Annotated in this window: 53 protein-coding genes, 3 tRNA genes and 3 pseudogenes (2 of these 59 cut by a window edge); 32 read left to right on the forward strand and 27 right to left on the reverse strand. The window is 67.8% G+C overall.

Translation table 11 applies throughout. The annotated features are described in order from the left end of the window. Nucleotides 1–397, reverse strand: partial view of a tryptophan halogenase family protein gene (locus AC1RRR_RS11070; RefSeq protein ID WP_492813008.1) — the start only. It extends 1,124 nt beyond the left edge of the window; the window shows 397 of its 1,521 coding nt (coding positions 1–397); its start codon is at nt 395–397; the stop codon falls past the left edge of the window. 141 nt (nt 398–538) lie between these two features. Continuing rightward, nucleotides 539–3,625 (reverse strand): TonB-dependent receptor, encoded by a 3,087-nt coding sequence (locus tag AC1RRR_RS11075; RefSeq protein ID WP_492813010.1) that lies wholly within the window; start codon nt 3,623–3,625, stop codon nt 539–541. A 639-nt stretch (nt 3,626–4,264) separates the two neighbouring features. Here AC1RRR_RS11075 and AC1RRR_RS11080 point away from each other — a divergent pair. The 4 genes and pseudogenes from AC1RRR_RS11080 to AC1RRR_RS11095 form a co-directional block, all read left to right on the forward strand. Further along, nucleotides 4,265–5,308 carry a LacI family DNA-binding transcriptional regulator gene (locus AC1RRR_RS11080; protein ID WP_492813012.1) on the forward strand — a complete coding sequence of 348 codons (1,044 nt, stop codon included), beginning with the start codon at nt 4,265–4,267 and terminating at the stop codon, nt 5,306–5,308. 61 nt (nt 5,309–5,369) lie between these two features. After that, the gene (locus AC1RRR_RS11085) at nt 5,370–7,667 is read left to right on the forward strand and encodes a beta-glucosidase family protein (RefSeq protein WP_492813014.1); all 2,298 of its coding nucleotides are present in this window, start codon (nt 5,370–5,372) and stop codon (nt 7,665–7,667) included. Nucleotides 7,668–7,830: 163 nt separating this feature from the next. After that, nucleotides 7,831–8,754 (forward strand): Gfo/Idh/MocA family protein, encoded by a 924-nt coding sequence (locus AC1RRR_RS11090; RefSeq protein WP_492813016.1) that lies wholly within the window; start codon nt 7,831–7,833, stop codon nt 8,752–8,754. Between the two features lie 38 nt (nt 8,755–8,792). Then, nucleotides 8,793–8,891: pseudogene (locus AC1RRR_RS11095) on the forward strand (hypothetical protein); the annotation flags it as partial. Nucleotides 8,892–8,896: 5 nt separating this feature from the next. Here the strand turns inward: AC1RRR_RS11095 and AC1RRR_RS11100 are convergent. From AC1RRR_RS11100 to AC1RRR_RS11110, 3 genes are all read right to left on the reverse strand, one after another. Then, nucleotides 8,897–10,489, reverse strand: coding sequence for a fatty acid--CoA ligase (locus AC1RRR_RS11100; RefSeq protein ID WP_492813018.1), 1,593 nt, complete (start codon nt 10,487–10,489; stop codon nt 8,897–8,899). Nucleotides 10,490–10,586: 97 nt separating this feature from the next. Continuing rightward, the gene (locus AC1RRR_RS11105; protein WP_492813020.1) at nt 10,587–11,321 is read right to left on the reverse strand and encodes a copper resistance protein B; all 735 of its coding nucleotides are present in this window, start codon (nt 11,319–11,321) and stop codon (nt 10,587–10,589) included. After that, complete coding sequence (locus AC1RRR_RS11110; protein ID WP_492813021.1) at nt 11,321–12,982, reverse strand: copper resistance system multicopper oxidase; 1,662 nt, start codon at nt 12,980–12,982, stop codon at nt 11,321–11,323. The genes AC1RRR_RS11105 and AC1RRR_RS11110 overlap by 1 nt, the downstream gene beginning before the upstream one ends. Before the next feature lie 48 nt (nt 12,983–13,030). On the opposite strand from AC1RRR_RS11110, the gene ybaK reads away from it, so the two are divergent. The 4 genes from ybaK (at nt 13,031) to AC1RRR_RS11130 (ending at nt 14,398) form a co-directional block, all read left to right on the forward strand. Further along, on the forward strand, nt 13,031–13,507 hold the full coding sequence (gene ybaK / locus AC1RRR_RS11115; protein WP_492813023.1) for a Cys-tRNA(Pro) deacylase: 477 nt from the start codon (nt 13,031–13,033) through the stop codon (nt 13,505–13,507). A 3-nt stretch (nt 13,508–13,510) separates the two neighbouring features. Beyond that, the gene (locus AC1RRR_RS11120) at nt 13,511–13,810 is read left to right on the forward strand and encodes a hypothetical protein (RefSeq protein WP_492813025.1); all 300 of its coding nucleotides are present in this window, start codon (nt 13,511–13,513) and stop codon (nt 13,808–13,810) included. 56 nt (nt 13,811–13,866) lie between these two features. Further along, nucleotides 13,867–13,943, forward strand: a tRNA-Met gene (locus tag AC1RRR_RS11125). A gap of 41 nt (nt 13,944–13,984) precedes the next feature. Then, complete coding sequence (locus AC1RRR_RS11130) at nt 13,985–14,398, forward strand: GFA family protein (RefSeq protein WP_492813026.1); 414 nt, start codon at nt 13,985–13,987, stop codon at nt 14,396–14,398. An 8-nt stretch (nt 14,399–14,406) separates the two neighbouring features. On the opposite strand, the gene AC1RRR_RS11135 is transcribed toward AC1RRR_RS11130, so the two are convergent. The 4 genes from AC1RRR_RS11135 to AC1RRR_RS11150 all read right to left on the reverse strand — a co-directional run bounded on the left by AC1RRR_RS11135 (nt 14,407) and on the right by AC1RRR_RS11150 (nt 18,315). Then, nucleotides 14,407–15,495: a hypothetical protein gene (locus AC1RRR_RS11135; RefSeq protein ID WP_492813028.1), complete on the reverse strand. Its 1,089-nt coding sequence runs from the start codon at nt 15,493–15,495 to the stop codon at nt 14,407–14,409. A gap of 133 nt (nt 15,496–15,628) precedes the next feature. After that, on the reverse strand, nt 15,629–16,168 hold the full coding sequence (locus AC1RRR_RS11140; RefSeq protein WP_492813030.1) for a DUF1993 domain-containing protein: 540 nt from the start codon (nt 16,166–16,168) through the stop codon (nt 15,629–15,631). 66 nt (nt 16,169–16,234) lie between these two features. Then, the gene (gene hutC, locus AC1RRR_RS11145; RefSeq protein ID WP_492813032.1) at nt 16,235–16,942 is read right to left on the reverse strand and encodes a histidine utilization transcriptional repressor HutC; all 708 of its coding nucleotides are present in this window, start codon (nt 16,940–16,942) and stop codon (nt 16,235–16,237) included. Next, nucleotides 16,939–18,315: a formimidoylglutamate deiminase gene (locus AC1RRR_RS11150; protein WP_492813033.1), complete on the reverse strand. Its 1,377-nt coding sequence runs from the start codon at nt 18,313–18,315 to the stop codon at nt 16,939–16,941. The genes hutC and AC1RRR_RS11150 overlap by 4 nt, the downstream gene beginning before the upstream one ends. 72 nt (nt 18,316–18,387) lie before the next feature. On the opposite strand from AC1RRR_RS11150, the gene hutI reads away from it, so the two are divergent. Genes hutI through hutU form a run of 4 tightly spaced genes read left to right on the forward strand, consistent with a single transcriptional unit; the run spans nt 18,388 to nt 23,589 of the window. Further along, entirely contained in the window at nt 18,388–19,593 is a 1,206-nt protein-coding gene (hutI, locus tag AC1RRR_RS11155) for an imidazolonepropionase (RefSeq protein WP_492813035.1), read from the forward strand. Then, a complete protein-coding gene (gene hutH, locus AC1RRR_RS11160; protein ID WP_492813037.1) occupies nt 19,578–21,119 on the forward strand; it encodes a histidine ammonia-lyase in 1,542 nt (513 codons plus the stop codon). The genes hutI and hutH overlap by 16 nt, the downstream gene beginning before the upstream one ends. Next, nucleotides 21,116–21,928, forward strand: a complete 813-nt coding sequence (hutG, locus tag AC1RRR_RS11165; protein WP_492813039.1) for an N-formylglutamate deformylase — start codon at nt 21,116–21,118, stop codon at nt 21,926–21,928. The genes hutH and hutG overlap by 4 nt, the downstream gene beginning before the upstream one ends. Further along, nucleotides 21,925–23,589: a urocanate hydratase gene (gene hutU, locus AC1RRR_RS11170; RefSeq protein ID WP_492813041.1), complete on the forward strand. Its 1,665-nt coding sequence runs from the start codon at nt 21,925–21,927 to the stop codon at nt 23,587–23,589. The genes hutG and hutU overlap by 4 nt, the downstream gene beginning before the upstream one ends. Here hutU and AC1RRR_RS11175 read toward each other — a convergent pair. Then, complete coding sequence (locus tag AC1RRR_RS11175) at nt 23,586–25,121, reverse strand: glycine betaine ABC transporter substrate-binding protein (RefSeq protein ID WP_492813043.1); 1,536 nt, start codon at nt 25,119–25,121, stop codon at nt 23,586–23,588. The genes hutU and AC1RRR_RS11175 overlap by 4 nt on opposite strands. Continuing rightward, nucleotides 25,114–25,875, reverse strand: coding sequence for an ATP-binding cassette domain-containing protein (locus AC1RRR_RS11180; protein WP_492813044.1), 762 nt, complete (start codon nt 25,873–25,875; stop codon nt 25,114–25,116). Before AC1RRR_RS11180 ends, AC1RRR_RS11175 begins: the two co-directional genes overlap by 8 nt. 149 nt (nt 25,876–26,024) lie before the next feature. Between AC1RRR_RS11180 and AC1RRR_RS11185 the strand changes: the two genes are divergently transcribed. After that, the gene (locus AC1RRR_RS11185) at nt 26,025–26,183 is read left to right on the forward strand and encodes a hypothetical protein (RefSeq protein WP_454717509.1); all 159 of its coding nucleotides are present in this window, start codon (nt 26,025–26,027) and stop codon (nt 26,181–26,183) included. 168 nt (nt 26,184–26,351) lie between these two features. Further along, nucleotides 26,352–27,380: an SAM-dependent methyltransferase gene (locus AC1RRR_RS11190; RefSeq protein WP_492813046.1), complete on the forward strand. Its 1,029-nt coding sequence runs from the start codon at nt 26,352–26,354 to the stop codon at nt 27,378–27,380. On the opposite strand, the gene fliE is transcribed toward AC1RRR_RS11190, so the two are convergent. From fliE to flgB, 3 genes are read right to left on the reverse strand one after another with little or no spacing between them, the layout of a single operon-like run. Then, the gene (gene fliE, locus AC1RRR_RS11195; protein ID WP_454717512.1) at nt 27,377–27,691 is read right to left on the reverse strand and encodes a flagellar hook-basal body complex protein FliE; all 315 of its coding nucleotides are present in this window, start codon (nt 27,689–27,691) and stop codon (nt 27,377–27,379) included. The two genes, AC1RRR_RS11190 and fliE, sit on opposite strands and share 4 nt — an antisense overlap. A gap of 10 nt (nt 27,692–27,701) precedes the next feature. Further along, nucleotides 27,702–28,121: a flagellar basal body rod protein FlgC gene (gene flgC, locus AC1RRR_RS11200; protein WP_492813049.1), complete on the reverse strand. Its 420-nt coding sequence runs from the start codon at nt 28,119–28,121 to the stop codon at nt 27,702–27,704. A gap of 11 nt (nt 28,122–28,132) precedes the next feature. Continuing rightward, nucleotides 28,133–28,576: a flagellar basal body rod protein FlgB gene (flgB, locus tag AC1RRR_RS11205; RefSeq protein ID WP_492813549.1), complete on the reverse strand. Its 444-nt coding sequence runs from the start codon at nt 28,574–28,576 to the stop codon at nt 28,133–28,135. Nucleotides 28,577–28,685: 109 nt separating this feature from the next. Here flgB and AC1RRR_RS11210 point away from each other — a divergent pair, with 109 nt between their 5' ends. The 3 genes from AC1RRR_RS11210 to AC1RRR_RS11220 are packed head-to-tail and all read left to right on the forward strand — an operon-like array spanning nt 28,686 to nt 30,735. Further along, complete coding sequence (locus tag AC1RRR_RS11210) at nt 28,686–29,000, forward strand: FliO/MopB family protein (RefSeq protein ID WP_492813051.1); 315 nt, start codon at nt 28,686–28,688, stop codon at nt 28,998–29,000. Next, a complete protein-coding gene (fliP, locus tag AC1RRR_RS11215) occupies nt 29,000–29,800 on the forward strand; it encodes a flagellar type III secretion system pore protein FliP (protein WP_492813053.1) in 801 nt (266 codons plus the stop codon). Before AC1RRR_RS11210 ends, fliP begins: the two co-directional genes overlap by 1 nt. Nucleotides 29,801–29,823: 23 nt before the next feature. Then, a complete protein-coding gene (locus AC1RRR_RS11220; RefSeq protein ID WP_492813055.1) occupies nt 29,824–30,735 on the forward strand; it encodes a ribokinase in 912 nt (303 codons plus the stop codon). On the opposite strand, the gene AC1RRR_RS11225 is transcribed toward AC1RRR_RS11220, so the two are convergent. The 8 genes from AC1RRR_RS11225 to AC1RRR_RS11260 form a co-directional block, all read right to left on the reverse strand. Further along, complete coding sequence (locus tag AC1RRR_RS11225; RefSeq protein ID WP_492813057.1) at nt 30,732–31,007, reverse strand: DUF5985 family protein; 276 nt, start codon at nt 31,005–31,007, stop codon at nt 30,732–30,734. The two genes, AC1RRR_RS11220 and AC1RRR_RS11225, sit on opposite strands and share 4 nt — an antisense overlap. Further along, complete coding sequence (locus tag AC1RRR_RS11230; RefSeq protein WP_492813059.1) at nt 31,004–31,270, reverse strand: DUF5985 family protein; 267 nt, start codon at nt 31,268–31,270, stop codon at nt 31,004–31,006. Before AC1RRR_RS11230 ends, AC1RRR_RS11225 begins: the two co-directional genes overlap by 4 nt. After that, the gene (locus AC1RRR_RS11235; protein ID WP_492813060.1) at nt 31,267–31,641 is read right to left on the reverse strand and encodes a hypothetical protein; all 375 of its coding nucleotides are present in this window, start codon (nt 31,639–31,641) and stop codon (nt 31,267–31,269) included. Before AC1RRR_RS11235 ends, AC1RRR_RS11230 begins: the two co-directional genes overlap by 4 nt. Nucleotides 31,642–31,735: 94 nt before the next feature. Further along, nucleotides 31,736–32,233, reverse strand: coding sequence for a motility/cell cycle regulatory protein MopJ (gene mopJ / locus AC1RRR_RS11240; RefSeq protein ID WP_492813551.1), 498 nt, complete (start codon nt 32,231–32,233; stop codon nt 31,736–31,738). A gap of 197 nt (nt 32,234–32,430) precedes the next feature. Then, the gene (locus AC1RRR_RS11245; protein ID WP_454761142.1) at nt 32,431–32,850 is read right to left on the reverse strand and encodes a Ros/MucR family transcriptional regulator; all 420 of its coding nucleotides are present in this window, start codon (nt 32,848–32,850) and stop codon (nt 32,431–32,433) included. A 307-nt stretch (nt 32,851–33,157) separates the two neighbouring features. Then, entirely contained in the window at nt 33,158–34,381 is a 1,224-nt protein-coding gene (locus AC1RRR_RS11250; RefSeq protein ID WP_454717522.1) for a DUF2336 domain-containing protein, read from the reverse strand. A 56-nt stretch (nt 34,382–34,437) separates the two neighbouring features. Continuing rightward, the gene (locus AC1RRR_RS11255; RefSeq protein ID WP_492813062.1) at nt 34,438–35,322 is read right to left on the reverse strand and encodes a crotonase/enoyl-CoA hydratase family protein; all 885 of its coding nucleotides are present in this window, start codon (nt 35,320–35,322) and stop codon (nt 34,438–34,440) included. A 59-nt stretch (nt 35,323–35,381) separates the two neighbouring features. After that, nucleotides 35,382–36,716, reverse strand: coding sequence for a cytochrome P450 (locus AC1RRR_RS11260; RefSeq protein ID WP_492813064.1), 1,335 nt, complete (start codon nt 36,714–36,716; stop codon nt 35,382–35,384). A 167-nt stretch (nt 36,717–36,883) separates the two neighbouring features. On the opposite strand from AC1RRR_RS11260, the gene AC1RRR_RS11265 reads away from it, so the two are divergent. From AC1RRR_RS11265 to AC1RRR_RS11300, 8 genes are all read left to right on the forward strand, one after another. Further along, nucleotides 36,884–38,551 (forward strand): GMC family oxidoreductase, encoded by a 1,668-nt coding sequence (locus tag AC1RRR_RS11265; RefSeq protein ID WP_492813066.1) that lies wholly within the window; start codon nt 36,884–36,886, stop codon nt 38,549–38,551. A gap of 23 nt (nt 38,552–38,574) precedes the next feature. After that, a complete protein-coding gene (locus AC1RRR_RS11270) occupies nt 38,575–40,113 on the forward strand; it encodes an acyl-CoA synthetase (protein WP_492813068.1) in 1,539 nt (512 codons plus the stop codon). 70 nt (nt 40,114–40,183) lie between these two features. Next, the gene (locus tag AC1RRR_RS11275; protein WP_492813069.1) at nt 40,184–41,197 is read left to right on the forward strand and encodes a nucleotidyltransferase family protein; all 1,014 of its coding nucleotides are present in this window, start codon (nt 40,184–40,186) and stop codon (nt 41,195–41,197) included. A gap of 24 nt (nt 41,198–41,221) precedes the next feature. Beyond that, a complete protein-coding gene (locus tag AC1RRR_RS11280; RefSeq protein WP_492813071.1) occupies nt 41,222–41,563 on the forward strand; it encodes a DUF4180 domain-containing protein in 342 nt (113 codons plus the stop codon). Nucleotides 41,564–41,595: 32 nt separating this feature from the next. After that, a complete protein-coding gene (locus tag AC1RRR_RS11285) occupies nt 41,596–42,930 on the forward strand; it encodes an Nramp family divalent metal transporter (RefSeq protein WP_492813072.1) in 1,335 nt (444 codons plus the stop codon). 55 nt (nt 42,931–42,985) lie between these two features. Continuing rightward, on the forward strand, nt 42,986–43,435 hold the full coding sequence (locus AC1RRR_RS11290) for a MaoC family dehydratase (protein ID WP_125156076.1): 450 nt from the start codon (nt 42,986–42,988) through the stop codon (nt 43,433–43,435). Between the two features lie 161 nt (nt 43,436–43,596). Further along, nucleotides 43,597–43,914 (forward strand): DUF1272 domain-containing protein, encoded by a 318-nt coding sequence (locus AC1RRR_RS11295; RefSeq protein WP_492813074.1) that lies wholly within the window; start codon nt 43,597–43,599, stop codon nt 43,912–43,914. Further along, complete coding sequence (locus AC1RRR_RS11300) at nt 43,915–44,388, forward strand: OsmC family protein (RefSeq protein WP_492813076.1); 474 nt, start codon at nt 43,915–43,917, stop codon at nt 44,386–44,388. Here AC1RRR_RS11300 and AC1RRR_RS11305 read toward each other — a convergent pair. After that, a complete protein-coding gene (locus tag AC1RRR_RS11305; protein WP_492813077.1) occupies nt 44,370–45,158 on the reverse strand; it encodes a helix-turn-helix domain-containing protein in 789 nt (262 codons plus the stop codon). The genes AC1RRR_RS11300 and AC1RRR_RS11305 overlap by 19 nt on opposite strands. Nucleotides 45,159–45,266: 108 nt before the next feature. Between AC1RRR_RS11305 and AC1RRR_RS11310 the strand changes: the two genes are divergently transcribed. Both AC1RRR_RS11310 and AC1RRR_RS11315 read left to right on the forward strand, forming a co-directional pair. Continuing rightward, nucleotides 45,267–46,190 carry an alpha/beta fold hydrolase gene (locus tag AC1RRR_RS11310; RefSeq protein ID WP_492813079.1) on the forward strand — a complete coding sequence of 308 codons (924 nt, stop codon included), beginning with the start codon at nt 45,267–45,269 and terminating at the stop codon, nt 46,188–46,190. 60 nt (nt 46,191–46,250) lie between these two features. After that, a complete protein-coding gene (locus AC1RRR_RS11315; protein WP_492813081.1) occupies nt 46,251–48,149 on the forward strand; it encodes a M1 family metallopeptidase in 1,899 nt (632 codons plus the stop codon). Between the two features lie 50 nt (nt 48,150–48,199). Here AC1RRR_RS11315 and AC1RRR_RS11320 read toward each other — a convergent pair. Both AC1RRR_RS11320 and AC1RRR_RS11325 read right to left on the reverse strand, forming a co-directional pair. Continuing rightward, nucleotides 48,200–48,393: pseudogene (locus tag AC1RRR_RS11320) on the reverse strand (CsbD family protein); the annotation flags it as partial. A 76-nt stretch (nt 48,394–48,469) separates the two neighbouring features. Beyond that, the gene (locus tag AC1RRR_RS11325) at nt 48,470–49,318 is read right to left on the reverse strand and encodes a trypsin-like serine peptidase (RefSeq protein ID WP_492813082.1); all 849 of its coding nucleotides are present in this window, start codon (nt 49,316–49,318) and stop codon (nt 48,470–48,472) included. A gap of 126 nt (nt 49,319–49,444) precedes the next feature. Between AC1RRR_RS11325 and AC1RRR_RS11330 the strand changes: the two genes are divergently transcribed. The 3 genes from AC1RRR_RS11330 to AC1RRR_RS11340 all read left to right on the forward strand — a co-directional run bounded on the left by AC1RRR_RS11330 (nt 49,445) and on the right by AC1RRR_RS11340 (nt 54,077). Then, nucleotides 49,445–51,637, forward strand: a complete 2,193-nt coding sequence (locus tag AC1RRR_RS11330; protein WP_492813084.1) for a S9 family peptidase — start codon at nt 49,445–49,447, stop codon at nt 51,635–51,637. Beyond that, nucleotides 51,634–52,185, forward strand: a complete 552-nt coding sequence (locus AC1RRR_RS11335) for a GNAT family N-acetyltransferase (RefSeq protein WP_492813085.1) — start codon at nt 51,634–51,636, stop codon at nt 52,183–52,185. Before AC1RRR_RS11330 ends, AC1RRR_RS11335 begins: the two co-directional genes overlap by 4 nt. Before the next feature lie 83 nt (nt 52,186–52,268). Further along, entirely contained in the window at nt 52,269–54,077 is a 1,809-nt protein-coding gene (locus AC1RRR_RS11340) for an ATP-binding protein (RefSeq protein WP_492813087.1), read from the forward strand. A gap of 197 nt (nt 54,078–54,274) precedes the next feature. Here AC1RRR_RS11340 and AC1RRR_RS11345 read toward each other — a convergent pair whose 3' ends face one another. Continuing rightward, on the reverse strand, nt 54,275–54,706 hold the full coding sequence (locus AC1RRR_RS11345; protein ID WP_454717538.1) for a Ros/MucR family transcriptional regulator: 432 nt from the start codon (nt 54,704–54,706) through the stop codon (nt 54,275–54,277). A gap of 406 nt (nt 54,707–55,112) precedes the next feature. Here AC1RRR_RS11345 and AC1RRR_RS11350 point away from each other — a divergent pair. Beyond that, a pseudogene (locus AC1RRR_RS11350) lies at nt 55,113–55,385 on the forward strand (DUF1330 domain-containing protein); the annotation flags it as partial. Nucleotides 55,386–55,435: 50 nt separating this feature from the next. Here AC1RRR_RS11350 and AC1RRR_RS11355 read toward each other — a convergent pair. Beyond that, nucleotides 55,436–55,509: transfer RNA gene (locus AC1RRR_RS11355), tRNA-Gln, on the reverse strand. A gap of 165 nt (nt 55,510–55,674) precedes the next feature. On the opposite strand from AC1RRR_RS11355, the gene AC1RRR_RS11360 reads away from it, so the two are divergent. Beyond that, nucleotides 55,675–55,704 (forward strand) — tRNA-Pro (locus AC1RRR_RS11360); it runs 47 nt beyond the window's last position.

Consider the following 55,704-nt stretch of genomic DNA (forward strand, 5'->3'; position numbering starts at 1 on the left):
CCAGCGAGTAGTCGGCGATGTCGGTCGGCTCGCCGGCCTGGGCCAGCTTGCGCCAATAGTGATGGAAGCTGATCCCCCGCAGGTCCTGACCGAACAGGCCGAACGGATGGATGAACGACTGGCCCTCGCGGACCCAGTCGTTGAAGCGGATGCCCAACTTGCAGGTCGCGCCCGTGGCCCGCATCACCTCGATGTCGGTCAGGCCCAGCTGCTGGTAGAAACCGCGGATGGTGGGGATGGTCGCCTCGCCCACGCCGATCGTGCCGATCTCGGAGCTTTCGACCAGGGTGATCTCGATCGGGCCGCCCTGGAAGTGCCGCCGCAGCGCCGCGGCCGCCATCCACCCGGCGGTGCCCCCGCCCACGATCACCAGCTTGCGGATACGCTTGTCCTGCATCGCCTTACTCCCGACTCCCGGCTCTTTGTCCGGTTGGGCTCCAGGCTATCGGCTCGCGCGTGAGCCGGACAGCTGGGCTCTCAAAAAAAGAAAGCCGCCGTGGGGATTCCACGGCGGCCGCAGGAGGTTAGAGGGTGGCTATTACCAGCGAGCGCGGACACCCAGCGTGTAGCGGGGCTCGAACTCGTTCTGGCGGATGTACTGGGTCTTACCCTTGGCGAAGCGAGCGTAGTAATCCTCGATCTCGCCGGTCACGTTCGAACCGTTGAAGTAGACGGTGATGTTGTCGCGAACGTTGTAGCTGACGTTCACGTCCACATAGCCCGTGCTGTCCTGGTAGATCGGGATGTTGTTGCTCATCACCTCGGCCAGGCGGTCCGTACGATAGTTGTAGGCGACGCGCGCCTGCAGCTTGTCGTTCTGGTACCAGCCGATCAGGTTGAACTGGTGCTTGGAGTTGTCCTGGAAGGGCAGCTCTTCGCCGTCCAGACCGGTGCGCGACTCGTTGCTCGGCGAGTAGGTGTAGTTGGTGTCCACACCGAAGTTCGAGAAGAAGCCGGCATTGTCGATGAAGTCGCTGACCGCCAGCTTGGCGCCCACTTCGACGCCCTTCACCGAGCCACCGTCGCCTTGGATCGGCAGGGTGACATTGACCGTGCGGCGGATGACGCCGTCCTGGTCGGGGAAGCGGCCGGTGGTGACGCCGTTGGTGACGAAGCTGTCGATCTTCAGCTTGAAGGCAGAGATGTTGAACATCGAGGCGCGGCCGACATAGTACTCGATGGCGCCGTCGAAGTTCGTCGACCGCCACGGGTTCAGCATCGGGTTGCCCGACGATTCCGCGCTGGTGACGCAGCGGACGTTCGGCAGGGCCGCGCCGCAGTCGGCGGTGTTGATCTTCAGACCGCCGCCGTAGTTGCCCAGGTCGAGCGGCTGCATCGTCTTGGAGTAGGCGAAGCGGAACTTCAGCTTGTCGTTGAAGTCGTAGCTGGCGTTCAGCGAGGGCAGCCAGTCGGTGTACTTGCGACGGGTGACCTGGTCGCCCGCGTCGGCGTTGGTGTCGCCGTAGTTGCGGGTGTCGCCGGTCAGGTTCTGCTTGACGGTCAGTTCGGTCTCGATGACGCGCAGGCCGAAGTTACCCGACAGGCCGCCAGCCTCGAAGTTCATCACGCCATAGGCGCTCTGCTCGTTCAGGCGGACGTCGTAGGTCTGGCCGGGGACCTGCACGCGGATGGCGCCGCCGAACACCTTCTTGTGGAAGGCTTCCGCGTCGTCGAAGTCGTGCGGATCGATGGCCCAGAAGCCGGGGATGCCGCTGGTGATGCCGCCCAGGTCGTCGACCCACTGCACGTTGTTATAGGTCGACAGGCCGGTCGGCGCATTGACCGTATAGCCCTGGAAGACCGGCTTGCCCGTGACCGGATCGGGCACGAACTCGCCCGCCTGGCACTGGTTCTGGTTCATGACGACGTCGATGGCCTTCCACTGGGCCTCGCAGCCGCCGGCCGGAACGGGCGAGCCGTTGGCCTGCACCGCGCCCGGCGTGCCGCCGTAGAAGCCCGAGAACAGGTGGAACTGCTCGACCTCGACCGTGCGCTTGCTCTGGCGAACGCCCGCGTCGACCTTGGTGATGAAGCCCAGCAGCTTGTCGTCGAACTTGTAGTGACCGTCAGCGCGGAACACGTTCATGTCCGAATTGACTTCGTTGTTGCCTTCCGACGAGAAGGCGCCGATGGCGTAGCTGTCCTTGTTCGCCATGTAGTCCTTGAGGGACTTACCCGCGCCCAGGCCGCCGGCCAGCGGACGGTCGAAGCCGCTCCACACCGGGTGATCGCCGCTGATGTTGTAGTGCAGCTGCGGGTTAGCGCCGTAACCCTGCGGGTTCGGATCCAGATAGCAGCCGCCGGCGCTGCCGGTGACGGCGTTCGTGCGACGCGAGGCGGCGAACTTGTCGCAGATCGCCTTCGGATAGAACGTGCCGCGCGTGCGGTCGGCCGGGTCGCGGAACAGGTTGAAGCGGCCGTCGGCATAGCGCCAGTTACTCAGGTCGCCCTGGGCCTGGCCGTTCATGCTGAGACGATCGCCGTCGGCGCGGATGGCGCGGGCTTCGAAGGTGAACGGACCGCCGTTGTCGTAGTCCAGGCCCAGGTTGAAGTTCTTGGTCTTGGACTTGGTCGTGCGGTTGACGGTGAAGCTGTTCACCCACCAAGCGTTGATGTCGTACTCGTCGACGGCCACCCAGTTGCCGATGCCCACCGGGCTCGACACGGTCGGCTTGTTCCAGGTGCCGAAGGCGCCGCCGTCCCAGCGGTTGGAGATGTTGATGCCGACGGCGCGGTTGTATTCGTCGAGCTTGGCGTAGAAGCCCTCGGCGATCAGGGTGAAGCCTTCGCCCAGGTCGGCCTCGAACGCGGCGTTGATGCCGAGGCGCTTACGCTCGACCACGCGGTTGAAGCTCTCGTAGCCGTGGGGCGAGATGTAGCTTTGCGAGAAGCCGCCGCCCCAATCGTTGTTGCCCGACAGGCCGACGGTGCCCGAGTAGTTGTTGCCCAGGTTCGACTTGCTGGCGGCCGCGCCGACCATCAGGCCGACCCGGTCGTTGCGCCAGTTGACGACGCCGTTCAGCAGGTAGTCGTCCTTCTTGGTGCGGTCGCCGCGCTGGGCTTCGGCCGCGCCCGTGAAGGTCAGGCCTTCGCCGAACTGGAACGGACGGCGGGTGCGCAGGTCGATGGTGCCCGAGATGCCCGACAGGGCGTTGTTCGGGTTGGTCGACTTGTAGACCAGCACCTGGTTCATCAGCTGCGACGGCACGTCCAGCAGGTCCGGCTGGGCCGAGCCCATGTTGCCGGCGCTGAGATACTGTTCGCCGTTCAGCAGAGTGATGACCTGGCGCAGGCCGCGGATGTTGACGGTCTTGCCTTCACCGGCGTCGCGCTGGATCTGGACGCCCGAGATGCGCTGCAGCGAGTCGGCGATGGTGACGTCCGGCAGCTTGCCGATGTCTTCCGCCGAGATGGCGTCGACGATCGAGGCCTCGCGGCGCTTGACGTCCACCGATTTGATCTGAGACCCGCGAACGCCGGTGACGACGATTTCCTCGACCGTCGCGTCGTTGGCGTTGGCGTCCTGGGCGAAGGCCCCGGTGGCCAGGGCCAGCTGTGATGCGCCGGCGACAAGCGCCAACGTCAGGCCGCGCTTGAGCACGGCTGTCCTTGCTTCCTGTGACAATTCTCGCTCCCCAAAATAAGTCGTTCTTATTGGCCGCCTGCCCGCCTCTCGCGCCGCCGCTCTGACGGCGGCTGTCGAAAGACGTTTGAGGCTTTGCTGGCCTTGTCCAACCGCTGTCTGGCGATTGTCCAAAACCCTCGGCGGCCCCGGCGCCCGTTCATCCGATTCCAGCCCCGCGCCTTCATCGAACGATGTCACATTCGTCAGATGTCCCGGCCAAGTCAACAAAAATGTCAACGTTGTCATTCCTGCGGGACAAGGGTTTTCGGGGTGTCGCAGCACAACCCTGGGCGTAGCTTTAGAACGCAACTCCCGCTGCATCCGTTAAATCGAAGACACCATGAACATTGTTTTCATTCGACTTTTTCAAATAGACACCGGTTACTTCGCAACATTGCCGCCCTGTCACGCAAACGGGCACAACAGATATGTCACAACCCAGGAAATTGGCGCATTTGCCCCGTGAAATGTCCTAAATTTGTCCTGTCAGTCGACTCTTTTTGACCCATTTTTGTCCTGACGACATGACAGACAGGACAACATGGACTATTCGTTTGGTTGCTTGCCGCCTTGCGGGCGCCGCCATTGGCTGATGGGGTGCGCCGGGGAAGCTTGGCGTTAGAGCGGGTACGGGGACCGATGACGACGATCAACGACGTGGCCGAGCGGGCGGGCGTTTCGCCCAAGACCGTCTCCCGCGTTCTCAACGATCACGACAGTGTCAGCGCCAAGACGCGCGATCGCGTCCGCATGGCCATGTCCGACCTGGGCTACCAACCCAGCGCCGTGGCCCGCAGCCTGCGCTCGCAGGGTTCCGGCTCGGTGGGCGTGCTGATGGGCGATCCGTCGGGCGGCTACCACACCCGCGTCCACCACGCCCTGCTGCTGGCCTGTGTCGAGACCGGCCGCCACCTGTCGGTCGACCTGTCCGAAGGCCCCATCCCCGGCTGGGCCGACCGCGTCCGCGCCTTCGTCACCGACAGCGGCATCCGCGAGATGATCCTGCTGCCGCCCGAGTGCGACTTTGGCCCCATGAAGGAGCTGATGCGCGAGCTGGACGTGCGCTGCGTGATGATCACGCCGACCACGCCCGACCCGCACTTCCCGGCCATCGGCATGGACGACCGCGCCGCCGCGCGCGAGGTGGTCGAGCACCTGTTCTCGTTGGGCCACACCCGCATCGGCCACATCGCCGGCCACCCCGACCACGCCGCCAGCACCCACCGCCGCAACGGCTTCTTCGAGGCCTATGCCGCCCGGGGCCTGCCGCGTCCGTCGCCCGAGCTGATCGTGCAGGGCGAGTTCACCTTCAAGACCGGCATCGACGCGGCCAAGGCCCTCCTCGATATCGAGGACCCGCCGACCGCGATCTTCGCCGCCAATGACGACATGGCCGCCGCCACCTGCATGGAGGCCCAGCGCCGAGGCCTGCGGATCCCCGACGACCTGTCCGTCGTGGGCTTCGACGATGCGCCGATCGCCGGCGTCATCTGGCCGACCCTGACCACCATTCGCCAGCCGTTCGACCAGATGGCCCTGCGCGCGATGCAGACCTTCGCCGCCTGGAGCGCCAACGAGGGCGCCGGCAAGACCAACACCCCTTTCCTCGCGCAGCACTCGCTGGTGGTGCGCGAGTCCACCGGTCCCGCCCGAGACGGTCCGCCGCCTCGGAGACGACCCTAATCCCCTTCCCGACGTGGCCGCAGCGCCGCGCGGGGCGCAAGAACGAGACCACGGAGGAAACATGACCCAGACGACTTCGCTGGCGACTTGGCGGGGCCTTTCGCTCGCCCTGCTGATCGGCGCCTCGGCGTCCGCGCTGACCGTCGCCCCGGCCCTGGCTGAAGTCGCCAAGAAGCCGGCCGCCGCCAAGCCCGCCCATCCGTGGATGAACACCAAGCTCTCGGCCGACGCCCGCACCGATCTGGCGCTGAAGGCGATGACCAACGACGAGAAGTTCACGGTTATCTTCGGCTACTTCGGTTCGGACATGAAGCCGAAGTACACGCGCCACAAGGACTCGCTGGAGGCCTCGGCTGGCTACGTGGCGGGCGTGCCGCGCCTGGGCATTCCCGGCCAGTGGCAGACCGACGCCGGCGTCGGCGTGGCGACCCAAGGCAGCCACCAGGACCTGCGCGCGCGCACCGCCCTGCCCTCGGGCATGGCCACCACCGCCACCTGGAACCCCGAGCTGGCCTTCAAGGGCGGCGCGATGATCGGCAAGGAGGCCCGCGACTCGGGTTTCAACGTCCAGCTGGCCGGCGGCGTGAACCTGATGCGCGAGCCGCGCAACGGCCGGAACTTCGAATATGGCGGCGAAGACCCGCTGCTGGCCGGCGTCATGGTCGCCGCCCAGATCAAGGGCATCCAGTCCAACCACATCATCTCGACGATCAAGCACTACGCCCTGAACGGCCAGGAAACCGGCCGCTTCGTGGTCAGCAGCAACATCAGCGACGCCGCGGCTCGTACGTCGGACCTGCTGGCCTTCCAGTTCGCCATCGAGCAGTCGGACCCGCACTCGGTGATGTGCGCCTACAACCGCGTCAACACCGAGTGGGCCTGCGAGAACGACTGGCTGCTGAACACCGTCCTGAAGAAGGACTGGGGGTACAAGGGCTACGTGATGTCGGACTGGGGCGCCGACCACTCGTCGGCCAAGGCCGCCAACGCCGGCCTCGACCAGGAGTCCGCCGGCGAAGCCTTCGACAAGGAGCCCTTCTTCGGCGCGCCGCTGAAGGCCGATCTGGCCAGCGGCAAGGTCAGCCAGGCCCGCATCGACGACATGGCGCGCCGGGTGCTGCGCGCCCTGTTCGCCAGCGGCGCGGTCGACCATCCGGTGACCCAGCCCAAGGGTCACGACCTGCCGGCCGCCACCCTTGCCGCCCACGCCAAGATCACCCAGGCCGACGCTGAGGAAGGCATCGTCCTGCTGAAGAACGACGGCGACCTGCTGCCCCTGGCCAAGACCGCCAAGACCATCGCGGTGATCGGCGGCCATGCCGATGTCGGCGTGCTGTCGGGCGGCGGCTCGTCGCAGGTCTATCCGGCCGGCGGCCGCGCGGTGAAGGGCCTGGAGCCCGCCACCTGGCCGGGTCCGGTGATCTACTATCCGTCCTCGCCGCTGAAGGCGCTACAGGCCCGCTATCCCAACGCCAAGATCACTTACGACGACGGCACGGACCCCGCGCGCGCCGCCAAGCTGGCCGCGCAAAGCGAGCTGGCTTTGGTCTTCGCCGACCAGTGGACCACCGAGTCCTGGGATGTCCAGGACCTGAACCTGCCCAAGGCCCAGGACGCCACGATCGACGCGGTGGCCTCGGCCAACAAGAAGACCGTCGTGGTGCTGCTGACCGGCGGCCCGGTGGTCATGCCGTGGCTGGACAAGGTGGGCGCCGTGGTCGAGGCCTGGTTCCCGGGCACCGCCGGCGGCGAGGCCATCGCCCGCGTCCTGTCCGGCGAGATCGACGCCACGGGCCGCCTGCCCGTCAGCTTCCCCAAGAGCGTGGCCGACCTGCCGCGTCCCAAGCTGGACGGCGTCGGCAAGGCCGAGGGCGAGCTGTTTGATGCCGACTACGACATCGAAGGCGCCGCCGTCGGCTACAAGTGGTACGATCTCAAGAAGATCGAGCCGCTGTTCCCGTTCGGCTACGGCCTGTCCTACACCAAGTTCGCCTATTCGAACCTGACGGCCACGGCCGCCGGCGACAAGGTCACAGTCAGCTTCGACGTCAAGAACGTCGGCGCCCGCGCCGGCAAGGACGTCCCGCAAGTGTACGTCGGCCCCAAGGCCGGCGGCTGGGAGGCGCCCAAGCGCCTGGCCGGCTTCAAGAAGGTCTCCCTGGCCCCCGGCGCGACGCAGCGCGTGACCGTCACGGTCGACCCGCGCCTGCTGGCGACCTGGGACGGCAAGGCCCACGGCTGGTCGATCGCGGCCGGCCAGTACGACATCGCCCTGGGATCCTCGTCCCGGGCCCTCCCCTCCACCGCCCAGGTCACCCTGGCGGCCCGGAGCCTGCCGGTATCCCCGGCGGCGAAGTAGGCGGGTCGGGCGGGATCTAGCCTACCCCTGTCCCGCCGGGCTCATCTATGTCTCTTCCCTCTTCAAGAGCGTCGCCTCCGGGTGACGCTCTTTTTTTGCCCGCCGCCTTGCGCTGCTCCATTTATAATATAATTAGCACGACATACAGTGGGAGGAAGCACGCGTGATCCGGATCGGCCTCGTCGGCGTGGGCAAGATCGCCCATGACCAGCACATCCCCGCCATCGCCGCGGACCCGCGCTTCGACCTGGTCGCCGCCGCCAGCCGCAGCAAGCCCGACCTGGGCGGCATCCCGGTCTTCCACGACATCGAGGCCATGCTGAAGGACGGCCCGGCGCTGGACGCGGTCGCCCTCTGCACCCCGCCCCAGGCGCGCCGCGAAACGGCCTTGTCGGCCTTACGCGCCGGGAAGCACGTGTTCCTGGAAAAGCCGCCGGGCGCCACGGTCAGCGAAGTCGCCGAACTTGCCGCCGTGGCGCGCGAGCACGGCGTGGTGCTGTTCACCAGCTGGCACTCGCGCTTCGCCGCCGGCGTGCCGCGAGCCAAGGCCTGGCTGGCCTCGCGCCAGGTCCGCAAGCTCTCCATCGAATGGCGCGAGGACGTCCGCCGCTGGCACCCCGGCCAGACCTGGATCTGGCAGGCCGGCGGCATGGGCGTCTTCGATCCGGCCATCAACGCGCTGTCGATCCTGACGGAGATCATGCCGGCCGAGGTGTTCGTGACGGATGCAAGGCTGCAGGTGCCGGAGAACGTGCAGTCGCCGATCGCGGGGCGGGTGGAGATGACCACCTTGGGCGGGGCGGAGATTAGCGCTGACTTGGACTTCCTGCAGACGGGGCCGCAGACTTGGGACATCACGGCGTGGACGGATGACGGGGTGCTGAAGCTGTCGCTGGGCGGGGCGGAGTTGACGATCGACGGGGTGGCCGTGGAGGTTGGGGAGAACCGGGAGTATCCGGGGCTTTACGACCGGTTCGCGGGGCTGGTCGCCGAGGGGCGATCCGAGGTGGACGTGCGGCCGTTGGCGCTGGTCGCGGATGCGTTTCTCGTGGGGACGCGGGAGACGGTTGAAGCTTTCGTCGAGTAGGGAGAGGCAGCGACCGACACATCAGACCCTCCCCCTAGCGGGGGAGGCGGCCGAAGGCCGGAGGGGGAAGTGCTGCTGAGCCTGCCTCTTCCCCCTCCGTCGCCTGCGGCGACACCTCCTCCGCTAGGGGGAGGATCTAGATCTAATTGACCTGCCGCTCACGCCCCTCCCAGTACGGCGCCCGCAACTCCCGCCGCAGGATCTTCCCCGAAGCATTCCGCGGCAACGCCTCCACGAAATCCACGCTCTTCGGAACCTTGAACCCCGCGATCCGCGTCCGCGCGAACGCGATGATATCCGCCGCGTCCGGCGTAACCCCCGGCTTAGCCGCCACCACCGCCTTCACCGCCTCGCCCCACTTCTCGTCGGGCACGCCGATCACCGCCACCTCGGCCACGTGCGGGTGGCCGTACACCGCGCTCTCGACCTCGGCGGGATAGATGTTCTCGCCGCCCGAGATGATCATGTCCTTCACCCGGTCGTGGATGAACAGATAGCCGTCCTCGTCCAGGTAGCCGGCGTCGCCGGTGCGCAGCCAGCCGTCGGCGTCGACGGTCTTGGCGGTAGCGTCGTCCAGTTTCCAGTAGCCGGCCATGTTCGAGCCCGAGCGGATGGCGATCTCGCCCACGGCGCCCGTCGCCACGCTGTTTCCCTCGGCGTCCATGACCTTGATCTCGACACCAGGCATCGGCAGGCCCGCCGCGCGCATGCGCTTGTTGCCGGCCGGGTCGTGGTCCTCGGGCGGCAGATAGACCACCGTGCCGGTCGTCTCGGTCATGCCGTACTGCTGGACGAAGCCGCAGCCGAACACCTCCATGCATTCGCGCAGCAGGTCCAGCGGGATGGGCGCGGCGCCATAGAGGATGTGGGAGAGCCGCGAATAGTCGATCTCGCGCGCCCGAGGCTGGCGCACCACGATCTGCAACGCCGCCGGCACCATGAACATCTTCGAGACCCGGTCCTTCTCGATGAAGTCCAGCACCTTGAACGGATCGAACTCCCGCGCCACCACGCCCTTGGCGCCGTTCATCAGGCCGACCAGGCCCCAGCCGGTGCCGCCGATATGGGCCACCGGCATGGCGACCAGGCTGACGTCGTCCGGCCCCCACTGGTTCCAGGCCATCGGGTTCTTGGAGGCCTCGCGCCGCATGCCCAGCAGGTTGTCATGGGTCAGCATCGCGCCCTTGGGCCGCCCCGTGGTGCCCGAGGTGTAGAGCTGGATGGCGATGTCCGAGGTCTCGATCGGCTTGTGCGGATCGGCGCCCGACTGGGCGTCGCGCCAGGCCTCGAAGGTCAGGTGCTCGCCCGCGCCTTCCGCTTCCATGGCGATGACCACCGGTCGTTGGCTCAGCGCCGCACCAACCGCATCGACATGGGCGATCAGCTCAGGACCGACGAAGACCATCTTGGCCTCGCTGTCGGCGACGATGTAGGCGACCTCGGCCGACGCCAGCCGCCAGCCGATCGGCGTGGTCACCACCCCGGCCTTGGCCGCGCCCAGCAGCAGCTGGAAATAGTGATCGCTGTTCTTGCCGACATAGGCGACCCGGTCGCCCGTCCCCAGCCCCGCCGCGATCAGGGCGTTGGCGACCTGGTTCGCATGGCGGTCGAACTGCTCGAAGCTGGTCTCTCGTCCCTCGAAAACGAACGCCACGTCGCCGGGCCGCACCTCCGCATGGTAGCGGGCGACGTCGCCCAACGTATGCATGCGGTCGAAATCGATCGCGGTCGACATCAAGCCTGGCTCCCTCGGTTTGCCCACTCTGCTGGCGGGTCAAACGGATGTTGGGCCTCAGCCGCGCTCCCGGCAAGCTATCCGTATCGATAGGGCGTCAACGCCAGGCGCGGACGCCCACCACCACCGCCGTGCTGCCCGCCCGCTCGCCCAGCGGCGTCAGCGGCCCGAAGGTCCGCTCCCGGACGATCCCGACATAGGGCGCGAACTCGCGGGTAATCTCGTAGCGCAGCCGCAAGCCGCCCTCGAGCCGCCCCGCCCCGGCCTCGGCCAGGTCGCCCTCAAGGCGCGGCTGCAGGATCAGCTTCTGGCTCAGGCGCAGGTCGTAGGACGCCTCGCCCCGCGCCGAGACCTTGCCCTGGTCGGAGAGGTAGGCCGCGCCCTGGAGCTCGAACCAGTAGGGCGCGAGGCCTTCGAAGCCGACAGTCGCGTAGGACCGCCCCTTCGGCGCCAGGTCGTAGCGGACGCCAGCTTGCAGGTCGAAATAGGGACCGACCGGCCAGGCCTTCAGCAGCTCGGCCTCGCCGGTTTCCCAGCCCTCGCCGTCGGTGCGTTCGCCGCGCGCCTTCACGACCCACTTCGAGGCGTCATTGCCCCACCAGGCCTCGCCCTCGAACGCCTGGCCGTCGGCGCCCTTGCGCGAGCGGTATTCGAGGACGTCGGCGCGGACCGTCCAGAAACTGCCGCCGCCGTGCTCCTTCATCAACTGGGCGCGGGCGGCGGCCATGGCTTGCGGGCTGTAGAACCGCTCGGCGGCATGGTCGCCTGCAGCCGTCGGCGCGGGCTGCTCAATCGCTGGCGGCGGCGCGTGGTGATGCTCGTGCTGGACCATCACAGCGGCCGCACCGTCACGACGTTGAACATCCCCGCGTGCATGTGCAGCAGCAGGTGGCAGTGGAACGCCCAGTCGCCGGGCTCGTCGGCGGTCAGGTCGAAGGCGACCTTGCCGCCGGGCGCGACATTGACCGTGTGCTTCAGCGGCTGGTTCTTCTGGCCGTTGACCAGCTCGAAGAAGTGGCCATGCAGGTGGATCGGGTGGGCCATCATGGTGTCGTTGATCAGCACCACCCGCACCCGCTCATCACGCTGGAAGGCGATCGGCTTCTTGATCGGCCCGAACGCCTCGCCGTCGAACGCCCACATGAAGCGCTCCATGTTGCCGGTCAGATGGATCTCCATCTCCCGGCCGGGCGGACGCGTATCCTTAGCCGGGACGAGGTTGGCCAGATCGGCGTAGCGCAGCACCTTGTGCCCGACATCCTCCAGCCCCTGCGGCGCCTGCCCCATGCGGTCCATCGGCATCGGCGAGATGGTCTGGACGCCCGGCGTCAGCGGGACGTTCGGCGCGTTGCTCTGCGAGCGCATCGACATGTCCATGCCCGGCATGTCCATCCCATGGCGCATGTTCCCCATGCCCATGTCCTTCATCGTCGCCAGGGGACGCTTCCTCAGCGGCGGCACGGCGGCGGTCATGCCCGGGCGCGGCGCCAGGGTCCCGCGCGCCAGACCCGAACGGTCCGAGGCCTCGGCGACCAGGGTGAAGGCCTGGTCCTCAACGGGCCGCACGATGACGTCGTAAGTCTCGGCTGGCGCGATCTGGAACTCGTCGACCGCCACGGGAACCACCGGCTGGCCGTCGGTCGCCACGACCTCCAGGCCAAGGCCCGGAATACGGACATTGAAGATCGTCATCGCCGCGGAATTGATGAACCGCAGTCGCACCCGCTCGCCGGGCTTGAACAGCCCCGTCCAGTTGTCGCCCGGCCCCTGGCCGTTGATCAGATAGGTGTAGGTCGAGCCCGTGACGTCGGCGATGTCGGTGGGGTCCATCCGCATCTTGCCCCACGCGACGCGGTCCTTCAGCGACTGGTCCTGGCCCGTCAGCAGGCCGCCCACCGTCTGCTTCTGCATGTTGAAGTGGCCGGCATTGACCTTCAGCTTCCGGAACAGCTCGTGCGGATGCAGGAAGCTCCAGTCCGACAGCACCACCACGTGCTCGCGATCGTAGGGAATAGGATCCTCGCCCGCCGGGTCGATGATCATCGGGCCGTAGTGGCCGACCTGCTCCTGCAGGCCCGAATGGCTGTGCCACCAGTAGGTGCCGGCCTGGCGCACCGGGAAGTCGTAGGTGAAGGTCTCGCCTGGCTTGATCCCCGGGAAACTGACGCCCGGCACGCCGTCCATCTGGAACGGCACCAACAAGCCATGCCAGTGGATCGAACTATCTTCATCCAAGTTGTTGGTCACCGACAGCCGAACGTTCTGGCCTTCCTTCAGCCGGATCAGCGGCCCGGGGATCGAGCCATTGACGGTCACGGCATGGCCCGCCTTGCCGTCGATCTTCGCCATCGTATGGCCGACCGTCAGCTTGATCTCGTCGCCCGACAGCGCCGCCGGCGACCGCGTTCCCTCGCTGGCCATCGCCCATTCGGGCAGCAGGCCGGCCGCGCCCAGTCCGAAAGCGCCGCGCAGCAAGGTCCTTCGATCGATCATCCGCTATCCGTATTCCAACCTGAACCGCACTTGGGTATCACCCGAAGCATGTCCAAGAGCACCCCCGCCACGATCGCATTGAGCAAGGCCGGCGTCGCGTTCGACCTGCATACGTACGACTACGACCCTGGATCCGAGCGCGTCGGTCTCCAAGCGGCCGAGGCGCTGGGCGAAGACCCCAGCCGCGTGCTCAAGACCCTGGTGGTGATGCTGGACGGCAAGCCCGCCTGCGCCATCCTGCCCTCGGACAAGGAGGTCAGCATGAAGAAGCTGGCCGCCGCCCTGAAGGGCAAGTCGGCCGCCATGGCCCCTGTCCCCGACGCCGAACGCATCACCGGCTACAAGGTCGGCGGCGTCAGCCCCTTCGGCCAGAAGAAGCGCCTGCCGACGGTGATGGAGGAAGCCGCCCTCGCCGAGCCCTACGTCTTCCTCAACGGCGGCCAGCGCGGCCTGCAGGTGAAGCTGGCTCCGGCCGATGCGGTGAAGGCCCTGGGCGCGGTGACGGCCGCGATCGTTTCGGAGTAGGCCGTGTCCTGGCTCCAGATCGTCGCCCTGGTCGTCCTCTTGCTCTCCGCCATCGTGGGCGAAGCCTCCCGGCTGGCCGCGAGGCAGGGGGCCAAATCCCTCAAGGACAAGCGGACCGACGACCCACGCCTGAAGACCTCCGAAGCGACCCTTCACCCGTCGCCGGACCTCGACCTGATGTGGGGCTCGAACAAGGGCCTGCCGCCCACGCTGGGGACCATGACCCGCCTGCATCGCGCCGCCGTGGCGGTCGCCCTCATCGCCGGCGCGGTCCTGCTGCTGACCCTGGTGTTTGGGAAGTGACGCCGCCGGCTTGATATCCCGCGCGGTTCTCGCCTATAAGCCGCGCCTTCTGGTGCGGCTGGATAGCTCAGTTGGTTAGAGCGGTGGATTCATAACCCACAGGTCGGCGGTTCAAGTCCGCCTCCAGCTACCAGGAATTGACCGGTCCGATGAGCCGGCGCTCTACTTCCCGACATGACCGACTCCCCCTTCAAAGGCGGATGCCTGTGCGGCGCCCTGCGCTGGAAGGCTGACCGCGCGCCGACCTTCATGGGCGTGTGCTGCTGCGCCGATTGCCGCAAGGCGTCGGGGAGCGGCTTCATTCCGTTCATGGGCTTTCCGGCCTCGGCCCTGACCATCACCGGTCCGGCGCGGCAGTATCGCAGCCGCGCGTTCCGAGGTGGCGAGGCCACCCGCAATTCCTGCCCGAACTGCGGGGGCCTCGTCTTTGGCGGGGAGCATGGCTTGCATGACTCCCACACCATCTATGCCGGGTCGCTCGACGACCCGGGTCTCTTTCAGCCCACCATGGCCCTGTTCGGCCGCGACAAGCCCGACTGGGTGGTCCTGCCCGAGGGCGTGACCGTGTTCGAGACGATGCCCGACTAGGGGCCCGACTAAGTCATCGCGCCGGCGTCGTGGGTCTCGACCGCCTGCCCCACCAGCGCCACGGCCTTGGCCGCGCCCACCAGCTCGGTCCCGTAGGTCGCCGTGCCGTCATAGGCCTTGGTCAGGAACGCCTTCACCGCCTCGGCATAGGCGCCGACGCCGGCCTCCAGCCCCTTGGACATCAGGAAGCCCGCCACCGCCGCCTTGGCGCCCAGGGCGTCGTGGCCATAGGCCTCGAAATACTTCTGCTGGGACACGATGTAGTCCAGCGCGGCGCCGACATTGACGCCGGCCGCCTGGGCCTTGGTATTGCCGATGATGGCGTCGTAGATCTTGGCCGCCGCGTCGCGGAAGGTCAGCGTGTCGTAGGCGGTCTTGAAGGTCACCGCCCCCGTGCCGCTCATGGCCTGGTTGACCGCGAACTCGATGTATTTGTTCTCGGTGTTGTAGATCGCGTAGGCGAAGTCGGTCAGGTCGCTGGTGTTGGTGGCGCTGTCGATCAGTTCGTTCAGCGCCGCCTGGGTCGGCGTCTTGCCGGTGAAGAAGTTCATCGCCTGCAGCGCCAGGGCCGAGGTGTCGGCCGAGAAGCTGATCAGCTTGTCCAGGAACGCGGCCTTGGTGATCTTGCCGGCCGTGACGTCGACCTGCAGCTGGGCCAGCAGCTTCATCTCGGCATAGAAGGCGTTGACCACCTTCTCGCCGTTGGGGCCGGTCAGATATTCCGACAGCGCCTTGGACGAGGTCGAGGCGATGCCGGCCAGGGCCTTGTAGGCGTCCTTGATCTGGGCGTCGGTCAGCACGATCGGGTTGGTGACCGCGCCGCCGCCCGTCCCGCCGCCGCCGCCCGTGCCGAAGGCGACGCTGAGCGGCGTATCCAGCGGCCACTTGGTCAGGGCCTCCTTCAGGGTCTGGACGCCGATATTGACCAGGGCCGGATTGGCCTCGACCAGAGCCAGGGCCGCGTCGACATCGGGTGTCAGCACGCCGAAGCTCTTGAGCAGCGGCCGCAGGTCGAGGAACTTGAAGGTCGCCTGGATCAGGCCGCTGTCGACCAGCTGGATCAGGAACTGGAAGTCGCGAAGCGTCGGTTCGGCCATGACGGGTCCCTTGCGGGACCCTCGTCGCACCACGCGTCGCTCACTGTCCCCGAACGCCGTTCTACGGGCCAGGGCGCCCTGGCCGACATCCCCAGGTCAGGGGGTTGCGAGCCGACTCAACCTCCGGCCAGCCTTACCCTCCAGGCAGCGTGCCCGGACGGATGTAGGCGAACATGTGCGAGACCCAGTCGGGCTTGCCCAAGGCCACGCCCTTGTGGCGCAGGATCGCGTAGGCCGTGGTCAGGTGGAAGTAGAACTGGGCCAGCGCCCAGTCGCGCAGGAACTGCTCGCCGGTCATGTCGAAGACGATGCCGTTGGGCATCTTCAGCTCGATCGCCTTGCCGGCTGCGCCGTCGAAGGCCGAGGCGGGCGTCGCCTGCACCTTGGCCACGGCTTCGGCCAGCTGGGCGCGCAGGCCGTCGAAGTCGGTCGCGTCCTCGGCCGGGGTGAACGAGTCCGAACCGGTCAGCTGCCGCAGCATGTCGCTGGCCTGGGTGCAGACGAACCGCACCTGCGTCGACAGCGGGAACATGTCCGGCGCCAGGCGGGCGGTGATCAGGTCGTCCGGCGACAGGCCGTTGTCGGCGGCGAAGGCCTCGGCCTTGGTCAGCTGGTTCGACAGGCCCTTCAGCATCTGGGCGTAGGTCGGGACGGCGATCGCGTGCAGGTCCATGGGGACTCTCCGGTTTGGGCGGGAGCTAAGCTGACCCGGCCATCGCGCGCCAGAGGGACCGCGCCCTTAAGCTCCCGGCCCGAACCGCGCGACGAGATCGTACGCCTCGCCGGGGAAGATCTGCCGGACGCGGGTAACGTGCTGGCCTTCGCGCCAGGTGCGGCGGTCGACGACCAGGCAGGCCGCGCCTTCGTCCAGGGCCAGCAGGCGGGCGTCCTCGGCGTCGGCGTTGATTGCGCCGATACGGCTCTCGGCCTCGGTCCAGGTGACGTGCTCCAGCAACCAGGCTCCGGGCGGATGTTCGGCGAAGTCAGCGGCCTCGATCTCCGGCGCGGCCCTCAGCGAGACGAGGCGCCGCTCCAGGGCGAAGGGCCGCCCGCCGGCGTCGTGGACGCCGTCCAGCTCCAAGAGCTTGCCGCCGGCCGCCAGTTCGACCTCCTCGGGATTGTCGCGGTCGGCCGCCCGCACCGTGCGCGACAGCAGGCGGAAGGCGTAGGCCTCGCCGCGCGCGACAATCTCGGACTGGATGTCGGGGATGTTCAGCACCGGCGCGTGGACCTTGGGCCGGGCCACGAACGAACCGGCCCGCTTGCGGCGCACGATCAGCCCGGCCTCGACCAGGGCGGTCATGGCCTTGTTCACCGTCATGCGCGCGCAGCCGTATTGATCCATCAGCTCAGCCTCGGTCGGCGCCTTGTGGCCGGGCGCCCATTCGCCTGAGCGGATGCGGGCCTCGATGTCCGAACGGATGCGCTGGTGCAGCGGTCCGGTCACGCCAGCAGGGCCTTCAGGGTCTGGACGTAGCGGGCCTGGATGGCTTCGCGCGCATGGTGGCGACCGCCGGAGACCAGCTGCTTGCCGTGCCGCCAGACGGTGTCGATGCCGCCGCCAGCGAAGACCAGGCTGTCAATTAGGGTGTCGCCCGAGCGGCCGACCAGGTTCGGGTGGCTGGCGTCCAGGGTGATGAAGTCCGCCGGCGCGCCGCGACGCAGGCCGCCTCGGCCGACGCCCAGGGCTTGCGCCCCACCCACCGTCGCCGCGCGCCACAGATCACCGCCGGTCGAGCGGCGCGAACCGCCGGCCAGAACGTTGCGAGCCCGGCGGGTCAGGCGCTGGGCGTATTCCATGGTCCGCAGTTCCTGGGCCGCATCGATCACGATGTTGGAGTCGGTGCCGATTCCGAAAGCTCCGCCAGCCGACAGGTAGTCCGGGGTCGGGAAGACGCCGTCGCCCAGATTGGCCTCGGTCACCGGACACAGGCCGGCGGTCGCGCCACTCTTGGCCAGACGCTCGGTCTCGGTGGCGTTGATGTGGGTGGCGTGGATCAGGCACCACTGTTTGCCGACCTCGGTGTGGTTCATCAGCCAGCGGACGGGACGCTGGCCGGTGGCGGCCAGGCAGTCGTCGACCTCTTTCGTCTGTTCGGCCACGTGCATGTGGATCGGCCCGCCGGCGGCCAGGGGCAGGATGGCGGTCAGCTCCTCGCCGGTCACCGCGCGCAGGCTGTGCGGCGCGATCCCGACCACCGCCTCGGGCAAAGGCGCGACGATCTCGCGGCAAGCCTCGACCAGCCGGGCGAAACCGTCAACGTCATGGATGAAGCGCTTCTGACCATCGGTAGGCGGCAGGCCGCCGAAGTTGGAGTGGGCGTAGAACACCGGCAGCAGGGTCAGGCCGATCCCGGTCTCCTCGGCCGCCGCCGCCATCCGCGCGGCCATCTCGGCCGGGTTGTCGTACGCGCCGCCATCCGGCGCGTGGTGCAGGTAGTGGAACTCGCCCACCCGCGTGAAGCCGCCCTCCAGCATCTCGACCTGGCCCATGGCGGCGATGGCCTGGGCCATGTCGGGGTCCAGCCGCTCCAGGAAGCGGTACATGACCTCGCGCCAGGTCCAGAAGTTGTCGCCGGTCTCGCCGCGCGTCTCGGCCAGGCCCGCCATGGCGCGCTGGAAGGCGTGGCTGTGGACATTGCCCAGACCCGGCAGGGCGGGACCCAGGCGCTGGGCGTCACCCGCCGACGTGTCGGTGTCGATGCGCCCGATGCGGCCGTCGGTGATCGTGAACTTCACGCCGCGCGCCCAGCCGTCCGCCAGCAGGGCGCTCTCGCACCAGACCACCGTCGAGGACTCAGGATTCTGCGCGTCGGTCACTGGACAAGCCTCATCGTTCGCAAATATGTCTATACATATTGAAGCCGACTGCAAGCGAGGGAGACGGACCGGATGCGTTGCGACACCCTGTGGATAACTTGCCGTCTGGCCACCCTCGACCCCACGCGGCCGGGCCTCGGAATCGTCGAGGACGGCGTGATCGCCGCCCGCGACGGTCGCATCGTCTATGCTGGTTCGGCCGATGACGCGCCTGCCTTCGAAGCCGACCAGACGATCGACTGCGAAAGCCGCTGGATCACCCCCGGCCTAGTCGATCCGCACACCCACCTGGTCTTCGCCGGCGACCGCGCCCACGAGTTCGAGCTGCGCCTGGCCGGCGCCTCCTACGAGGAAATCGCCCGGGCCGGCGGCGGCATCGTCTCGACCATGCGCGCCACCCGCGCGGCGTCCGAGGACGAGCTGGTCCAGACCGCCCTGCCCCGCCTGGACGCCCTGATCGCCGAGGGCGTCACCACGGTCGAGATCAAGTCCGGCTACGGCCTGTCGCTGGACGACGAGATCAAGAGCCTGCGCGCCGCCCGGACGCTCGCCGAAATCCGCCGCGTCGGGATCAACACCACCTTCCTGGGCGCCCACGCCCTGCCGCCGGAATATCGCGACGACCAGGACGGCTACGTCACGCTCGTCTGCGAGAAGATGATCCCCGCCATCGCCGCCCGTGGCCTGGCCGATGCGGTCGACGGCTTCTGCGAGGGCATCGGCTTCTCGCCCGACCAGATCCGCCGGGTGTTCGAGGCCGCGCGCAGCCACGGCCTGCCGGTGAAGCTGCACGCCGAGCAGCTGTCGAACCTGCAGGGCGCCGCCCTGGCCGCCGAGTTCGACGCCCTGTCGGCCGATCACCTGGAACACCTCGACGAAGCCGGCATCGCCGCCATGGCCACCTCGGGCACGGTCGCGACCCTGCTGCCCGGCGCCTACTACTTCACCCGCGAGCACAAGGCGCCGCCGATCGCGGCCCTGCGCGCAGCGGGCGTGCCGATGGCCCTGGCCACCGACTGCAACCCCGGCACCTCGCCCCTGACCTCGCCGCTGCTGGTCATGAACATGGCCGCCACGCTCTTCCGGATGACCGTCGAGGAGTGCCTGGCCGGCGTGACGCGCGAGGCCGCGCGAGCGCTGGGGCTGCTGCACACCTGCGGGACGCTGGAGGCCGGCAAGGCCTGCGATCTCGCCATCTGGGACGTCGAGCGTCCCGCCGAACTTGTCTATCGCATGGGCTTCAACCCGCTCCATGCGCGCGTGTGGAGAGGCCAGTGACCAAGCTTGTTCTGAACCCCGGCGACGTGGCGCTGGCCGACTGGAAGGCGATCTATCGCGGCGCGACGGCGACCCTGGCCGAGGACGCCTGGCCGGTGATCGCCGAAAGCGCAGCGGCCGTCGAACGCATCCTGGCCAAGGGCGAGCCGGTCTACGGCATCAATACGGGCTTCGGGAAACTGGCCAGCGTCCGCATCGGCGACGCCGACCTCGAGACCCTGCAGCGCAACATCGTCCTGTCGCATGCGGCCGGCGTCGGCGAGCCTTCGCCCGTGCCGGTGATCCGCCTGATGATGGCCCTGAAGCTGGCCAGCCTGGCGCAAGGCGCCTCGGGCGTGCGGGTCGAGACCGTGCGGATGCTGGAGGAGATGCTGCGCCAGGACCTGATCCCGGTGATCCCGTGCCAGGGCTCGGTCGGCGCTTCGGGCGACCTGGCGCCGCTGTCGCACATGGCCGCGACCATGATCGGGGTCGGCGAGATCTTCGTCGACGGCGAGCGCAAGCCGGCCGCCAAGGCGCTGAAGAAGGCCGGTCTGGAGCCCCTGACCTTGGGTCCCAAGGAGGGCCTGGCCCTGCTCAACGGCACCCAGTTCTCGACCGCCAACGCCCTGGCGGGCCTGTTCGACGCCGAGCGCCTGTTCCAGTCGGCTCTGGTCACCGGCGCACTCTCGACCGAAGCCGCCAAGGGCTCGGACACCCCGTTCGATCCCCGCATCCACGCCCTGCGCCGCCACGCCGGCCAGATCGAGACCGCCGCTGCTTTGCGCGGCCTGATGGCGACCTCCGAGATCCGCGCCTCGCACCTGAAGGAGGACGAGCGCGTCCAGGATCCCTATTGCCTGCGTTGCCAGCCGCAGGTGATGGGCGCGGCGCTGGACGTGCTGCGCCAGGCGGCGAGCACCCTGGCCACCGAGGCCAATGGCGTCTCGGACAACCCCCTCATCTTCCCGGAAGCCGACGAGGCGCTGTCGGGCGGCAATTTCCACGCCGAGCCGGTGGCCTTCGCCGCCGACATGATCGCCCTGGCGGTCTGCGAGATCGGCTCGATCGCCGAGCGCCGCATCGCCATGCTGGTCGACCCCGCGCTGTCGGGCCTGCCAGCCTTCCTGACGCCGAAGCCGGGCCTGAACTCGGGCTTCATGATCCCGCAGGTCACGGCCGCCGCCCTGGTCTCGGAAAACAAGCAGAAGGCCTATCCGGCCAGCGTCGACTCGATCCCGACCTCGGCCAACCAGGAAGACCACGTGTCGATGGCCGCCCACGGCGCGCGGCGCCTCTTGGGCATGGTCGAGAACGCCATGGCGGTGCTGGGCATCGAACTCTTGGCGGCCGCGCAGGGGTGTGATTTCCACGCGCCGCTGCGGTCGAGCGCGGCGCTTGAGGCGGTGCGCAAGCTGACCCGCGCCGAGGTCCCGCACCTGGATGACGACCGCCACTTCCACCCGGACATGGAGGCCGCCAACGCCCTGGTCCGCTCGGGCGCGGTGATCGAAGCGGCCGGTGAGCTGCCGGGAATCACGGCGTGAGCTGGCTCCAGGTCACACGCGGCGACGCCCCGCTGATCGTCAGCCTGCCCCACTCGGGGACCGAAATCCCGGCCGAGATCGAGGCCGGCCTCGTCTCCCCCTGGCTGGCCCGCAAGGACGCCGACTGGTGGGTCGACCGGCTCTACGCCTTCGCCGAGGGGATGGGCGCGACGATCGTGCGGACGGCGATCTCGCGCACCGTCATCGACGTCAATCGCGATCCGTCGGGCGCCTCGCTCTATCCGGGCCAGGCGACGACGGAGCTGTGCCCGACCACCACCTTCGACGGCGAGCCGCTGTATCGTGATGGCGATCCTGACGCGGCCGAGATTGAGCGCCGGCGGACGACCTATTTCGAGCCCTACCACGCCGCCCTGCGCGAGGAGATCGACCGCCTGCGCGGCCTGCATCCGACCGTGGTGCTGTACGAGGCCCACTCGATCCGCTCGCGGGTGCCGCGCCTGTTCGACGGCGAGCTGCCGCAGTTCAATCTCGGCACCAACAGCGGCGCATCCTGCAACGCCGCCCTGACCGCCGCCGTCGAGGCCGCCTGCGACGCCTCGGGCCGTTCGCGCGTCACCAACGGCCGCTTCAAGGGCGGCTGGACCACACGCCACTATGGCCAGCCAAGCACGGGCGTCCACGCCATCCAGATGGAGCTGGCCTGCCGGGGCTACATGGACGACCCGGCCGAAGCTCCGACCGAAGACACCTGGCCCACGCCCTTCCACGCCGACCGCGCCGAGCCGCTGCGTGCAGTGCTCGAAGACGTCCTTTCCGCCTGCCTCCAGTTCGCGAGAGCCCAATGACCCGCCGCGACAACACCCGCGTCATCCGCCCCGCCACCGGGACCGAGCTCTCCGCCAAGTCGTGGCTGACCGAAGCCCCGCTGCGGATGTTGATGAACAACCTGCACCCCGACGTCGCCGAGCGTCCGGAGGAGCTGGTGGTCTATGGCGGCATCGGCCGCGCGGCCCGCGACTGGGAGAGCTTCGACAAGATCGTCGAGACCCTGCGCCGGCTCGAGGACGACCAGACGCTGTTGGTCCAGTCCGGCAAGCCGGTCGGTGTCTTCCGCACCCATGCCGACGCCCCGCGCGTGTTGATCGCCAACTCCAACCTGGTGCCCCGCTGGGCCAACTGGGAGCACTTCAACGAGCTCGATAAGAAGGGCCTGGCCATGTACGGCCAGATGACCGCCGGCTCGTGGATCTATATCGGCGCCCAGGGCATCGTGCAGGGCACCTACGAGACCTTCGTCGAGATGGGCCGCCAGCACTATGCCGGCGACCTGTCGGGCAAATGGCTGCTGACCGCGGGCCTGGGCGGCATGGGCGGGGCCCAGCCGCTGGCCGCGGTGATGGCCGGGGCCTCGTGCCTGGCCATCGAGTGCCAGCCCTCGCGGATCGAGATGCGCCTGCGCACCGGCTATCTCGACAAGTCCACCGACAGCGTCGACGAGGCCCTGGCCTGGATCGAGGAAGCCAACGCCGCCAAGACCCCGATCTCGGTCGGCCTGTTGGGCAACGCCGCCGAGCTGCTGCCGGACCTCTACAAGCGCGGCGTCCGCCCCGACCTGCTGACCGACCAGACCAGCGCCCACGACCCGATCAACGGCTACCTGCCGGCCGGCTGGAGTCTGGACCAGTGGGCCGACGCCAAGGAGCGTGACCCTGCCTCGGTCGACAAGGCCGCACGCGCCGCGATGGCCGTCCACGTCCAGGCCATGCTGGACTTCCAGGCCGCCGGCGTCCCGACCGTCGACTACGGCAACAACATCCGCCAGATGGCGCTGGAGGAAGGCGTCGCCAACGCCTTCGATTTCCCAGGCTTCGTGCCGGCCTATATCCGCCCGCTGTTCTGCCGGGGCATCGGTCCGTTCCGCTGGGCGGCGCTGTCGGGAGACCCCGAGGACATCGCCAAGACCGACGCCAAGGTGAAGGAGCTGATCCCGGACAATCCGCACCTGCACAACTGGCTCGACATGGCCGGCCGGAAGATCAAGTTCCAAGGCCTGCCGGCGCGCATCTGCTGGGTGGGTCTGGGCGACCGTCACCGCCTGGGCCTGGCCTTCAACGCGATGGTCGCCAGTGGCGAGCTGAAGGCCCCGATCGTCATCGGCCGCGACCACCTCGATAGCGGCTCGGTCGCCTCGCCCAACCGGGAGACCGAGGCGATGCAGGACGGCTCGGACGCGGTGTCGGACTGGCCGCTGCTGAACGCCCTGCTCAACACCGCCTCGGGCGCGACCTGGGTGTCGCTGCACCACGGCGGCGGGGTCGGCATGGGCTTCTCGCAGCATGCGGGGATGGTGATCGTCTGCGACGGCACCGAGGCCGCCGCCAAGCGCATCGCGCGGGTGCTGTGGAACGACCCGGCCAGCGGCGTCATGCGCCACGCCGACGCCGGCTACGACATCGCCCTCGACTGCGCGCGCGAGAAGGGCCTGGACCTGCCGGGGATCCTCTAGCGCAGCAGCCCCGCCGCCTCGGCGGGGCTCTTCTTGCCGGTGTCGCGATCGACCGCGTAGTTGGCCGCCTGCATCGCCTTGACGTCGATGCTGCCGGAGAGCGGCGTCAGGGCGTCGAGCAGCCGCCGATCCCCTGCCCGCTTCGGCGAGACCAGGATCACCGCGTCGTAGGGCGGCAGAGCCCCCTTGGGATCGCCCAGCAGCACCAGGTCGTCCGCCGCGATCCGCCCGTCCGACGAGAACGCCGAGATCACGTCTGCCTCGCGGCTCTCCAGCGCCCGGTACATGAAGGTCGGCTGGAACTGGCGCTTGGACTTGAACTCCAGACCATAGGCCTTCACCACCGCCGCCCATTCCGGCCGCGAGAAGAACTCCAGGTCGCCGCCGATGGTCAGCTGCGGGGCCTTGGTCGCGAGATCGGCGAGGGTCTTCACGCCCAGCTGCTCCGCGCGGTCGCGGCGCATGGCCAGGGCATAGGCGTTTTCGAAGCCTAGCGAGCCCAGCAGCACCACGCCGTCGCGGGCCTTCAGTTCGGTGCGCAGACCCTCCAGCACCGCCTGCCGACCAGGATTGTCCGTGCGGTTCAGGACGTTGGCCCACAGGGTGCCGGAATAGTCGACATAGGCGTCGATCTCGCCGCTCGCGAGGGCGCGGTAGGCGACCGCCGAGCCCAGGTTCACGCGGCGCTGGACGCTGGCGCCCTGCCCCTCCAGCTTGCCGGCCATCAGCTCGGCCAGGATGTACTGCTCGGAGAAGTTCTTGGCCCCGATGACGTAGGCGGGCTTGTCGTGCGGGACCACCAGCGGCCCCAACGCCGCCAGGAGGCCGATCGCCAGGCCCACGCCGCCGGCCCAAAGCCGCTTGCCGTCCCGCCGCGCTACGCCGCCCTCGATCAGCCCCAGCAGACCGTCGACGATCAGCGCCAGGCCCGCCGAAGCCGCGCAGCCGACCAGCACCGCCACCCAGTCCTCGGTCTGCAAGCCGGAGAAGATGTAGTCGCCCAGCGAGGTCTGGCCGACGGGGGTCGAGAGGGTCGCCGCCCCGATCGTCCAGACGGCGGCGGTGCGCACGCCGGCCATGATCACCGGCGCGGCCAACGGCAGCTCGACGCGCCACAGCCGCTGGCGGTCGGTCATGCCCACGCCCCGCGCGGCCTCGACCACGGCGGGATCGATCCCGGAGACGCCCGCCGCCGCGTTCCGCAGGATCGGCAGCATCGAATAGAGGGTGAGGGCCAGCAACGACGGCAGAAAACCCAGCGCCGGGAAGCCGTGACCCAGCACCTTCACGGCCAGGCCCGAGAGCAGCAGCAGCACCGGATAGAACAGCGCCAGCAAGGCCAGGCTCGGAATGGTCTGGACAAGACCGGCGCCGCCCAGGGCGATCCACTTCAGACGTGGGTTGCGCGCGGCGGCGATGCCCAGCGGCAAGGCGATGGCCAGACCCAGCGCGAGCGCCGAGGCCGACAGGGTCACGTGCCAGCCCAGGCGTTCGGGCAAGACCGCGAGTGCAGAGGAAAGCCGATCAGCCACGGGCCAGCTCCGCCAGGCGCTCGGCCTGCTTCTTGGGCGAGGCGATCAGGTCGGCGACCACGGGGTCGGGATGCCCCGCCAGCAGCTCCCGAGGCGGCGCATAGGCCAACGCCCAGCCGTCGGCCATCACCACCACCTCGTCGGCCAGCAGCAGGGCCTCGCCGACGTCGTGGGTGACCATCACGGTGGTCAGACCCAGTTGGTCGTGCAGCGCTCGGACATCGTCGGCCAGGGCGACGCGCGTCACCGGATCCAGCGCCCCGAACGGCTCGTCCATCAAGAGGATCGAGGGCCGCGCCGCCAGGGCCCGCGCCACGCCCACCCGCTGGCGCTGGCCGCCCGACAGCTGCGACGGCGCGCGGCCGGCGACCGCGCGCGGCAGGGCCACCAGGTCGAGCAGTTCGTCGACCCGCGCGGCAATCTCGTCGGCCGACCAGCCCAGCAAGTCCGGCGTCACGCCGATGTTCTGGGCCACGGTCATGTGCGGAAAGAGGCCGATCTCCTGGAAGACGTAGCCGATCCCCCGCCGCAGCTCCGGCCCCGGCCGCCTGGCGATGTCCTCGCCGTCGATCAGCACCCGCCCGGCGCTGGGCGTCGACAGGCCGTTCATCAGCTTCAGCAGCGTGGTCTTGCCCGCGCCCGAGCCGCCGACCAGGGCGACGAAGCGGCCCTTGGCGATCTCGAGCGAGGTTTCATGCAGCACCGTCTGGCCGCCGTACGTTTTGCTGACCTGGTCGAGGACGATGGCGCTCATGGGGGCTCCGGGCGGGGAGAATCAACCTTTCGCCGCCTCCGAGCGTTGACTCGAATGAAGGGTGCGACAAGGCGGCGCGCGACAGGTCGTCAGGTTCGCACAGGCCGAGTCAATCTCGACCATGAGGGACAGGTTCAAGGAGCGTCTTCATGACCGTCGCCACGCAAGCCCGTACGTTCGATCCGCGCCCCGCCCGCCGCGCGCCCCGCCAATGGCCCCTGGGCTTCGCGGTGCTGCTGGCCTCGGTGCTGAACGCGATCGTCTGGGGCGGCCTGTTCGCGGTCGCCAAGACCTTCCTGCATTTGTAGGCGCCCGCGTATCTGAGCGCTCAGTTCTGTAAGCGTAGCGTTTTCTTTCTCCCCCTGAAGCGAACTGGGCCGCGTCCTCCCCCGAGGCGCGGCCTTTCTTTTTGCGACCTCCATCCACCGCCCGCGTGCTGGCGTACCTGTACAGGAAGCCACCACGGGACGTTCCGCATGAGCCTTCTGACCGCATCGATAAACCGCCTGCAGGACGCGCCTTTTCCCGACTTCGTCGCCCGACCGGCGATCGCCGCCCTGGTGGCCAACGCCCGCCGACAGCTGGCCACGACGCCCACCGACGCCGAGGTGCGGTTCGCGGAGATGATGGCCCAGCGCCCCGTGGCCGAGCACGTCGCGGCGGCCAACACCCAGCACTACGAACTGCCGCCGCGCTTCTTCGAGCGCGTCCTGGGTCCGCGGCTGAAATATTCGAGCGGCTACTACGAGACGCCCGACAGCACCCTGGCCGAGGCCGAGGACGCCGCCCTGGTTCGCACCTGCCAGAACGCCGGGCTGGCCGACGGCCAGTCGGTGCTGGAGCTGGGCTGCGGCTGGGGCTCGCTGTCGTTGTGGATGGCCTGCGCCTATCCCAGTTCACGGATCACGGCCGTGTCGAATTCAAGCGGCCAGAAGGCCTTCATCGATCGAGAAGCCAAGCTGATGGGGCTGGGCAACCTGACGGTCGTCACGGCCGACATGAACGCGTTCCAGGCCCCGTCGACCTACGACCGCATCGTCTCGGTCGAGATGTTCGAGCACATGGCCAACTGGCGCGCCCTGCTGACGCGAATGCGCGGCTGGCTGACGCCCGAGGGACGCGCCTTTGTCCACGTGTTCGCCCACCGCTCGGCGCCCTATCGGTTCGAGGTCGAGGACCGCTCCGACTTCATCGCCCAGCACTTCTTCACGGGCGGCCTGATGCCTAGCCACGGCCTGATGCGCCAGTATCCGGACCTGTTCGAGGTGGAGGCCGACTGGCGCTGGAGCGGCGCCCACTATGCGCGGACGGCCAACGACTGGCTGGCCAATTTCGATCGGCACGAGGACGAGGTGATGGGCCTGATGCGCGAGGTCTACGGCGCCGAGGCCCGTCTGTGGGCGCGTCGCTGGCGGCGTTTCTTCCTGGCCACCGCGGGCCTGTTCGGCGATCGGGACGGGGCCGAGTGGGGCGTCAGCCACTACCGCTTGGCGCCGGCCCCTTAGATCGGCATCCGCATGATTTCTTGATACGCCGAGATCACCTGATCCCGCACGGCCATCACGGTTTCCAGGCTGGCTTCCGCCGAGCTGATGGCCGTGACCACGTCGACCAGTTCGGCCTTGCCGGCCACCTGGTCGGCGATCTTGTGTTCGGCGACCTTGGAGGCCTTGGTCGCGCCGTCCATGGCCGACTTCAGCATGTCGCCGAAGTCCATGCCCTTGGCCTTGTCGGTCCCGCCCAGCGAGCCGATCGAACCGACGCCCATGGCGCCTTGCGAAGCATAGGCCTTGGCGGCGGCGAGCGCGGTGATCATGACCTAACCCCTACTTCTTCAGGATGTCGAGGGTGCGCGCTTCCATGGAGCGCGCCGTCTCGATGACGTTGAGGTTGGCTTCGTAGGCGCGCTGCGCCTCCTTCATGTCCAGCGCCTCGACCAGCGTGTTGACGTTGGGCGTCTTGACGTAGCCCTTGGCGTCGGCGGCCGGGTTGCCGGGATCGTATTCGCTCTTGAAGTCCGACTGGTCGGGATCGACGCGCAGCATCTGCACGCCCTCGGCGCCCTGCACCTGGGTCGGCTTGAACACCGGGATCTGGCGACGATAGGGGTCGCCGCCGGCGGTGCGCGCGGTGGAGTTGGCGTTGGCGATGTTTTCCGCGATGACGCGCATGCGGCCCTGCTGGGCGCGCAGGGCCGACGAGGCCACGGCCATGGTCGCCAGCGAGTTGGATTTGATCTCGGGCATTGCTTAGTCCCCTAGCCGTTCGGCTTGCGCGCCGCCTGGCGCAGCATGTTCATGGACTTCTGGTAGAAGCTGATCGCCGCGTCGTAGTTCATGCGCGCGTCGGTCATCTTGAGCATCTGGTCTTCCAGCGAGACCGAGTTGCCGTCGAGGGTCGTTTCCGAGTCCGGACCGGCCGTCTCGCGCCAGGCGCTGGGGGCCTTGGCCGGCGCCATGTGCGAGGCCGAGGTCGCCATCATGGCCACGCCGTTGGTCGGCGCCACCGGGCCGCCACGATAGGCCGAGCCGGCGCTCTGGTTCATCAGCGAGGCCTGGAAGCTGAACGCCTTCAGGTCGCTGGGGCGGTACCCCGGCGTGTCGGCGTTGGCCACGTTCTGGGCGACAAGCTTCTGGCGCTCGGTCAGATAACCGAGGCGGCTCTTGAGCATGCCGAAAAGGGGAATGTCATCCGGACCCATGGCGATCATGGTGAAGAAACAGGGTTAATTCGGCATTAAGAACCCTCAGGCACACCAGGGTCGTAGGCACGATTTGCCTGCGCCAAGTTGTCTCGCTTTTGGGCGGCTCATGCTCGATATCGTCGAATTCATTCGCGCCCTGGCGGCGCTGGCGGTCACCCTGGGCCTGATCGGCCTGGCCGCGTGGGCGCTGCGCAAGTACGGGCCCGACGCTATCGGCCGCGCGATCGCCGCGCGCCAGGAGCGCCGCCTGCGCATCGTCGAGAGCCTGGCCCTGGACCCCACCCGCCGCCTGGTCATCGTCAGCCTGGACGGCCAGGAGCGCATGGTGCTGCTGGGCGACGGCAAGCTGCTGGACTGGATCCCTTCTCCGCAACCGACAAAGCCCGCCGAAACCGTCCCCGCCCCGGAGCCCGTGGTCTGATGATCCGCGACCTGATCAAGTCCGTGACGGGCGCCAAGGCCGAGGACGTGCGGCGCGCCGCGGTCATCTCGGTGCTGGCCGCCATCGCCTGCGCGGTGATGCCGGCCGCGGCGCTCGCCCAGTCGGCGGTGAACATCAACCTGGGCTCGGGCGCGGGCCTGACCGACCGGGTCGTCCAGCTGGTCGGCCTGATGACAGTGCTGTCGCTGGCCCCGTCGATCGTGATCATGACCACCTCGTTCGTGCGGATCGTGGTGGTGCTGGGCCTGCTGCGCACCGCCATCGGCATCCAGCAGAGTCCGCCCAACCCGGTGATTATCAGCTTGGCCCTGTTCCTGACCGCCATCGTCATGGGCCCGACCTTCGAGAAGTCCTATGACGCCGGCATCAAGCCGCTGCTGGACCACCAGATCGAACTGCCGGAAGCCTTCGACCAGGCCAGCGGGCCGGTGAAGCAGTTCATGCTGCGCCAGGTCGACCGCGAGGACCTGGCCCTGTTCGTCCGCCTGTCCAAGGCTCCTAAGACCCAGGCCGCCCAGGACCTGCCGATGCAGGTGGTGACGCCGGCCTTCATGATCTCGGAACTGAAGCGCGCCTTCGAGATCGGCTTCCTGCTGTTCATCCCGTTCCTGGTCATCGACCTGGTGGTGGCCAGCGTGCTGATGAGCATGGGCATGATGATGCTTCCGCCGGCGGCGATCAGCCTGCCGTTCAAATTGATCTTCTTCGTGCTAGTGGACGGCTGGCGACTCGTCGCAGGCAGCCTCGTCGAGAGCTTCCAGCGCGGCGGCGGCGGATAACGACCTTCTAGAAGACCTGCACCATGACTGTTTTCGTTCTCGGCTCGATCAACCTGGACGCCGTGGCGCGGGTCGATGACCTGCCTCGCCCGGGCGAGACGGTGGCCGGCACCTCGCTGGAGCTGTTCCTGGGCGGCAAGGGCGCCAACCAGGCGGTCGCGGCGGCCCGCATGGGCGCGGCCACCCGCCTGATGGGCGCGGTCGGCGGCGACGACTCTGGCAAGAGCCTCAAGGCCAGCCTGGCCGGCTACGGCGTGCAGGTCGCCGACGTCATGGAACTCTCCGGCGTCCCGACCGGCCAGGCCCACGTCTGGGTGGCCAACAACGCCGAGAACATGATCGTCGTCACAGCCGGGGCCAACGCCCTGGTCACCCCGCAGCAGGTCGGCTCGACCCCGCTGGAGGGCCAGCGCGTGCTGCTGTGCCAGCTGGAGACCCCGGCGACCGCCATCGAGACCCTGTTCCGCACCGGCGCGGCCAAGGGTGCGCTGCGCGTGCTGAACGCCGCCCCCGCCCTGCCCCAGGGCGCGGCGCTGTTCCCGCTGACCGACATCCTGATCCTGAACCAGACCGAGCTGGCGACCTACGCCAAGCTGGACCGCGAACCGGTCCGGCTGGAGGACGTCTCGGTCGCCGCCCGCAAGCTGATGAGCCGCCCGGACCAGACGATCATCGTCACCCTGGGCTCGGCCGGCGTCGCCGCCGTGCGCCGGGACGAGGCCTTCTTGGTCGAGGGCAAGAAGGTCAAGGCGGTCGACACCGTCGGGGCCGGCGACTGCTTCTGCGGCAGCCTGGCCGCCGCCCTGGCCTCGGGCATGGACCTGCGCGAAGCCGTCGAGCTGGCCAATGGCGCGGCCGCCCTGTCGGTGCAGAAGGCCGGCGCCGCGCCGTCGATGCCCTCGCGCCGCGAAGCGGAAGCTTTCCTGGAGGGCTAGCCCTCCGGGTCGCGCTTCAGGTTCTTGGCCACCACCGCCACGATGATCAGCACGAAGGCCGCCAGGCGGATCAGATAGATCCCGCCGCGGTCCTCCTGCGGGATGTGCAGCACCACCGGCAGCGCCTGGTTCACCGCCATCAGCGCGAAGGCCGCCGAGAAGGCCAGGAACAGGCCATCGCGCGTGCGCCCCCAGAAGCGCAGGAAGAACGCCGCCAGCACCAGGAAGCCGGCGCTCAAGCCCCCGGCGATCAGGCCCTCCTGGCCGCTCATTGGTCGACCTCCCAGATGAAGGCGTAGATCAGCACGCCGATCGCCAGCGCCAGAGCGATCTGGCGCGGCCACCACAGCTGCACCTGGGTGGGCAGCAGCACGAGGTCGACGACCAGCAGCAGGTTGTTCAGCGCCATGAAGCCGAACGACACCGCGGTCCAGAGCAGCAGGCGCGTGCGAGCCTTGGCCCAGGCGCGAAACAACAGCCCCGCGCATAGCAGGCTGGCCAGCAGGCACAGGCCGTAGACGACCGCGGGCGTCATTTGCCCCCTCCCCGGAATTTAAAGGCGTCGGCCAGCGACTGCAGCCGCTCGGCCGGCGCCGAGATCCAGCGGATCACGGTCACGGGACGAACGCGATAGGTCTCTTCCAGTTCGTCGCACAGCTTGCCCAGGGCCGGCGCGGCCGGGCGATAACGGAAACAGCCGGCGTCGTCGGGAACCACCAGGCCGGCGCCCATCAGGGCGTCCAGATTGCCGTCGACCAGGGCATGGCTGGCGCGCATGGACTCGACCAGCTCGTCGGCCGTCCAGCACCGCTCGGGATCGGCCTTCAGCTTGAGCAACAGCTCCAGCGCCCACACCGACCGGATGTGTTCGCGGATGAAGCTCAGAACGTCCCGGTCCCCAGTCACGCCGTCTCGAAGTCTGCCCCTTGGAAGCAGCGGACCTTAAGGGGGTTCGCCCGAGGGGCAAGCTGAGCTGTAGGGATTTCTGGGACGGGTGGCCTTAGGCCGCCCGGATGCCCGAGATGCCTTCGGCGGCGGCGCCGACCACGGCGTCGTAGCCGAGGATCATGTCGACGTCCTTGCCGTTGGTGGCCAGCGGCAGGCGCAGCCACAGGATCGACATGTGCGGCGAGCCGCGCCAGGCCAGGCTGTGGACGCCGACGCCCGGACGGCGCTCGTCGACGACCTTGTCCAGCTCCTTGCGCCAGTAGTCGCCGGCGGCGGTGTTGTAGACGTCGTCCAGCTTGCGGCCGGTGATCTCGCGGCCATAGACGCCGTACAGGCCCGTGCCGGCCAGACGCAGGCGGTAGTCGCGAGTCTCGCCCCTGACGACGTCGATCAACGACACCGTCGGCAGCAGCCGCTTCATGCTCGAAGGATGCAGGTCGACGCGCGCAGGGAGGCTCGCCCCCCGGCGGAGGGACGCCCAATAGGCGAACATCTCCTGATGAGCGCGGGCCGCCGTAGCGGATGCGCTCAATTGCGCGGACATCTTCAGAGTCCTTAACAAGCTATTGGAATCACTTCGATTCACTATCGCTTAAGGAACGAATCGGCGGCAAGTGAAAAACATGTCGCGCGACAAGATTCCCATATTGAGTCAACCGCCAAAGACAACGCCCGCCGTCCGGGTTCGGACGGCGGGCGCTGGGGTCTGGCAAGGCCGCTAAAGGCCAAGCTTTTGTTCCGACTCGACTATTTCGCCTTGCGCGCCGGCTTACGGCCGCCTTGGCCCAGGCCCATCTGCTTGGCCAGGTTCGAACGCGCCTCGGCGTAGTTCGGAGCCACCATCGGGTAATCCTTGGGCAGGTTCCACTTGGCGCGGTAGTCCTCGGGGGTCATGTCGTACTTGGTGCGCAGGTGGCGCTTCAGCGACTTGAACTTGCGACCGTCTTCCAGGCACACGAGGAAGTCGGGCGTGATCGACTTCTTGACCGGAACCGCGGGCTCCTTGGGAGCCGGCGCCGGCTCGGCCGCCGGAGCACCGACATTGGCCAGCGCGGCATGAACTTGCTTGATCAGAGCTGGCAGGTCGGCGGTCGAAACCACGTTGTTGCCGACATAGGCGGAGACGATGCCCGCCGTCATCTCGATCAGGTCGGATTGATCTTCCATAAGGCCTCGCCCGTAAGCCAATCTTTTTACACGACTGATTCACTAACCAGTCGAGGGCTGCATACAAAAGTTGCAAGCGGCGGGCAATACGGGGTTTGTAAGAGATTGTCCGTAATAATTCAGTGTTCGCCCAACCGACTCAACCAGCCAGGTGGCAAGTAAGTGAGGTTGAGTTCCTGAGCGGCCACAAGTAGCCGCCCCGAAAAACCAACGATATTCCGGATTTAGAGCGCGCTGGGCGAAAGTGTGCGCGGTTTCGCCCGCAAAGCGCGCTCCAAATATTGGGAGTTAGAGCCCCTCTCGGGCTCTAACGGCCGAAATCCCGAGACAGCGCTAGCATCGCGGCGCGCTGCGGGGCCGAGTATTCGTCGACGGCGGCCTCGTCGCCCTCGCGGATGGCCTTCAGCAGAGCCGGGGTCAGGGCCGAGGTCAGCGACCAGTTCCAGTAACGCAGCACGGTCTGAGCGCGGTCGACGGCGACCATGTCGTAGACGGTCAGGACGCGTTCCAGCGCGTGGTCGATGGCGCCGCTGCGGTCAACGTCCTGACGCCGTAAGCCGCGCCACAACAGACGCACGTTGTTGCGCGGCAGGCCGGTGGCCTTGCACAGGATGGCCAGGGGCTCGCCGCCCGGATCGGTGAAGATCTTGGCGCCGGTCATCGGCTTGAGGCCCGACAGGTACGAAATCTCCTCGGCGATCTCGCGGGTGATGCCGGCCTCGCCGGCGGCGACCGCCTCGTCCAGGCTGCCATAGGGGCTCTTGGCGATGGCCGCGCGGTTGCGCTGGCGGCGCTCGATGAACTGCAGCGCCTTGCGCGACAGCGGGTCCTGCCAGCCCTCGGCCGAGGCCAGGGCGAAGACGTCGCCGACGGCGTCCTGCAGGATCTCGCGCGACACGGCGAAGCGCTGGAGGATGGTCTTGCGCGCCTCGGCGTCAGCCCACCAGAACATCACGTAGGCGTGGCTGGGGCGCAGCTCGGCCCGACGCAGCAGCAGCGGGATCAGGTATTGGTTGTCGCGCGTGGCGGCGACGATGTTCTCGACGCCCTGGTGGCTGAACTTGACCAGTTCGTTGCGCAACAGCGTCTCGATGACCGGCGGCTCGCCCATGTCGATCAGGGCGTCGGCGACCACTTCGCTGACGCCGCGCCGCTGGGCGATCAGCCGTCGGTGATCGGTGGTCGACTGGTAGAGGCAGGCGATCAGGTCGGCGTCCGACAGCTTCTCGGCCTCGACCAGCAGGGCGCGGGCCACGGGCAGCTCGTCACGCAACAGCAGGCGCGCCAGCACGCCCGGCATCTCGGTCAGCATGGCCAGGCGGCGGGCGACCTTCTCACGCTCGGTGACATTGGCGTCGCGCAGCATCTCGACCAGCAGGTCGGCGGTCATCGAGCGCTCGAAGGCGTTGATCCGGCTGGTCGGCAGGCACACCACGTCGGCCAGGCGCTTGAGCAGGGCCGAACGCGAGCGCGGCGCGGCCTTGGGGGCCTCCGGCTCTTCGAACGGCGATGTCCGCGCGGCGTCATTCATCCGATCGACAAGAGCAGATCGTGCTTAACGAGCCGTGAGCGGCGCCCGCGACAAGTTCACCGGAATTCCGGCTCTTCCCACTCCGGCCAGATGTCCGGCACGTCGGTCGAGACCTTGTTCGGATAGACGGGATTGCGCTTCTCCAGGAACGAGGTCACGCCCTCCTTGGCGTCGCCGGACGCGCCGCGCGACTGGATGGCCCGGCTGTCGGCCTTGTGGGCTTCCATCGGATGGTCCGCGCCAGCCATGCGCCACAGCAGCTGGCGGGTCAGGGCCACCGAGACCGGCGCGGTGTTGTCGGCGATCTCGCGAGCCAGGGCGCGGGCGGCGGGCAGCAGGTCGTCCGGGGCGTGCAGCGAGCGTACGAGACCCTTCTCCAGCGCCTCGGACGCCGGGAACACCCGGCCGGTGTAGCACCACTCCAGCGCCGTCTGCAGGCCGACCAGCCGCGGCAGGAACCAGGACGAAGCCGCCTCGGGATTGATGCCCCGACGGGCGAAGACGAAGCCGAACTTGGCCTCGGTCGAGGCCAGGCGGATGTCCATCGGCAGCTGCATGGTCACGCCCACCCCGACCGCCGCGCCGTTGATCGCGCCGATGATGGGTTTGAGGCTGTCGTACATCCGCAAGGTCACGCGGCCGCCGCCGTCACGATAGACGTCGCCGACCTTGCCCTCCTCGCGCTCGACGGCCTGGGGCGAGCTGCGATCGAAGGTGCCGCCGCCGCCACCCAGGTCGGCCCCGGCGCAGAACGCCCGGCCCGCGCCAGTGATGATCACGGCCTTCACCGTGTCATCGGCGTCGGTGATGTCGAACACCTCGATCATGTCCTTCATCATCCGGGCGGTGAAGGCATTCATCCGCTCCGGACGGTTCAGGGTGATCGTCGCGATGCCGTCCTCGACGTCGTACAGGATGGTCTCGAAGGTGGGCTGCGACATGGGGGCTTCCTCGTGATTTGCAGGCAGTCAAACACGCGTATGAATATGCCGCAACCGCCTTACCCGCGCTTCACACCCAGCTTGCTGATCGCGTGCACGAAGTTGTTCGGCGCGATCTCGATGCTCCCCGTCCACTTCAGATCCGGGAACCGCGCCAGGACCTGGCGGTAGGCCTCCTCCAGCTGGATCTGCGCCACGCGCTTGCCGATGCAGGTGTGGGGGCCGTAGCCGAAGGCGATGTGCTTGCCGGCGTTGGCGCGGGTGACGTCCAGCGTGTCGGGATCGGGGAACATCTCCGGATCGCGGTTGGCCGCGCCGTAGTACATGACGACCTTCTCGCCCTCGCGGATCAGCTGGCCGTCGACCTCGACATCGGCCGTAGCCGTGCGGCGCATATAGATCACCGGGCTGACCATGCGGATGAATTCGTCCACCGCACCGCCCAGCAGCGAGGGATCGTCGATCAGCTTCTGCTTCTGATCCGGGAACTCGGTCAGCAGCTTCATCGCGCCTGACAGGGTGTTGCGGGTGGTGTCGTTGCCGGCGAACACGATCAGCAGCCACGAGCCGTCGAGGTATTCATCCGCTAGGAGCGCCCCGTCCACTTGAGCGCGCGCTATCGCGGTCATCAGGTCCTCCTTCGGGTCCTCGCGACGCTTCAGCAGCATCCGGCGGCCGTACTCGAACATCTCCTCGACGCCGTTGTTGAAGTCCTGGACGAACTGCATCAGCTCCAGGGTCGGGGCGATCGGGGCGGCGGCGTTCTGGACGGCTAGGTCCTGGGCGCGCTCGAGGTAGTGCATCCAGCCGAGGAACTTCTGCCGGTCCTCGGGCGGCACGCCCAGGATCTCGCACAGGGTGAACAGCGGCAGGATCGAGGAGAAGTGCTCGACCATGTCGATCTCGGCGCCGTCCGCCAGCAGCGGCTCCATCGCGTCGAGCAGCCGGGTCACCTCGGCCCGCACCCGCTCGGTCAGGCCACGCAGATAGGCCGGCGTGAAGTACGGCATGTGCTCGCGACGCAGCTGCAGGTGATGCGGCGCGTCGAGATTGATCATGGTGTCCATCGACGCCCGGAACAGCAGGGCGTGACGTTTGTCCGGCGGGCCCATCGACATCAAGATGCCGCCGCGCTGGGACGAGAAGGTCGCCGGGTCGCCGTTCACGCGCTGGACGTCTTCGTACTTGGTCAGCGCCCAGAAGCCGGGACCGTTGAACGGCTCGCCGTGCCACATGACCGGCGCCTCTTTCCGCATCCGCGCGAAGTCGGCCCAGGGCTGGCCGCTGGTGAAGCGGAAGATGTCGGCGAGGTCGACGCCGCTCAGCGTCGGATAGGTCGGGGGCGCACCGGGGCCGGCAATGCCGTCCACCACCGTCTGGCTGATCAGGTCCATCGCGCGGCTCTCCCAAGACCACTGTTCGTTGAGCCGACGATAACCCGGAAACGCGACGGAGGAACGGCGCCGCGACGGCAACTTGCGCGATCGGGAAAGGTGCGCGCATGCTCCAAACTGAACGGCGATCACGCGGGTCACACGCGGAGGCCGAAGGGAGAGAAACGATGACCGGGATCATCGAGGCCGACTACGTCATCGTGGGCGCGGGCTCGGCCGGCTGCGTGCTGGCGGCCAGGCTGTCCGAGGGCGGCAAGTTCAAGGTCGTGCTGCTGGAGGCCGGAGGCGATGATCGCCCCACCAAGAACCTTGGCCAGTTCGCTTCGAACCTGATGATCCACATCCCGGTCGGCTACTCCTCGACCTTGAAGGATCCCAAGGTCAACTGGCTCTACACCACCGAGCCCGACCCCGGCACGGGCGGCCGCACCCACGTCTGGCCGCGCGGCAAGGTGCTGGGCGGCTCGTCCTCGATCAACGGTCTGCTCTACGTCCGCGGCCAGCACGCCGACTATGACGGCTGGCGGCAGCTGGGCTGCGAGGGATGGGGCTGGGACGACGTCGCCCCCTACTTCCGCCGCGCCGAGCACCAGGAGCGCGGCGGCTGCGACTGGCACGCCACGGGCGGCCCGCTGAACGTCTCGGATGTCACCACCAAGCACCCGGTCTCGGACGCGGTGATCGAGGCCTGCGAGCAGGCCGGCATCCCGCGCAACGACGACGTCAACGGCTCGTCTCAGGAAGGCGCGACCTACTACCAGCTGACGGTCAAGAACGGCCAACGCTGCTCGGCGGCGGTGGCCTATCTGCATCCGGCGATGAACCGTCCGAACCTCCAGGTCGAGACCAACGCCCTGGCCGGCAAGGTGCTGTTCGAGGGCAAGCGCGCCGTCGGCGTCGAGTTCACCCAGAACGGCGTCAAGCGCGTTGCCAAGGCGCGCGGCGAGGTGATCCTGGCGGGCGGCGCAATCAACTCGCCGCAGCTGTTGCAGTTGTCGGGCGTGGGTCCCGCCGAGCTCCTGATCCGCAATGGCGTCCACGTGGTGCACGACCTGCCCGGCGTCGGCGAGAACCTGCAGGACCACTACGTCATGAGCGTGCGCTATCGGCTGAAGGCCGGCGTCGTCTCGGTCAATGAACAGTCCAAGGGCGGCCGCCTGGCCGGCGAAGCCCTGCGGTATCTGTTCCAGCGCAAGGGCCTGCTAACCTTGTCGGCGGCGCATATCGCGGCGTTCTGCAAGTCGCGCCCGGATCTCTCCGGCCCCGACATCCAGTTCCACATCCTGCCCGCGACCATGGACCTGGATAAGCTGGTCAACGAGCAGAAGATGGAGCTGGAGGACGCTCCCGGCCTGACCATCGCCCCCTGCCAGCTGCGCCCCGAAAGCCGTGGCCACATCCGTATCAAGTCGGCCGATCCGAGCGTCTATCCGACCATCTTCGCCAACTATCTGGCCGATCCGCTGGACCAGGAGGTCGCCGTCGCCGGCCTGAAGTGGGCCCGCAAGATCGGCCAGGCCCCGGCCCTGTCGCCCTATGTCGACAGCGAGATCAATCCGGGCGGCGAGTTCGCCACCGACGAGCAACTGCTGGGCTATGCGCGGATGAGCGGCTCGACGATCTACCACCCGGTCGGCACCTGCCAGATGGGCCACGGGCCGATGGCCGTGGTCGACCCGCAGCTGCGTGTGCGCGGGGTCAAGGGCCTGCGGGTCGTCGACGCCTCGGTCATGCCGCGCCTGGTCTCGGGCAACACCAACGCCCCCACCATCATGATCGCCGAGAAGGCCAGCGACATGATCCGCGAAGCCGCCCGCGCGCCCGTCCCCGCCTAAGCCCCAGACGCAGAGGTATCGAGATGCACCCCTACCTCCACGCCCAATCCCAAGGCGACAAGCCGGCCTACATCATGGCCGGTTCGGGCGAGGTCGTGACCTACGCCCAACTGGACGCGCGCTCGAACCAGGGGGCGCACCTTTTCCGGTCTCTGGGCTTGGCCCAAGGCGACGTCATCGCCATCCTGATGGAGAACAACGCCCGCTTCTTCGAGGTCGCCTGGGCGGCGCAGCGGGCGGGGCTGTACTTCGTCTGCGTCTCGACCAAACTCACGGCAGCGGAGGTCGAGTACATCCTGAAAGACTGCGGGGCGAAGGTATTCGTCACCTCCGTCGCCATGGGGCCGCTGATCGACGAGGTGGCCCGCCTGGTCCCGGACCTGACCCTGTTCGCGGTCGGCGGCGCCCAGGGCGCCTATGCCGACTTCGAGGAGGCCCGCGCACCCGAGCCGACCACGCCGATCGCCGACGAGACCGCCGGCTCGGACATGCTCTATTCGTCGGGCACCACCGGCCGCCCCAAGGGCGTGAAGCCGGCCCTGAACGGCGGCCCGATCGACGCGCCCAACGCCTTGCAGATGATGGCCCAGGGCCTGTTCGGCTTCAGCGGCGACAGCGTCTACATCTCACCCGCCCCGCTCTACCACGCCGCCCCGCTGCGCTGGTGCATGACCGTCCACAAGCTGGGCGGCACGGTGATCGTGATGGAAAAGTTCGAGCCCGAGGCCGCCCTGGCCCTGATCGAGCAGCACAAGGTCAATTGCGGCCAGTTCGTCCCGACCCATTTCGTGCGGATGCTGAAGCTGCCCGAGGAGGTCCGCGCGAAATACGACGTCTCGAGCATGAAGTCGGCGGTCCACGCCGCCGCCCCCTGCCCCGTACCGGTCAAGGAGCAGATGATCGCCTGGTGGGGCCCGGTGATCTACGAGTACTACGCTGGCACCGAGGGCAACGGCTTCTGCTGGATCAATTCCGAGAACTGGCTGGCCCACAAGGGCAGCGTCGGCCAGGCGGTGCTGGGCGAGCTGCGCATCTGCGACGACGCCGGAGACCCCGTCCCGCCGCGCACCGAGGGCGCGGTCTATTTCGCCAACGGCCCGGCGGTGAACTACCACAACGCCCCCGACAAGACCGCCGAGAGCTACAACAAGCACGGCTGGACCACCCTGGGCGATGTCGGTTGGGCGGACGAGGAGGGCTACCTCTACCTGACCGACCGCAAGAGCTTCATGATCATCTCGGGCGGGGTGAACATCTATCCGCAGGAGATCGAGAACCTGCTGATCACCCACCCCAAGGTCGCCGACGCCGCCGTGGTCGGCGCACCCTGCGAGGAGATGGGCGAGAAGGTCGTGGCGGTCATCCAGCCGATGGACCAGGCCGAGGACCGCGACGCCCTGGCCGTCGAACTGATGGCCTTCGCCCGCGCCAACCTCAGCCACGTGAAGTCGCCCCGGCGGATCGACTTCATGGCCGAGCTGCCGAGGCACCCGACGGGCAAGCTCTACAAGCGGCTGATCCGGGACGCGTACTGGGGCAAGGGCGAGAGCCGGATCGTCTAGGCGCCCTCTATCGATTGATTTTTAAGTCAGTTGCCACCACTATGCAGAAAGTGGTGGCAACGGTGATCTCGTGACCCTGCAACGCCTTCCCCTGGCGATCCATACGAACGTCGCCGAGCTGTTGGACCAGCTCCGCGCGGCGGGAATCGCCGAGTTTGGCGAGGGCGCCAGTTTCCTACGCCGCGAACGCAAGGGCCGCTTCTACTGGTACGTCCGCTCACGGCAGACGCAGGGCGAACGCCCCGAGCGCTATCTGGGCCTCGAGACACCAGACCTTCTCGCCACCATCGAACGCGCCAAGTCGGTGAAGAGCGCGGCTGAAAGCCGTCGTCTGCTGGTCCGCTCCCTGCGCGCCGCCGGGCTGCATGCGCCCGATGAGCGGACGGGCCGCATCCTGACCGCCCTCGCCCAGGCCGGCGTGTTTCGGCTGCGTGCGGCCGTGGTCGGCACGGTAGCCTTCCAGACCTATGGCGCCGCCCTGGGCTTCCTCCTGCCCTCACAAGCGGTGCGAACCGGCGACCTCGACATCGCTCAGGACTACGGGATCTCGGTGACGATCGACGATGGTCTCGATCGGCCCTTTCTCGACGTGCTGCGCGCGGCCGAACCGACCTTCACCCCCGTTCCCAAGCTGGATCCGAGCAAGAGCGCCGCCTACCGCACACCCGACGGCTATGCCGTCGATGTGTTGACCACCAGCCGCCACGCCGGCGACGAAGAGACCTCGCGGCTGGACGCCCTGAATACCGACGCCACGCCGCTGCGCTTCATGGACTTCCTGCTGCGCGAAACCGTTGAGGCCGCCGTGCTGCACGGCGACGGCGTGCTGGTGCGTGTGCCCACGCCCGCTCGCTACGCGGTCCACAAGCTGATCATCTCGCGCAAACGCAGCCAGGCGAACCCGAAGCGGCGGAAGGACTTGGAACAGGCCCAGGCCCTGATCCACGCCCTCGCCCACGACGACCCCTTCGCCCTGCGCGACGCCTATGCCGAGGCCCGCGATCGCGGCGAGGCGTGGCGCGAACTGCTCGATCAGGCGGTCAGCCTCTTGCCCGCCGACGCCCGCGCCGTGCTGGAAAGCTGAGCTCCAGACGCCTATCTGCCGGCCATGACCAAGATCCTGTTCGTCCCCGCCGACGGCCCGCCGCTGGACGCGACCACCGTCAACGATCTGCTCAGCGACGCCTGGAGCGCCGAGGCCGACTTGGTCGCCGTGCCAGTCGAACGGCTGGCCGACGGGTTCCTGGAGCTCTCCACCCGCATCGCCGGCGAGGTGATCCAGAAGTTCACCAACTACCGCATGCGCCTGGCCTTCATCGGCGACATCTCGGCCCGCACCGAAGCCAGCCGCAGCCTGCGTGACTTCGTCTACGAGTCGAACAAGGGCGCCCAGGTCTGGTTCTTGAACGATCGCGCCGCATTGGACGCCCGGCTGGCCGCCGAGGGCTGACAAGCTTGGCCGCGAGCGCCTAACTAGGCTCCATGTTCGCCGCCCTGCTCGACCGCCTTCCCAAGACCGCCACCGCGCCGTTCTGTCCCGCCGAGGTGCGGGGCGCGGTCGTCGTGCCGGACGGGCTGCCGGCCTGGAAACGGATGCTGCGGGTCGCCGGCCCCGGCCTGCTGGTCAGCGTCGGCTATATGGACCCCGGCAACTGGGCCACCGACATCGAGGCCGGCTCGCGCTACGGGACCTCGCTGCTGTTCGTGGTGGTGCTGTCCAGCCTGGCGGCGATCGTGCTGCAGACCCTGTCGATGCGGCTCGGTTTAGTCACCGGCAAGGACCTGGCCCGCATGTCGCGCGAGCGGTTCGGGCCGCGCACCGTCAAGGTCCAGTGGCTGCTGGCCGAGCTGGCCATCATCGCCTGCGACATCGCCGAAGTGCTGGGCAGCGCCCTGGCTTTCAAGCTCCTGCTGGGCATCCCGCTGTGGGTCGGGGTGCTGCTGACCGCGCTGGACACGGTCATCGTGCTAGGCCTGAAGGGCAAGGGTTTCCGGCAGCTGGAAGCCATCATCCTGGGCCTGATCTCGACGGTCGGGATCTGTTTCCTGGTCCAGCTGATCCTGGCCCCGCCAAACGCCGGCGACGTGGCGCGCGGGCTGGTCCCGTCGTTGTCAGCCTTGCAACAGGGCAACGCCCTCTACCTGGCGATCGGCATCCTGGGCGCGACGATCATGCCGCATAACCTGTACCTGCACTCGGCGATCGTGCAGACGCGGGTGGTTCCGGCCGACGAGCCGGGCAAGCGCGCCGCCCTGCGCCTGTCGACCATCGATACGGTCGTGTCGCTGATGCTGGCCCTGCTGATCAACGCCGCCATCCTGATCCTGGCGGCCTCGGCCTTCCACGGGACCGGTCTGACCGAAGTCGCCGGCATCGAGGAAGCGCACCAGCTACTGGCCCCGGTCACCGGCGGCGTGCTGGCGGGCGTGCTGTTCGCCATCGCCCTGTTCGCCTCCGGCCAGAGCTCGACCTTCACCGGCACCATCGCCGGCCAGGTGATCCTGGAGGGCTTCCTGGACCTGAAGATCCCCTGCTGGCAGCGCCGCCTGATCACGCGCGGCTTGGCCATCGTCCCGGCCCTGATCGGGGTGCTGACCCTGGGCGAGCACTCGGTCGGCAAGCTGCTGATCCTGACTCAGGTCGTCCTCTCGGCCCAGCTGCCGTTCGCGATCTGGCCGCTGCTGCGCTTCACCGACGACAAGGGGCTGATGGGGGCGTTCGCCAATGGCTGGGTCACCAAGACGGTGGCCTGGTTCCTGTTCGTGGTGATCTCGGCGGCCAATGTCTGGCTGGTGGTTTCGACCTTCTCCGGTTGACCTGAGACGTCCGGACTGGTCTCTATCCAAACAAGTGTTTGGGAGAGAAAACGCCATGAAGGAAGTCGCCTACGCCGACGTCGCCAGCCTGGTCGGCCAGGAGATCGGGGTGTCTGACTGGGTCGAGGTCACCCAGGAGCGCGTCAACCTGTTCGCCGAGGCCACCGGCGACCACCAGTGGATCCATGTCGACGTCGAGCGCGCCACCCGCGAGATCGGCGGCCCGATCGCCCACGGCTACCTGACCCTCTCCCTGATCCCGATGCTGGGCGCGGACATCCTGCGCGTCACCGGCGTCACGCGCGGCATCAACTACGGCTGCGACAAGGTCCGCTTCACCGGCATGGTCCGGGTCGGCAAGCGCGTGCGCATGCGCCAGAAGCTGCTCTCGGCCGAGCCCAAGTCGGGCGGCCTGCAGATGAAGAACGAATGCACCATCGAGATCGAGGGCGAAGAGCGCCCGGCCTGCGTGGCCGAGACGATCTCGGTGATCTACGGGGCCTGAGGGTCCGGAAACCTCGTCCTTCGACAGGCTCAGGATGAGGTTTCCTACTCAACTGTCCTTGGTCCTCACCCTGAGCCTGTCGAAGGGCGAGGACCACGCGTTGGCGCAAATCGAGGGATAGCCGTCATTTCAGCATCCCTCCGTATGCGCTAGCCAAGCGCATGCTCGAGCTCCGTCCCAACTGCGAACTGTGCGACGTCGATCTGGCGCCGGACGCGCTGAACGCCCGCATCTGCAGCTACGAGTGCACCTACTGCGCGACTTGCGCGGAGCAGACGCTCCAGAACGTCTGCCCCACCTGCGGCGGCGGCTTCGCGCTGCGGCCGATCCGACCGAAGCAGGCTTACCACCATCCGCATATTTCACTCGGCCTGGGCTTCCATCCGGCCGGCGTCGTCCGCAAGTACAGCCGCTGGAGCCGGGACCAGATCGCCGCCATGACCGCGCGGCTGAAGGACGTCCGACCGGAGGAGCGCTAGATGGCCAAGCAGCACGACTACACCTGCCTGATCGAATGGACCGGCGACCGGGGCGACGGCACGCGCACCTATCGCGGCTATGACCGCACCTGGAACATCGCCACGCCGGGCAAGCCGGTGGTGAACTGCTCCAACGACCCGCTGCTGGGCGGCGACCCGACGCTGCACAATCCCGAAGACCTGCTGCTGTCGTCGCTGAGCGCCTGCCACATGCTGTGGTACCTGCACCTGGCCTCGGTCGCCGGCGTCGTGGTGAAGGGCTATCGCGACCAGCCGATCGGCGTCGGCGAAAGCACGCCCGACGGCGCCGGCCGCTTCCTGTCGGCCACGCTGAAACCGCACATCCTGGTCGAGCGCGGCGCGGACCTGGCCAAGGCCGACGCCATCCACCACGAGATCCACAAGGTCTGCTTCATCGCCCGCTCGGTGAACTTCCCGGTCGACTACGCGGCGACCTACGAAGAGGTCGACTGAAGCGCCTTGGCGGTCGCGGCGTCGGCCGGCAGAAAGGTCTCGATCGCCAACTCGGAGACCATGACATCCAGCGGCGAGCCGAACGTCATGGTGGCCGACAGGAACGACAGCTCGCCGTGCGGCGTCTTCAGGCGCAGCGGGGCGGCGATCAGGCCTTCGCCGGCGCGGGGATGGGCCTCGCCGCCGGGATAGGCCGACAGCTCCTTGATCAGGTCGGCCAGCTCGGCGTCGCCGCTCTCGGCCAGCTGGCGGCGCAGGCGCGACAGGATGTGGCCGCGCCATTCGGCCAGGTTGGCGATGCGCGGGGCCACGCCCTCAGGGTGCAGGCTGACCCGCAGCACATTGACCGGCCCCTCCAGCAGCTTGGGCGCGACGCCCGCCAGCAGCGGCGCGAGACCGGCGTTGCTGGCCAGCATGATCCAGCGGCGATCGATGGCCAGGGCCGGGAACGGCATGTGGGCGTGCAGGACCGCCTCGACCGCCACGCGGGCGGCGGCCAGGCCGGGGTCGTCATAGGACCGCTCGGGAAACACCGGCGCGAAGCCGGCGGCCAGCAGCAGGGCGTTGCGTTCGCGCAAGGGGACCTCCAGCTGCTCGGCCAGCCGCAGCACCATGTCCCGGCTGGGCGTGGCGCGCCCGGTCTCCAGGAACGACAGGTGCCGGGTCGAGATCTCGGCCTCCAGGGCCAAGTCCATCTGGCTCAGGCGCCGCTTCTGGCGCCAGTCGCGCAGGCGCTCGCCGATGGTGGGGGTCAGGGTCGCGGTGTTCATGCCCAGCAAGCTAGGGCGACCCGCGCGCCGCCGCCATTACCTGGCGCGTAATCGACGATCCGCGTCGGCGGCGAAATCCTGGTGGGGCTCAAGAGGAGGAAACACGCCATGACCGCCCTGCCCCGCCGCCACGCCATCACCGTCATGACCGGCATCGGCGCCATCGTCGCCAGCCTGCCGACCCAGGCGACCACCAAGCCCGCCACGCCGGCCAAGCGTCCCGCCATGATCACCGCCCGCGACGGGACCCGGCTCTATTTCCGGGACTGGGGCGAGGGCCGGCCCGTGGTGTTCCTGGCCGGCTGGGGCCTGCCGTCGGAGTGCTGGGCCTATCAGGCCGCCGAACTGTCGGAGCAGGGCCTGCGCTGCATCGCCTACGACCGGCGCGGCCACGGGCGTTCGGAAGCGCCGTGGAAGGGCTATGACTATGACAGCCTGGCCGACGACCTGGCGGCGGTGCTGGAGCAGCTGGATCTGCGCGACGTGGTGCTGGTGGCCCACTCGATGGCCGGCGGCGAGGTGGTGCGGTATTTCAGCCGTCACGGCGGCGCGCGGGTGAGCAAGGTGCTGCTGCTGGCCCCGCTGGATCCCTGCCCCGCCCACAAGGCCGACAACCCCACCGGCCTGCCGCCCGCGATGTTCGAGGCCTTCCGCACCCACGTGCTGATGCGCGACTATCCGCGCTGGCTGGAGGAGAACGCCCGCCCGTTCGTGACCCCCGACACTTCGCGGGAAATGATGGAATGGATCCGAGGCCTGATGCTGGAGACGCCGATCAAGGCCCTGGTCGAGTGCAACCGCGCCGCCACCACCGCCGACCTGCGGCCGGAGATCCCGAACCTCAAGGTCCCGGTGCTGGTGATCCAGGGCGACAAGGACGCCTCCACGCCGCTTGAGACCAGCGGCAAGCGCTATGCCGCCCTCGCTCCAAACGCCGAACTGGTCGTCTACGAAGGCGCCCCGCACGGCCTGATGTTCACCCACATCGAGCGGCTGAACGCCGACATCCTGGCCTTCGCGCGGAGCGCTTGATCCTAGTTGCGCCCGTCAGCCGGCGGGCGCATCACACGTCCCTTAGCTCAGGGATGATCCATGACCTTCCAAGCCCGTGGCCGCGCCGTTCTGCTGTCGCTCCTGCTGTGCGGCGCCGCCGTGCCCGCCTTCGCGCAAAGCCCGCCCGTGCCCGCCATCCTGAAGACGGCTGAAGCGCGCGACATCCACTCCTACGCCCAGCCGCTGATCGCGCGGGTCACCCACATCGACCTGGACCTGACCGCTGACTTCGCTGGCCAGAAGATGACCGGCACGGCCGCCCTCGACATCGCCGCTGCGCCGGACGCGAAAGAGGTGATCCTCGACAGCAAGGGCCTGGTGATCCACGGCGTCACCGACGCCAAGGGTAACGCCCTGCCCTGGACCCTGGGCAAGGTCGACCCGATCCTGGGCGCGCCGCTGACCGTCCAGCTCAACGGCGCCAAGCGCATCATCGTCAGCTACGACAGCGCCCCGAATGGCGCGGCCCTGCAATGGCTGACCCCCGCCCAGACCGCCGGCAAGACGTCGCCCTACCTGTTCAGCCAGGGCGAGGCGATCCTGAACCGCAGCTGGATCCCCACCCAGGACAGCCCCGGCATCCGCCAGACCTGGACCGCCCGCATCGTCGCGCCCAAGGGGCTGAAGGCGGTGATGAGCGCCCAGATGCTGACGCCCAACGGCGAGCTTCTGAAGGACGGCAGCCGCGCCTACCGCTTCAAGATGGACAAGCCGGTGGCCTCGTACCTGATCGCCATCGCGATCGGCGACCTGACCTTCACCCCGCTGGGCAAGCGCACCGGCGTCTATACCGAGCCGTCGGTGATGAAGAAGACCGCCAACGAGCTGGTCGATGTCGAGAAGATGGTCGCCGCCGCCGAGAGCCTCTACGGCCCCTATGCCTGGGGTCGCTACGACCTCCTGGTGCTGCCGCCGTCGTTCCCGTTCGGCGGCATGGAGAACCCGCGCCTGACCTTCGCCACCCCGACCATCATCGCCGGCGACCGCTCGCTGGTCAGCCTGGTGGCGCACGAGCTGGCGCACTCGTGGTCGGGCAACCTGGTGAACAACGCCACCTGGTCGGACTTCTGGCTGAACGAGGGCTTCACCGACTATTTCGAAAACCGGATCATGGAGAAGCTGTACGGCAAGCCCCGCGCCGACATGCTGGCCGATCTGGGCTGGAGCGACCTGCAATCGGCCATCGCAGATGCGGGCGGCCCGACCGGGGCCGACACCCGCCTGCATCTGGATCTCACCGGCCGCGATCCCGACGACGGCATGACCGACATCGCCTACCAGAAGGGCGCGACCTTCCTGCGCACCATCGAGAAGGCCGTTGGCCGGCCGCGCTGGGACGCCTATCTGAAGGCCTATTTCGCCCGTCACGCCTTCCAGAGCCAGACCACCGCCGGCTTCGTCGCCGACCTGCGGCAGAACCTGATCAAGGGCGACGCCAAGCTCGAGGCCCAGATCGGCATCGACAAGTGGGTCTATGAGGTCGGGCTGCCGGACAACGCCGTGCACGTGAAGTCGGCCGCCTTCCCCGCCGTCGACGCCCTGGCCGCCGACTACGCCAAGGGCGGCCCAGCGCCGCTGGCCAAGTGGAAGGCCTGGAGCACGCCCGAACGCACCCGCTTCATCGCCAGCCTGCCGCGCAAGCTGTCGACCGAGCGCCTCGACACGCTGGACAAGGCCTTTGGCCTGGACGCCCAGGGCAACAGCGAGATCCGCTTCGTGTGGCTAGAGCTGGCCGTGGCCAACCGCTACCAGCCGGCCCTGCCGTCGCTGGAGGCCTTCCTGACCGACCAGGGCCGCCGCAAGTTCGTGGCCCCGCTGTTCAAGGACCTGATGGCCCAGGGCGACTGGGGCCAGCCGATCGCCAAGCGGATCTATGGAAAGACCCGGCCGCTTTATCATGCGGTGACGCGCCAGACGGTCGATACGATCGTGAAGTAGGCAAAACAAAACGGCCGCCGGATCGCTCCGGCGGCCGCTTTCTTTAGTCGTAGGCGGGTGTTCAGTGCTTGATCGCGTCGCCGATCTTGTCCTGCACCTGGCCGACCTTGTTCTGGATGTCGCCCTTGGCCTTTTGGGCGGCGCCCTCAGCTTCCAGACGTTCGTTGTCGGTAGCCTTGCCAACGCCTTCCTTGACCGCGCCTGCGGCCTTGTCGATGGCGCCTTCCACACGATTGGTGCTCATGAGCTCGCTCCTGCTGGTTCGCATTATTGCGTTGCAGAAGAAACGGGCAGGTCCCCAACCGGGTTCCTGGAATTTCCTAGTGTGAAGCGCCCATCGCCATGGCCGAGACGGCCACCGCGGGGATGGCGCCGGGCATGGGCTGTTCGGGCTTGGCCAGCCGCGCCTGGGTGACCGGCGCGCCGGGGATCTTGTCCAGGATGGCCAGGGTCTCGCGGATGAACTTGGCGTGGGTGACGATGCCGATCTCCAGGCGCTCGCCCGACAGCTCGACCTGCTGGGTCAGCAGGCCGGCCACGAACTGGACCTCCTGGCTCTCGCTGGCGCCCGGCCGGCGGCGCGCGCCCTCGGCCATGAACACCGGGCCGCCCGAATTGCCGGGGAACACCGAGAAGTCCATCAGGAAGGTCGGGAAGTTGGCCGCCGGGGCCAGCGGGTACGACGCCACCCGGCCCGAACGCAGGATCGGGAAACCGGCCGGGTTGGCCGACAGACCGCGCGGGAAGCCCAGCGCCATCATCTCGTCGCCCGGACCCAGGTTGTACTGGTTGAAGGTGTCGTCCTGGGCCAGGTACTTGATCGGGATCGCCGCCTTGACGAACTCGGGCGGGGCCTCGACGACCATGGCCGCGACGTCGCGGGTCGGGTGCTTGGTCCACAGCGGGTGGTCGCCGTCGCGGATCTTCAGGGTCTCGGGATCGAAGCGCCAGACGCCGCCTTCGCCCTCGATGCGATAGCCGATCTTGGCCGACATCGACGGCATCTTTTCGAAGACGTGGGCGGCGGTGATCAGGATGACGCGCGGCTTGCCGTCCGGAGTCGGGTCCGAGATCAGAAAGCCCGTGCCGACGGTCCGCGAACCGTCGCCCAGCGGCTGTTCAAGCTGGACCGTCGCCTTGATCAGGTCGACGGACAGATCCCAGGCCATATCGCCCCCTTGGAAGTTACGCTTACTCGCCCGACTGCTGAGGGAATTTGACCACAGGATTCTCGCACCGCAAGTTGTCGTTCTGCCGCACTTGCGCGTTGTGTTGGGTTACGGGGGAATTTGCGCATGGATCGCCGACGCCTGATGACGAGCGCCGCCGCAGCGCTTACGTCATCCCCTGTAATCTTGTCTGGAACAGCTTTCGGGTCCCCCATGTCCGCCGATAAAGCCGCACGCCCCACGCCGCCGGTCGCCAAGAAGATCCCCAAGACCATCGAGCAGCTGGGACGTAGCCGCACCGACGACTATGCCTGGATGAAGGACGACAACTGGCAGAAGGTCCTGCGCGACCCGGCCCTGATCAAGGCCGACGTCAAGGAGCACCTGACAGCCGAGAACGCCTACACCAAGGCCATGTTGGCCTCGACGGAAGGCCTTCAAGAAAAAATGTTCGCGGAGATGAAGGGGCGCATCAAGGAAGATGACGCCTCGGTGCCCGCAAAAGACGGTCCGTTTGATTATTACACGCGCTTTGAGAAGGGCGCGCAGCATCCGATCCACGCCCGCAAGCCGAACGGTGGCGGTTCCGAAGAGATCCTGCTGGACGAAGAAGCCGAGTCGAAAGGCAAGGCCTTCTACCAGGTCGGGGCGGCCAGCCACTCGCCGGACCACAAGCTTTACGCCTTCGCCGTCGACGAGCAGGGCTCGGAAGTCTACCGCATCCACGTCAAGGACCTGGCGACCGGCAAGGTGCTGGAGAGCCCCGTCGAAAGCACAACGGGCGACTTCTGTTTCTCGCCCGACAGCCAGTGGCTGTACTGGACCTTCCGCGACGACAACGGCCGTCCGGCCAAGATCTATCGCCGTCCGGCCAGGGGCGCGGCCAAGGACGACGTGCTGATCTATGACGAGCCGGACGAAGGCTTCTTCATCGGGGTCGGTCTCACCGCGTCGGAGAAGTTCATCGTCATCTCGTGCGGCAACCAGGAGACCAGCGAGGCGCTGATCATCCCGGCCGCGACGCCGACCGCGACCCCGGTCGTCTTCCACCCGCGCGAGGTGGGCCTGCGCTACGAGCCCGAGCACTGGAACGATCACTGGGTGATCCGCACCAACGCCGACGGCGCGGTGGACTGGAAGCTGGTCACGGCTCCTGAAACCGCCACCGACAAGGCGAACTGGAAGGACTGGGTCGCCCACAAGCCGGGTCGCCTGATCTCTGGCACGATGGCCTTCAAGCGCTGGTTCGTGCGCCTGGAGAAGGTCGACGCTCTGAACCAGGTGGTGGTCACCGCCGCGAACGGCGACGCGCACACCATCGGCTTCGACGAGCAGGCCTACGCGCTCAGCCTCGAGGGCGGCTACGAGTACGACACCGACAACGTCCGCTTCGTCTACAACTCGATGACCACGCCCCGGCAGTGGTTCGACTACGACATGGCCTCGCGCCAGCGCACCCTGCGCAAGACGCAGGAGATCCCCTCGGGCCACGATCCGGCCCAGTACGAGACCCGCCGCCTGAACGCCAAGGCCAGCGACGGGACCGACGTGCCGATCTTCATCCTGATGAAGAAGGGGACCAAGCTGGACGGCTCGGCCCCGCTGCTGCTGTACGGCTACGGCAGCTACGGCATCGCCATGGAGCCCAGCTTCTCGATCCGGAACCTCAGCCTCGTGGATCGCGGCTGGATCTGGGCCACGGCCTGCCCGCGCGGCGGCTCGGAAAAGGGCTGGGGCTGGTTCCTGGACGGCAAGAAGTTCAAGAAGAAGAACACCTTCACCGACTTCATCGCCTGCGCCGAGCACCTGCACGGGGCCGGCTACGGCAAGCCCGCCAACACGGTGGCCTATGGCGGCTCGGCCGGCGGCCTGCTGATGGGCGCCATCACCAACATGCGGCCGGACCTGTTCGCCGGCATCATCGCGGCCGTACCGTTCGTCGACGTGGTCAACACCATGAGCGACACCAGCCTGCCACTGACCCCGCCGGAATGGCCCGAATGGGGCAATCCGCTGGAGGACAAGGAAGCCTACGACTACATCGCCAGCTACTCGCCGTACGACAACGTCTCGGCCAAGCCCTATCCGGCCGTGCTGGCCACCGGCGGGCTGTCGGATCCTCGCGTCACCTACTGGGAGCCGGAGAAGTGGGTCGCCAAGCTGCGACCCGCCACCACCAGCGGCAATCCTGTGCTTCTGAAGATCAATATGGACGCCGGCCATGGCGGCGCATCGGGACGCTTTGACTTCCTGAAAGAGATCGCCTTGGACTACGCCTTCGCGGTGTGGGCGGTGGACAAGGGTTGGACCAAGGCGTGAGTTTGTTGATCAGGGCGTCGACCGACGCCGACCTGCCGGCGATTACCGCCATCTATGCCTGGAACGTCTTGAACGGCCTGGGCACCTTCGAGGAAGTCCCGCCGGACCAGGCCGAGATGGGCCGCCGCCGCGCGGCCTTCCTCGACCGCGGCCTGCCCTATCTGGTCGCCGAACTGGACGGCGAGGTGCTGGGCTATTGCTACGCCGGCCCTTTCCGCCTGCGCGCGGCCTATCGCTTTACGGTCGAGGACAGCGTCTATGTTTCGCCCAATGCGGTGGGCAAGGGCGTCGGCAAGGCCCTGCTTTCGGCCCTGATTGCGTCTTGTGAAGCTTTGGGCCTGCGACAAATGTGCGCAGTGATCGGCGACAGCGGCAACGACGCCTCGATCGGCCTGCACGCCGCGCTAGGCTTTGAAAAAATGGGCGTTTTCCCCAGCATGGGCCACAAGTTCGGCCGCTGGGTCGACCTGGTCTGGATGCAGCGTTCGCTGAACGGCGGTGGCGACACCCCGCCCGACGCCCCGGGAATGCAACTCAGCGGCGTCTAGCAATTGTAAAACATCGTCATTCGAAACAAGGCTTAACCAGTCCGCCCTTAGTCTACTTGACGAGGGAAGGTTGGGGACAGGTCTTGAAGGGCTCGAAGACTGAGGAGAGGCAGCGGACCAAGGTCGCGCTGATGCAGGCCTACGTGCCGATCGTGCGCGGCTACCTGCTCGCGACCTCGGTCTACTATACGCTGATCAGCCTATCCCATCCCTTCTACGAGAAGGGCGCCGCCCTGGTGGTCCTGGAAGGCCTGGCGGTCGCCGCCTGCCTGTACGCGATCGGCGCCTGGGCTCTGCTGCGCAAGGGCAAGATCATGGGCCTGCCGCTGGAAGCGCTGGCCCTGGGCATGAACGCCCTGTTCTTCATCAACACCATCGCCTACCAGACCTTGCATTTCGAGGCGCAGAAGCTGGTCTATTTCGTGCTGATGGCCCTGGTCTTCGCGACCTCGGCGCCTAGCCGGCGCGTGGCCCTGATCAGCGCGACCACAGCCATCGCCGGCCTGATCATCATGACCCGCCAGGCGCCCAAGGACCTGGTCACCCAGTTCCTGTATGTCGGCGTGGCCGGCGCCTTCGCCGCCGCCGGCATGTCCGCCCTGATGCGCGGCGTCGTCGGCCGCGAGGTCCGCGCGCGCCTGGCCAGCGAGGCCCTGAACGTCGAGCTCGAGCGCGAGCTGACCGAGAACCGCCGCCTGCGCACCGAAGCCCAGGACCTGGCCCTGACCGCCGAGACCGCCAACCGCGCCAAGACCGAGTTCCTGGCCACCATGAGCCACGAGATCCGCACGCCCCTGAACGGCGTGCTGGGCATGGCCCAGATCATGGCCGCCGGGTCTCTCGAGCCCGACCAGCGCCGCCGCCTGGACACCATCAGCGCCTCGGGCCAGTCGCTGCTGGGCGTCATCAACGCCATCCTCGACATCTCCAAGATCGAGGCGGGCAAGATGGACATCTCGCCCGCTCCGTTCGACCTGCCCATCCATCTGGACGCCCTGCGCCAGCTCTACGGGGGCCTGGCCCGCGACAAGGGCCTGGACTTCAGCCTGGAGGTCGCGCCCGGCGCGGCCGGCTGGCGTCTGGGCGACGCCGAGCGGCTGCGCCAGGTGCTGTCGAACCTGATCTCCAACGCCGTGAAGTTCACCGAGAGCGGCGGCGTGCGGGTGAGTGTCGAAGGCGACGCCGCCGGCATCACCGCGCGCGTCATCGACACCGGTGTCGGCATCCCCGAGGATCAGCGCGACCGCCTCTTCACCAAGTTCACCCAGCTGGACGGCTCCAGCACCCGCCGCGCCGGCGGCTCGGGCCTGGGCCTGGCGATCTGCAAAACCCTGGTCGAGCTGATGGGCGGGACCATCACCTATTCGCCTTCACCGCAAGGCGGGGCCCGCTTCTCGATCGCCGTGCCGATGCCGGAAGTCGTCGCCGACGTCCCCGCCCCGGCCCTGGACATCGCCGCCCCCGAGATGGACGACGCCGCCGCGCCCAAGATCCTGGTGGTCGACGACAACCAGACCAACCGCGCCGTGCTGCTGACCCTGCTGCATCACCTGGGCGTCGACGGCCATTTCGCCGTGGACGGCCGCGAGGCCGTGGCCATGTGGGAGAAGGACCGCTGGGACGCGATCCTGATGGACGTGCACATGCCGGTCATGGACGGCGTCCAGGCCAGCCAGGCCATCCGCGCCGGCGAGGCGCGCACCGGCCGCCCCCGCACCCCGATCATCGCCGTCACGGCCAGCGTGCTGACCCACGAGCGTTCGCTCTATGCCGAGGCCGGCATGGACGCCCTGGTGCCCAAGCCCGTCGAGATCCCGCGTCTCGTGGAGGCGCTGGCGAAGGTGCTGTCGCTGGACGCGGTCGCTGAGCAAGACACCCGGGGCGTGGCTTAAATCTCCTTCTCCCCTTGCGGGAGAAGGTGTCAGCGAAGCTGACGGGGGGTCGAAAGGCCTGTCCGGATAGCGGAGCGCAACCCCTCACCCGACCTGCTTCGCAGGCCACCCTCTCCCGCAAGGGGAGAGGGACAAAAACAAAAAAGGGGACGCCCGCCGCGTCCCCTTTTCGCTTTTCAGCAGTCTTGTAAGAGCGATCAGCCCTTGCGGCCGCGCGTTGGAGCCTTGCCCTTGCGACCACCCTGGCCCAGGCCCAGGGCCTTGGCCATCTGCGAGCGCGCTTCGCTGTAGGCGGGCGCGGTCGTCGGATAGTCGTTGGGCAGGCCCCACTTGGCCTTGTACTCGGCCACGGTCATGCCGTGGGTGGTCAGGTGACGCTTCAGCGTCTTGTAGGGCTTGCCATCCTCGAAGCTGATCAGGGCTTCGGGGGTGATGCTCTTGCGAATTTGAGCCGGCGTGGCCTTGCTAACGGCTTCGACGGTCGGCGCGGGCGGCGCGCCAATACCAGCCAAAGCATCATGCGTGGCACGGATAAGCGCCGGAAGTTCCGAAACTGGCGTGACGTTATTGGCCACGTAGTTGGCCACGATTTCGGCGGTCAGCTCGATCAGGGTAGCCTTGTCTTCCACGATAACACTCCATTCCCCTAGTGTTTTCGCAAATACACCCTCACCTCGAAAACACAAGTAGTTCACACCCAAATTCTGCTTTAATTCGTGACTTACCGTAACAATTGACTGTCGTTGAGCCCGTTCAACGAGGCGAATTTTCGTCAACTATATCGGTGACAACGCTGTTATCAGGCGCTGATTCAGCCGCTAAACCCTTACGGGTGAACATCTATCTCGCAGCTGCGAACTTGACTTGTGGTTTAGCGATCACAGAACCACAAATACCGCATGCCGAAGGATCGATGTGATCACGATCTGGCGGCCGACACACCGATCGACACTGCCATTGCTTATCTGCACCTGAGCGTGGAACGTTCGCTCTGGAAGATCACCCGCTGGGGGACCGTTCACGACCGTCTATGTCGTCGCGCAGCTAAGCTTCACCGACGAGCCGCGCTACCGCCTCTACCAGGGCCGCTTCGGAGAGGCCTTCGCCGGCCATGGCGGCAAGGTCCTGGCCGCCGATGAAGCGCCGCAGGTGCTGGAGGGCGAATGGCCCTTCTCCAAGCTGGTCATGCTGGAGTTTCCGACGGAAGACGCCGCGCGCGGTTTTCTGGAAAGCCCGCTGTACCGGGAGATCTCCGTGGACCGCGACGCGGGCGCCAAGACGACGGCGGTGCTGGCAAAGGGCCTCTAGAGCAGGTCGCGTCGGCGACACTCTTTGAAGTCTTGGATCTCAGGAGGAAGTGGCTGGGGAACTAGGACTCGAACCTAGAATGACGGTACCAAAAACCGCAGTGTTACCATTACACCATTCCCCAGCAGGAACGGCGAAACCCGTCAGGGCTCGGCGAGGCGGTGGAGATAGCCCACGACTCGGATGGATGCAACATCCCATTTCAGAACTTTTTTCGGGCCGTCACACGAACCTCAAAAAAGGCGCTTGCGCCCTCCGAAACCGCCCCCTATAAGGCCGGCCTCCAAGTCGGAGTGTGGCTCAGTCTGGTAGAGCACTG

It is taken from the genome of Caulobacter sp. GW821-FHT12D05, assembly GCF_058807295.1.

Excerpts from the sequence above, each read along its gene's own strand:
- AC1RRR_RS11080 (WP_492813012.1), top strand. The coding sequence starts at position 4,265 with ATGACGACGATCAACGACGTGGCCGAGCGGGCGGGCGTTTCGCCCAAG.
- AC1RRR_RS11085 (WP_492813014.1), top strand. The coding sequence starts at position 5,370 with ATGACCCAGACGACTTCGCTGGCGACTTGGCGGGGCCTTTCGCTCGCC.
- AC1RRR_RS11100 (WP_492813018.1), bottom strand. The coding sequence starts at position 10,489 with ATGTCGACCGCGATCGATTTCGACCGCATGCATACGTTGGGCGACGTC.
- AC1RRR_RS11105 (WP_492813020.1), bottom strand. The coding sequence starts at position 11,321 with ATGGTCCAGCACGAGCATCACCACGCGCCGCCGCCAGCGATTGAGCAG.
- AC1RRR_RS11110 (WP_492813021.1), bottom strand. The coding sequence starts at position 12,982 with ATGATCGATCGAAGGACCTTGCTGCGCGGCGCTTTCGGACTGGGCGCG.
- ybaK (WP_492813023.1), top strand. The coding sequence starts at position 13,031 with ATGTCCAAGAGCACCCCCGCCACGATCGCATTGAGCAAGGCCGGCGTC.
- AC1RRR_RS11130 (WP_492813026.1), top strand. The coding sequence starts at position 13,985 with ATGACCGACTCCCCCTTCAAAGGCGGATGCCTGTGCGGCGCCCTGCGC.
- AC1RRR_RS11135 (WP_492813028.1), bottom strand. The coding sequence starts at position 15,495 with ATGGCCGAACCGACGCTTCGCGACTTCCAGTTCCTGATCCAGCTGGTC.
- AC1RRR_RS11140 (WP_492813030.1), bottom strand. The coding sequence starts at position 16,168 with ATGGACCTGCACGCGATCGCCGTCCCGACCTACGCCCAGATGCTGAAG.
- hutI (WP_492813035.1), top strand. The coding sequence starts at position 18,388 with ATGCGTTGCGACACCCTGTGGATAACTTGCCGTCTGGCCACCCTCGAC.
- hutU (WP_492813041.1), top strand. The coding sequence starts at position 21,925 with ATGACCCGCCGCGACAACACCCGCGTCATCCGCCCCGCCACCGGGACC.
- AC1RRR_RS11180 (WP_492813044.1), bottom strand. The coding sequence starts at position 25,875 with ATGAGCGCCATCGTCCTCGACCAGGTCAGCAAAACGTACGGCGGCCAG.
- AC1RRR_RS11185 (WP_454717509.1), top strand. The coding sequence starts at position 26,025 with ATGACCGTCGCCACGCAAGCCCGTACGTTCGATCCGCGCCCCGCCCGC.
- AC1RRR_RS11190 (WP_492813046.1), top strand. The coding sequence starts at position 26,352 with ATGAGCCTTCTGACCGCATCGATAAACCGCCTGCAGGACGCGCCTTTT.
- fliE (WP_454717512.1), bottom strand. The coding sequence starts at position 27,691 with ATGATCACCGCGCTCGCCGCCGCCAAGGCCTATGCTTCGCAAGGCGCC.
- flgC (WP_492813049.1), bottom strand. The coding sequence starts at position 28,121 with ATGCCCGAGATCAAATCCAACTCGCTGGCGACCATGGCCGTGGCCTCG.
- flgB (WP_492813549.1), bottom strand. The coding sequence starts at position 28,576 with ATGGGTCCGGATGACATTCCCCTTTTCGGCATGCTCAAGAGCCGCCTC.
- AC1RRR_RS11210 (WP_492813051.1), top strand. The coding sequence starts at position 28,686 with ATGCTCGATATCGTCGAATTCATTCGCGCCCTGGCGGCGCTGGCGGTC.
- fliP (WP_492813053.1), top strand. The coding sequence starts at position 29,000 with ATGATCCGCGACCTGATCAAGTCCGTGACGGGCGCCAAGGCCGAGGAC.
- AC1RRR_RS11220 (WP_492813055.1), top strand. The coding sequence starts at position 29,824 with ATGACTGTTTTCGTTCTCGGCTCGATCAACCTGGACGCCGTGGCGCGG.
- AC1RRR_RS11225 (WP_492813057.1), bottom strand. The coding sequence starts at position 31,007 with ATGAGCGGCCAGGAGGGCCTGATCGCCGGGGGCTTGAGCGCCGGCTTC.
- AC1RRR_RS11230 (WP_492813059.1), bottom strand. The coding sequence starts at position 31,270 with ATGACGCCCGCGGTCGTCTACGGCCTGTGCCTGCTGGCCAGCCTGCTA.
- AC1RRR_RS11245 (WP_454761142.1), bottom strand. The coding sequence starts at position 32,850 with ATGGAAGATCAATCCGACCTGATCGAGATGACGGCGGGCATCGTCTCC.
- AC1RRR_RS11250 (WP_454717522.1), bottom strand. The coding sequence starts at position 34,381 with ATGAATGACGCCGCGCGGACATCGCCGTTCGAAGAGCCGGAGGCCCCC.
- AC1RRR_RS11255 (WP_492813062.1), bottom strand. The coding sequence starts at position 35,322 with ATGTCGCAGCCCACCTTCGAGACCATCCTGTACGACGTCGAGGACGGC.
- AC1RRR_RS11260 (WP_492813064.1), bottom strand. The coding sequence starts at position 36,716 with ATGGACCTGATCAGCCAGACGGTGGTGGACGGCATTGCCGGCCCCGGT.
- AC1RRR_RS11265 (WP_492813066.1), top strand. The coding sequence starts at position 36,884 with ATGACCGGGATCATCGAGGCCGACTACGTCATCGTGGGCGCGGGCTCG.
- AC1RRR_RS11270 (WP_492813068.1), top strand. The coding sequence starts at position 38,575 with ATGCACCCCTACCTCCACGCCCAATCCCAAGGCGACAAGCCGGCCTAC.
- AC1RRR_RS11280 (WP_492813071.1), top strand. The coding sequence starts at position 41,222 with ATGACCAAGATCCTGTTCGTCCCCGCCGACGGCCCGCCGCTGGACGCG.
- AC1RRR_RS11285 (WP_492813072.1), top strand. The coding sequence starts at position 41,596 with ATGTTCGCCGCCCTGCTCGACCGCCTTCCCAAGACCGCCACCGCGCCG.
- AC1RRR_RS11290 (WP_125156076.1), top strand. The coding sequence starts at position 42,986 with ATGAAGGAAGTCGCCTACGCCGACGTCGCCAGCCTGGTCGGCCAGGAG.
- AC1RRR_RS11295 (WP_492813074.1), top strand. The coding sequence starts at position 43,597 with ATGCTCGAGCTCCGTCCCAACTGCGAACTGTGCGACGTCGATCTGGCG.
- AC1RRR_RS11300 (WP_492813076.1), top strand. The coding sequence starts at position 43,915 with ATGGCCAAGCAGCACGACTACACCTGCCTGATCGAATGGACCGGCGAC.
- AC1RRR_RS11305 (WP_492813077.1), bottom strand. The coding sequence starts at position 45,158 with ATGAACACCGCGACCCTGACCCCCACCATCGGCGAGCGCCTGCGCGAC.
- AC1RRR_RS11310 (WP_492813079.1), top strand. The coding sequence starts at position 45,267 with ATGACCGCCCTGCCCCGCCGCCACGCCATCACCGTCATGACCGGCATC.
- AC1RRR_RS11315 (WP_492813081.1), top strand. The coding sequence starts at position 46,251 with ATGACCTTCCAAGCCCGTGGCCGCGCCGTTCTGCTGTCGCTCCTGCTG.
- AC1RRR_RS11325 (WP_492813082.1), bottom strand. The coding sequence starts at position 49,318 with ATGGCCTGGGATCTGTCCGTCGACCTGATCAAGGCGACGGTCCAGCTT.
- AC1RRR_RS11330 (WP_492813084.1), top strand. The coding sequence starts at position 49,445 with ATGGATCGCCGACGCCTGATGACGAGCGCCGCCGCAGCGCTTACGTCA.